The sequence below is a fragment of the Amycolatopsis thermophila genome (genome assembly GCF_030814215.1).
Classification (GTDB): Bacteria; Actinomycetota; Actinomycetes; order Mycobacteriales; family Pseudonocardiaceae; genus Amycolatopsis_E; species Amycolatopsis_E thermophila.
Genome location: NZ_JAUSUT010000001.1, coordinates 4,962,800 through 5,018,694 on the forward strand (window position 1 = coordinate 4,962,800; position 55,895 = coordinate 5,018,694).

Consider the following 55,895-nt stretch of genomic DNA (forward strand, 5'->3'; position numbering starts at 1 on the left):
TGGGCCTGGACATCGCCGTCGCCCACGTCGAGGGCGACGACCTGCTGTCCCGAGTGGACGAACTGGGCCTGGGGAAACCGTTGACCGCCAACGCCTACCTCGGCGGCTGGGGCATCGCCGCGTGCCTGGAGCGCGGCGCGGACGTGGTCGTGACCGGGCGCGTCACCGACGCGTCGCTGGTCGTCGGCCCGGCCGCCGCGCACTTCGGCTGGGCCCGCGACGACTACGACGCCCTCGCCGGCGCCGTGGCCGCCGGGCACGTCATCGAGTGCGGCGCGCAGGCCACCGGCGGCAACTACGCGTTCTTCACCGAGCAGGACACCGGCACACCGGGCTTCCCCATCGCGGAGATCTCCGCCGACGGATCCAGCGTGATCACCAAGCACCCGGGCACCGGGGGTGCGGTGACCGCCGGCACCGTGATCGCCCAGCTGCTGTACGAGATCGCCGGCGCCCGGTACGCCGGACCGGACGTCACCGCCCGGTTCGACACCCTGACCCTGACCGAGGAGGGTCCGGACCGGGTGCGGATCTCCGGCACCCGCGGCGAGGCCCCGCCGTCCACGCTCAAGGTGTGCCTGAACACCCTGGGCGGCTTCCGCAACGAGACCACGTTCGTCCTCACCGGACTGGACGTCGACGCCAAGGCCGCGCTGGTGCGCGACCAGCTCGAGCAGGCGCTGAAGGACCGCCCGCCGGCCGAGATCCGCTGGACCCTGGCGCGCACCGACCACGAGGACGCCGACACCGAGCAGCGGGCCAGCGCCCTGCTGCACTGCGCCGTCAGGGACGCCGACCCCAAGGTGGCCGGGCGCGCGTTCAGCGGCGCGGCGATCGAACTGGCCCTGGCCAGCTACCCCGGCTTCCACGTCACCGCGCCACCCTCGGACGCCTCGCCCTACGGCGTCTACACCGCGTCGTACGTGGACGCCGCCGAGGTTCCGCACGTGGCCGTCCTGCCCGACGGCTCGCGGGTGGACATCGCGCCCGCGGCTGACACCCTCTCGCTGTCCGAAGTGGATGAACCGGAACTGCCGGAACCCTTGCCGGCCGGGCCGGCCCGGCGCGCGCCGCTCGGCACGATCCTCGGCGCCCGCAGCGGGGACAAGGGCGGCGACGCCAACCTGGGCGTGTGGGTGCGGTCGGACGAGGCGTGGCGGTGGCTCGCGCACCACCTCACGGTCGGGGAGTTCCAGCGGCTGCTGCCGGAGACCGCCGACCTCACCGTCCGCCGGTACGTGCTGCCGAACCTGCGCGCGCTCAACTTCGTCGTCGAAGGCCTGCTGGGCCAGGGCGTCGCGTCGCAGGCCCGGTTCGACCCGCAGGCCAAGGCGTTCGGCGAGTGGCTGCGCTCCCGGCACGCCGACATCCCGGAGGTGCTGTTGTGACCGACCCGTTCGCCACGCCGGAGCGGACCGCGCTGCGCAAGACCGTGCGCCGGTTCGTCGAGGCCGAGGTGCTGCCGCACCTGGACGAGTGGGAGCGCGCGGGTGAGCTGCCACGCGACCTGCACCGCAAGGCCGGCGAGATCGGCCTGCTCGGCGTGTCCTTCCCGGAGGCCGTCGGCGGCGGTGGCGGGGACTTCCTCGACGCGATGACCGTCACCGAGGAGATCCTCCACGCCGGCGGGTCCGGCGGCCTGATCGCGTCGCTGTTCACCAACGGCATCGCGCTGCCGCACCTGGTCACGGCCGGTGACCCGGAGCAGGTCGAGCGCTGGGTGCGCCCGACCATCGAGGGCCGTCTCATCGGGTCGCTCGCGATCACCGAGCCCGACGGCGGGTCCGACGTCGCCGGCATCCGCACCACGGCCCGCCGTGAGGGCGACCACTACGTCGTCAACGGCGCCAAGACCTACATCACCTCCGGCACCCGCGCCGACTTCGTCACCACCGCGGTGCGCACCGGCGGCCCGGGCGCCCACGGTGTGTCGCTGCTCGTCATCGAGCGGGACACGCCCGGCTTCACCGTGAGCCGCAAGCTGGAGAAGATGGGCTGGCACTGCTCGGACACCGCCGAGCTGTCCTTCGCCGACGCCCGCGTGCCCGTGTCCAACCTGGTGGGCGAGGAGAACACCGGGTTCATCCAGATCGCGACCCACTTCGTCACCGAGCGGCTCTCGCTCGCGGTGCAGGGGTACGCGACCGCGCAACGCGCGCTGGACCTCACCCTGCAGTGGTGCCGGCTGCGTGAGACGTTCGGCCGTCCGCTGATCTCCCGCCAGCTCGTGCAGCACAAGCTCGTGGACATGGCCCGCCGGATCGACCTGGCCCGCGTCTACACGCGGCACGTCGCGCAGCGCTTCGTGGCGGGCGAGGAGGTCATCGCGGAGGCGTGCTTCGCGAAGAACACCGCGGTCGAGGCGGCCGAATGGGTGGTGAACGAGGCCGTCCAGCTGCACGGTGGCCTGGGCTACCTGCGCGAGTCCGAAGTGGAACGGCACTACCGCGATGTCCGCATCCTCGGCATCGGTGGCGGCACCAACGAGATCCTGGCGGGTCTCGCGGCGAAGAGATTGGGGTACACGGCTTGAGCGTGATCCGGTCCACGGTGGACACCGCGAGCGCGGAGTTCGGGGCCAACCGGGAGGCGATGGAGGCCAAGCTCGCCGAGCTCGCGGCCGAGCACGCCAAGGCGATCGCGGGTGGCGGCGAGAAGTACGTCGAACGGCACCGCAAACGTGGCAAACTGCTCGCCCGCGAGCGGATCGAGCTGCTGCTCGACGAGGACTCGCCGTTCCTGGAACTCTCGCCGCTGGCCGCGTGGGGCACGAACTACCACGTCGGCGGCAGCGTGGTCACCGGCATCGGCGTCGTGGAGGGCGTCGAGTGCATGATCGTGGCCAACGACCCGACCGTGAAGGGCGGCGCGAGCAACCCCTCCAGCCTGAAGAAGGGCCTGCGCGCGGCCGAGATCGCGGCGGAGAACCGGCTGCCGACGATCAACCTCGTCGAGTCCGGTGGCGCGGACCTGCCCACGCAGAAGGAGATCTTCATCCCGGGCGGGCGCACGTTCCGCAACCTGACCACCTCCTCGGCGGCGCGCATCCCCACCGTCGCGCTCGTGTTCGGCAACTCCACGGCCGGCGGCGCCTACCTGCCGGGCATGTCCGACTACGTGGTGATGGTCAAGGAGCGGGCGAAGGTGTTCCTCGGCGGACCGCCGCTGGTCAAGATGGCCACCGGCGAGGAGTCCGACGACGAGTCGCTCGGCGGCGCCGAGATGCACGCCCGCACGTCCGGCCTGGCCGACTACCTCGCCCACGACGAGCAGGACGCGATCCGCATCGGCCGGAGCATCATCAAGCGGCTGAACTGGCACAAGCAGGGCCCGTCGCCGAAACCGGACTACACCGAGCCGGTGTTCGACGCCGAGGACCTGCTCGGCATCGTGCCGTCCGACCTGAAGGTCCCGTTCGACCCGCGCGAGGTGATCGCCCGCGTCGTCGACGGCTCCGACTTCGACGAGTTCAAGCCGCTCTACGGCACCAGCCTGGTGACCGGGTGGGCGAGCCTGCACGGCTACCCGATCGGCATCCTCGCCAACGCCCGGGGCGTGCTGTTCAGCGAGGAGTCGCAGAAGGCCACGCAGTTCATCCAGCTGGCCAACCAGAGCGACACGCCGCTGCTGTTCCTGCACAACACCACCGGTTACATGGTCGGCAAGGAGTACGAGCAGGGCGGCATCATCAAGCACGGCGCGATGATGATCAACGCGGTGTCCAACTCGAAGGTGCCGCACCTGTCCGTCCTCATGGGAGCGTCCTACGGTGCCGGGCACTACGGCATGTGCGGTCGCGCCTACGGGCCGCGGTTCCTGTTCGCCTGGCCCAGCGCCAAGTCCGCGGTGATGGGCCCCGCCCAGCTGGCCGGCGTGCTGTCGATCGTCGCTCGCCAGGCGGCCGCCGGGCGCGGGCAGCCTTACGACGAGGAGGGCGACGCCGCGATGCGCGCGATGGTCGAGCAGCAGATCGAGGCCGAGTCGATGCCGATGTTCCTGTCCGGCATGCTCTACGACGACGGCATCATCGACCCCCGCGACACCCGCACGGTGCTCGGCCTGTGCCTGTCCGCCATCCACAATGGACCGATCAGGGGCGCCGACGGCTTCGGCGTCTTCCGGATGTGAGTGACGTGATCGACAACATTCTGGTCGCCAACCGCGGCGAGATCGCCCGCCGGGTGTTCCGCACGTGCGCCACGCTCGGCATCGCCCGCACCGCCGTGTTCTCCGACGCCGATGCCGGGTCGCCGCACGTGGCCGAAGCGGACGCGGCCGTCCGGCTGCCCGGCAACACCCCGTCCGAGACCTACCTGCGCGCGGACCTGCTCGTCGAGGCCGCGCGCTCGGCGGGCGCGGACGCCGTGCACCCCGGTTACGGGTTCCTGTCCGAGAACGCCGCGTTCGCCCGGGCGGTGCTCGACGCCGGACTGACCTGGATCGGCCCGCCACCGGCTGCCATCGAGACGATGGGCTCCAAAGTGGAGTCGAAGCGGCTGATGGACGCGGCCGGCGTGCCGGTGCTGTCCGAACTGGACCCCGCCGCGGTCACCGAGTCCGACCTGCCGGTGCTCGTCAAGGCCTCCGCCGGGGGCGGCGGCCGGGGGATGCGGGTCGTGCGGTCGCTGGCCGAACTGGCCGAGGCCGTGGACAGCGCCCGCGCGGAAGCGGCGTCGGCGTTCGGCGACCCGACGGTGTTCTGCGAACGGTACCTGGAGACCGGGCGGCACATCGAGGTCCAGGTGCTCGCCGACACCCACGGCACGGTCTGGGCGCTGGGGGAGCGGGAGTGCTCGATCCAGCGGCGGCACCAGAAGGTCGTCGAGGAGGCACCCTCGCCGCTGGTCCACGACGCGATGCGCACCGAGTTGTTCGACGCCGCCCGCAAGGCGGCGAAGGCGATCGACTACGTCGGCGCGGGCACCGTGGAGTTCCTGGCGACGGACGACGGGCGGTTCTACTTCCTGGAGATGAACACGCGCCTGCAGGTCGAGCACCCCGTCACCGAGTGCGTCACCGGCCTGGACCTGGTCGCGCTGCAGATCCGCGTCGCCGAGGGGGACCGGCTGCCCGCCGAGCCGCCCGCGACGCGGGGGCACGCGATCGAGGTGCGGCTCTACGCCGAGGACCCGGCCGCCGGGTGGCAGCCGCAGAGCGGCACGCTGCACCGGTTCGAGATCCCGGGGGTGGACACCGAGTTCGCCCTCGGTGGCGAGGCCGGGCTGCGGCTCGACGCGGGCGTGGTGGACGGCTCCGTGGTCGGCGTGCACTACGACCCGATGCTCGCCAAGGTCATCGCCTGGGCGCCGACCAGGGCGGAGGCGGCCCGGCGGCTCGCGCGAGCGCTCGCCGGGGCGCGGATCCACGGTCTGCGCACCAACCGGGACCTGCTGGTCAACGTGCTGCGGCACGAGGAGTTCCTGGCCGGGCGCACCGACACCGCCTTCCTCGGCCGGCACGGCCTGGACACGCTGTCCCGTCCCCTCGCCGACGAGCGGGCGGTGCGGTGGTCGGCGACCGCCGCGGCACTGGCCGAAGCGGCGGCGAACCGGGCCACCGCGACCACCCTGGGACGGCTGCCCGCCGGGTGGCGCAACGTGCCGTCCGCGCCGCTGCGGAAGCGTTATCTGTGCGCGGACACCGAGATCGAGGCGACCTACCGCGCGGGGTTGCGGGTGGACGGCGCCGAGGTCGTCGAGGCCACGCCCGGCCGGGTCGTGCTCGACGTCGACGGCGTCCGGCGAGCCTTCACCGTCGGCCGGTACCCGGGGCTGGTGTGCGTGGACTCCGCGCTCGGCGCCGTCGACCTGGTCCCGGTCCCGCGGTTCACCGACCCGGACGCCGCGCTCGCCGCCGGATCGCTGGTCGCGCCCATGCCGGGGACCGTCCTGCGGATCGCGGTGCGGGCCGGGGACACCGTCGCCGCGGGCGACCCGTTGCTGTGGCTGGAAGCCATGAAGATGGAACACCGGATCACCGCACCCGCCGACGGTGAGGTCACCGACCTCCCGGTGTCGGTGGGCGACCAGGTCGAACCGGGCACCGTTCTCGCCGTCGTCACGCCGAAGGAGCAAGCATGAATTTCGTCGAATCGGACGAGCGGATCGCGCTGCGGAAGGCGGTCGGCGACCTGGCCCGCGGCTACGGGCACGAGTACTACACCAAGGTCGCCCGCAGCGGCGGCCACACCAGCGACCTGTGGAACGAGGCCGGGCGCCTGGGTTACCTCGGCGTCGCGGTGCCCGAAGAGTACGGCGGGGGCGGCGCCGGGATCGGCGACCTCGCCGCGGTGTGCGAGGAGTTCTGCGCCGCCGGCACGCCGATGCTGCTGATGGTCGTGTCACCGGCGATCTGCGCCACCGTCCTCGCCCGGTACGGCACCGACGAGCAGAAGAACTCGTGGCTGCCCCGGTTCGCCACCGGCGAGGTGCGGATGTCCTTCGCCATCACCGAACCCGACGCGGGGTCCAATTCGCACCGCATCACCACGACGGCCAAACGCGACGGTGGCGACTGGATCCTCAACGGGCGCAAGGTGTTCATCTCCGGTGTGGACGAAGCCGACGCGGTACTGGTCGTCGGCCGCACCGAGGACGCGAAGACCGGCAAGCTCAAGCCGGCGCTGTTCATCGTGCCCACGAACACGCCCGGGTTCGAGTACCAGCAGATCGAGATGGACCTCGTCTCGGCCGACAAGCAGTTCGGCCTGTTCCTCGACGACGTCCGGCTGCCGGCCGAGGCGCTCGTCGGGTCCGAGGACGCGGCACTGGCGCAGCTGTTCGCGGGCCTGAACCCGGAGCGGATCATGGGCGCGTCGTTCTCCATCGGCATCGCCCGGTACGCGCTGGAGAAGGGCGTGGCCTACGCGAAACAGCGCAGTGTGTGGGGCGCGCCGATCGGCAGCCACCAGGGCATCGCGCACCCGCTGGCGCAGGTCAAGATCGAGCTCGAGCTGGCCAAGCTGATGACGCAGAAGGCCGCGGCGCTGTACGACTCGGGCGACGACTTCGGTGCCGGCGAGGCCGCCAACATGGCCAAGTACGCCGGCGCGGAGGTCGCGATCAAGGCGGTCGACCAGGCGATCCAGACCCACGGCGGCAACGGCATGGCCTCGGAGTACGGGCTCGGTACCCTGCTCGGGGCCGTCCGCGTCGGCCGGATCGCTCCCGTGAGCCGGGAAATGGTGCTCAACTTCGTCGCCCAGCACTCCCTGGGCCTGCCGAAGTCGTACTGAGGAAGGAGGCCCCCGTGCCGGAGCCTCGCCAGGAGCGCAGCCGGACCACCCGCCGCAAACTCATCGACGCAGCCGTGGACTGCATCGGCGAGGTCGGGTGGGCCGGCACCACGGTCGCGCTGATCGCCCAGCGCGCCGGCGTTTCGCGCGGGGCGGCCCAGCACCACTTCCCGACGCGGGAGGACCTGGTGACCGCGGCGGTCGAGTACGTCGGCGAGGTGCAGATCGCCGAGATGCGCCGCGGCGCCGAGGGACTGCCCGCCGGGCGGTCGCGCATCGAGCCGGTCGTCGACCTGCTGCTCAACCTCTACACCGGGCCGATGTTCCGCGCGGCGCTGCACCTGTGGGTCGCGGCGTCCAGCGACGAGTCGCTGCGCCTGGTGCTGGTCCCGCTGCAGGCCAAGGTCGGCCGGGAGGCGCACCGGCTCGCGGTGGACCTGCTGGGCGTGGACGAGACGCAGCCCGGGGTGCGGGAACTCGTCCAGTCGACGCTCGACCTGGCCCGCGGCCTGGGGCTGGCGAACCTCCTCGCGGACGACACCCACCGCCGTCGCCGGATCATCCGCCATTGGGCCCGGGTCCTCGGACCCGCCCTGCCCGAGCCGGAGGTCACCTCTGTGGGTCACTGACGGCGTGTCGCGCCTCACATCGTTAACACTAATGGACCAGTGTGCGATAACTGAGTGACAACCACAGATGACGACGCAAGGGGGAGATCCCGGTGTCCGGTACAGGTGAAGAGCTGTCCCATCGAGCGATGGCGATGTTGCGAGCGGTGGCTCAGGGCCGCGCCGTGATGTCCGCCAGCTGCGAGCCGGACCTCTTCATCGACGGGGTCGCCTGCTGCGACCAGATGGCCGCGCACGCCCTCGCCCACGGCGGCTACATCCGCCCGGACGGCGAGGGGGAGCGCCTGGTGCCCGCCGTGCTGACCGACGCCGGCCGGGCCGTGCTCGCCCCGGCCGTCGCCCACGTGGCCTGACCCGATCCCGAACCACCCGCCGACCGCGCCGCGCCGCCCGCGCTGAACCGGTGGCCGGAGGAGCCCGCTCACCGGGCCCCTGCAGGGCCCCCGCCGGCGGCGGCCGTCCCCGCACCCGTTCGTCCCGGCCGCGGCTCAGTCCGCGGTGAGCAGCTTTCCGAGCAGTGCGGCCAGCTGGGCGCGTTCCCCGGCCGACAGCGCCGCGAAGGTGCGGTCCAGGAACGCCGGCGTCGCCTGCTCGGCCTTGTCCAGCGCCCGCCGCCCGGCGGGCGTGATCGTGACGGCGTACGCGCGGCGGTCCCGCGGGTCGCGTTCCCGGCGGACGTAGCCGGCCTTCTGCAGCTCGTCGGCGATGCCGACCATCACGCTGCGGTCGATCCGCAGCTCCTCGCTCAGCAGCTGCTGCGAGCACGGCCCCACGGCGGCCAGCATCTTCAGCACCAGGTGCCGGCCCACGCCCAGCCCCTGCTCGCCCGCGGCCCTCTCCGCCGCGCGGGCGACCGTGGCGGACGCCCGGCACAACGCGATGTCGAGACGTTCCGCCGCGAGCCGCGGGAAGTACGCCCCGGCCGCTTCCGATCTCACCGCCATGCCCCGGACGCTACCAGAATCGTCTTGATGCAGATCGTTTGACAGCAGATCATCTCGGGTCCGGTCCGCCACCCGCGCCGTGCGCAAGCGGCTCGACCTGACCCGGCCCGCGGCACCTCATCGAGGAGTGCGTCGACATCGCCACCCAGGCGCCCGCCGGCCGCGCTGGCACTTCCTCGTCGTCACGGGCAAGGCCCAGCGCGCCGCGGTGGCCGGCCTCTTCCGCCGCGCCGTGCAGCTCGCGAGCGGCCGGCCGGTGACCACCGGGACCTGCGGCGCATGGCCCACCCGGCGTCGTTCGTCATCCCCGCCATCGAAGGCCGCACCGACCACGCGCCGTGCTGGACCAGGCGATGACCTGGAGGTCGATCCTGCCCGCCGTCCGGAGCTTCATGCTCGCGGCGCGCAATCGCGGCCTGGGCACGGTCTGGACCACCGCGCGCGCCGCTGGCCTTCACGCTCGGCACCACGTTCCGCCCCGCTCCGCGGATCGATCGCCGCGAGGTCCGGCACTGGGACGGGGGTGAGCGTCAGGGCGTCTCGACGCCGATGTCCTCGAACCACAGCTCCGGGCGCTGCTCGATGAACTCCGTCATCAGCGCCACGCACCCGGGGTCGTCGACGATGGTGATGCCCACGCCGAGCCCGGCCAGCCAGTCGTGGCCGCCGGAGAAGGTGCGGGCCTCGCCGATCACCACGTGCGCCATCCCGAACTGCCTGATCAAGCCGGAGCAGAACCAGCACGGCGACAGCGTCGTCACCATCACCGTGTCCCGGTAGTGCGGCCGCCGCCCGGCGTCGCGGAACGCCGCCGTCTCCGCGTGCATCGCCGGGTCGCCGTCCTGGACCCGGCGGTTGTGCCCCCGGCCGAGCAGCTCACCGTCCACAGTGAACAGCGCCGCCCCGATCGGCACACCCCCCTCCGCCTTGCCGAGCAGGGCCTCTTCGCGGGCGACGGCGAGCAGCCGGCCGGGATCCGGTTTCAGCATCGTCCCACTCTAGAGCGAGCCGAAGAACCGCAGCACGTCCGCGGCCAGCAGGTCCGGCTCCTCCATCGCGGCGAAGTGCCCGCCGCGGTCGAACTCCGACCAGTGCACGATGTTGTGGTCGCGCTCGGCCAGCCGCCGCACCGGCAGCACGATGTCGTGCGGGAACACCGCGACCCCGACGGGCACCTCGACCCGGACCGGGTTGCGCCACGTGCGGCCCGACTCGCGGTACAGCCGCGCCGACGAGCCCGCCGTGCCGGTGAGCCAGTAGATCATCACGTTGGTGAGCATCAGGTCGCGGTCGACCGCGTCCTCGGGCGCGTCCGTGGAATCGGTCCAGTCCTTGAACCTCTCGACGATCCAGGCGAGCTGGCCGACGGGGGAGTCGTGCAGCGCGTACGCCAGCGTCTGCGGCCGCGTCGACTGCTGTTTCATGTAGCCGGACAGCTCGCGCTGGTACCGCTCCCCGTGGGCGAGCCGCTCGCGCTCCTCGCCGGTCAGCTCGTCGGTGTCCCGCGGCGCCGTGCCGAGCATGTTGACGTGCACGCCCACGACGTGCCCGGCATCCGACGCGCCCAGCTCGCGGGAGATCCCCGACCCCCAGTCGCCGCCCTGCGCGCCGTACCGCGAGTACCCGAGGCGGTGCATCAGCTCCGCGAAGGCGCGCGCGATCCGCGGCACGTCCCAGCCGGTCTCGGTCGTCGGGCCGGAGAAGCCGTAGCCGGGGATGGACGGGATGACCAGGTGGTGGCGCGCCGAGAGGGCCTCGACGACGGGCAGGAACTCCACCACCGAACCGGGCCAGCCGTGCGTGAGGATCAGCGGCAGCGCGTCCGGGTCGGCGGAGCGCACGTGCAGGAAGTGGATCCGCTGCCCGTCGATCTCGGTGGTGAACTGGCCCAGCTCGTTGAGCTGTCGCTCGTGGACGCGCCAGTCGTAGACCGTGCGCCAGTACCGCGTCAGCTCCTTGAGGTAGTCCAGCGGGATGCCGTAGTCCCAGCCCACGCGGGGCAGCTCGTCGGGCCAGCGGGTCAGGTCGAGGCGGGCGTGCAGGTCGTCGAGCTGGGATCGCGGGATGTCGAGGTGGAACGGCTCGATGTCGCTCATGCTGCGACGGTAGTGGTGACGGCCCTCACGCGAGGGGTGACCGACCGCTTAGTATGTGGTGTAGCGTGGGAGCCGTGGCACCGTCGCTGTCAGGGCTGCGCGCCGAGCATGCGCAGCGCCAGGTCCGCGTACTCGCGGCCGAGCATCTTGGGCGTCTTGCCGGCGCGCTCGGTGTACCAGCGCGCCACGTCGACCCCGAGCGACAGGACGGCCCGGGCGGCGATCTTGACGTCCTCGACGGTGAACTGCCCCTGCGCGACGCCCTCGCTGATCACGTCCCGCACGATCTGCTCGATGCGGCGCCGCAGGTCGGTCACGACCTGGTACTCCTTGTCCGGGAGCGCCTGCAGCTCGTACTGGACCACGCGGGCGATCGTGTGCCGGCGCGCGTGCCACGCCACGAAGTCGGCGACGATGCGGCGCATCCGCTCCCGGGGCTCGTCGTCGCGCTTGGCGACGTCCTCGACCAGGTCGAGCGTCTGCTGGTGCCCGCTCTTGCTGATGGCGAACAGCAGCGCGGCTTTCGACGGGAAGTGCACGTACAGCGCGGCGGGGCTCATGCCGGCCGCGCTCGCGATGTCGCGCGTGGTCGTGGCGTGGTAGCCGCGGCGCGCGAAGGACTCGACACCGGCCAGCATCAGCCGCCGCGCCGCGTCCGGCTGCACCTCCGGCCAGAGTTCGGCGGACAGCGAGGTCGTCATGGCGGCATCCTCCCAGTAGGGAACCGCCTGGCGGGAGACTTGACACGGCGGTCCGGCCGTTCCCATTGTAAGCGAGCGCTTAGTCAAGGTGGACAGGAGACAGGAGTCCCATGGTGAACTCGTTCAAGGATCGCGTCGCGATCGTCACCGGGGCGAGCCGTGGCATCGGCCTCGGCATCGCCCGCGAGCTGGTGGAGCGCGGTGCGCGGGTGTGCATCACCGCGCGCAAGCCGGAGCCGCTGGCCGAGGCCGTGAACGAGCTGGGCGGGCCCGGTGTCGCCATCGCCGTGCCCGGCAAGGCCGATGACGCGGCGCACCAGGAGGAGGCCGTCGCCACGACGATCGAGACGTTCGGGCGGCTGGACATGCTGGTCAACAACACCGGCATCAACCCGGTGTACGGGCCGATCCTGGACGTCGACCCGGCCGCCGCCGCCAAGATCCTCGCCGTCAACGTGCTCGCGCCGCTCGCCTGGCTGCGCCGGGCGCGGGACGCGTGGATGGGCGAGCACGGCGGCTCGGTCGTCAACGTCGCCTCGATCGCCGGCCTGCGCGCCTCGCCCGGCATCGGCATGTACGGCGTCAGCAAGGCCGCGGTGATCCGCATGACGCAGGAGCTGGCGGTCGAGCTGGGGCCGAAGATCCGGGTCAACGCCGTCGCGCCGGCCGTGGTGAAGACAAAGTTCGCCACCGCGCTCTACGAGGGCCGCGAGGAGGAGGTCTCCGCCGCGTACCCGATGAAGCGGCTCGGCGTGCCGGAGGACATCGCGGGCGCGGTCGCGTTCCTGCTGTCCGACGAGGCCGGGTGGATCACCGGGCAGACCGTCGTCCTCGACGGCGGCGTGACGCTGGGAGGTGGGCTGTGAGCTTTGCGCTGAAGGACGCGGGCGTCGTCATCACCGGTGGTGGCGGCGGGATCGGGGCGGCGCTGGCCCGGCGCTTCGCCGCCGAGGGCGCGCGGATCGTGCTGGCGGACCTCGACGCGGCGGCGGTGGAGGCGGTCGCGGCCGAGGTCGGCGCGGTCGCGGTGTCCGGTGACGCGGCGAGTGTGGACGGTGTCGCCTCGCTGATCTCGCGGGCGAACGACGAACTGGGCGGCATCGACCTGTACTGCGCCAACGCCGGCATCGCCCCGCACGGCGGACCGGAGGTGCCCGAGGAGGTGTGGGCGCGGGCGTGGGACGTCAACGTGATGGCCCACGTGCGGGCGGCGAACCTGCTGCTGCCGGCGTGGCTGGAGCGCGGTCACGGGCGGTTCCTGGCGACGGTGTCCGCGGCCGGGCTGCTGACCAGCCTCGGTTCGGCGCCGTACTCGGTGACCAAGCACGGTGCGCTGGCCTTCGCCGAGTGGCTGAGCGCGACCTACCGGCACCGCGGCATCACGGTGCAGGCGGTCTGCCCGCAGGGTGTGCGCACGAACATGCTGGCCCAGACCGGCACCAGCGGGCAGCTGATCATGGGCGCGTCGGCCATCGAACCGTCCCAGGTGGCCGATTCGGTGCTCGAAGCCTTCGGCGACGACCGGTTCCTGATCCTGCCGCACCCCGAGGTCGCCGGCTACTACGCGACGCGCGCGACGCAGACCGACCGGTGGCTCGGCGGGATGAACAAGCTGCAGCGCAAGGTGGAGGCCGCGCAGGGCGGGTGAGCTGCTTGTCGTGGCTATGCTGTCGGCGGTTCGAGGAAGGACGGGCGGATGACCGAGGAGCCGGTGCCGGCGAGGTTGTTGGCGGTGGCGACGCGGTTGTTCGCCGAGCGGGGGTTCGACCGCACGTCGGTGCAGGAGATCGTCGCGGCGGCCGGCGTCACCAAGGGCGCGATGTACCACTACTTCGGCTCGAAGGACGACCTGCTGCACGAGATCTACAGCCGCGTGCTGCGCCTGCAGACCGAGCAGCTGGAGAAGGTCGTGGCCGCCGGCGAGCCGGTGCGCGAGCGTCTGCACGCGGCGGCCTGTGACGTCGTGGTGAGCAGCATCGAAAACCTGGACGACACGACGATCTTCTTCCAGTCCATGCACCAGCTCAGCCCCGACAAGCGGAGAACGGTGCGCGCCGATCGCCGGCGGTACCACGTGCTGTTCCGGTCGCTGATCGAGGAAGGGCAGCGGGACGGGGTGTTCCGGGCGGACAAGCCGGCGGACATCGTCGTGGACTTCTTCTTCGGCTCGGTGCACCACCTGGGAGTCTGGTACCGCAGCGACGGGCAGCTGAGCGCACAGGAAGTGGGCGCGCACTACGCCGACCTGCTCGTGGACTCCCTGCGTCCCTGACGGCGCGAAGCGCGCGTGCCCCAAAAAGGAGCTGGGTGGTCATCCCGTCGCCTGAGGCCGTCACATCACTGTGAGCCAGGCCCGCACCCTGCGCCGGGTCCGGCGGCCGAAAGACCAAAGCGTGCGGGCCTGGCTCACAGTGATAGGCCTCAATCAGGCGACGGGATGACCACCCAGCGACCACCCACCCAAGGCGAGCCGACAACGCTCCCCGGTCATCCCGGAGCCTGCCCGTCCGGCGAGGACATCTTTTGATCTTTTTCTTTGGCCTTCGGCCAGGGGCGCCTCACGGCGCTGGGTGGTTGCCTTGGGTGCCGACCTCCCCCGCCCCCTCCGGTTGGAGGGTTTCGGTCGCCGAGCAGGCGTGTCAAGGCGGGAAAGAGTACCTTGACACGCCTGGTCGGCGACCAAATGCGGGCTGGGGATCGGGGGCGGGGGAGGTCTGGTGACGTCGCACTTCCCCTTGCGTTGCCGGGCGCCTGGGGGGGCGGGGAGGTCTGGGGACGTCGCACCTCCCCTTGCGTTGCCGGGTGCCCGGGGGGTGCGGGGAGGCCTGGCGAGGCCGCACCGCGCCTGGCGTTGCCGGGCGCCGGCCGGCGGCGCACGGGGGCACGGAGAAGGGGAGGCCGGCGCCCAGCGGACGCCGGCCTCCCCCGGAGACGAATCCGCTTACGCGGGCGGCAGGTTCACCAATCCCGCCAGGGCGGCCCGGTGCCGCCCGGGTGTGCCGAGCGCCAGTTCGTCGCTCTTGGCGCGCTTGAGGTACAGGTGCGCGGGGTGCTCCCACGTCATCCCGATGCCACCGTGCAGCTGCACCGTCTCCTCGGCCGCGTGCAGGGCGACCGCGGAGCAGGTGGACGCCGCCACGGCGACCGCCACCGGCACGTCCTCGATGTCGTTCGCCAGCGCGTCCGCGGCGTACCGGGCCGTCGCGCGGGCCGACACGATCTCCAGGTACAGGTCCGCCAGCCGGTGCTTGAGCGCCTGGAACGAACCCACCGGACGGCCGAACTGGTAGCGCTGCTTCAGGTACGCCACGGTCTCGTCCAGGCACCACTGTGCGAGCCCGACCTGCTCCGACGCCAGCAACCCGGCGCCGGCCAGCAAAGCCCGCCGCACGGCGGCCGCCGCGCGATCGGGTCCGGCCAGCAGCCGCGAGGAAGCGTTGTCCAGGGTGACGTCCGCCAGACGGCGCGTGAGGTCCAGCGACACGACCTCGGTGATCGTCGCCGCCGTCTTCTCCACCGCGTACAGCCCCGGCCCGTCCGGGCCGGCCGCGGGCACGATCAGCACGTCCGCCACCGGCGCGTCGGCCACCGTGCGGATCGTCCCGCTCAGCGCGCCCTCGGTGTTGGCCTCCACGCCGCCCGGGAACCCGGCGTCCGGCGCGAGGGTCAGCGGCACGGCCAGCGCGCCGATCAGCTCGCCGCCCGCCAGCCGCGGCAGCAATTCCTCGTCACCGGCCGCCTGCAGGGCCGCCGTCGCCAGCACCGCGCTGCCCAGGAACGGTACCGGCGCCACCGACCGGCCCAGCTCCTCCAGCACGACCGCCACCTCGCGGTAGGACGCGCCCTGCCCGCCCAGCGACTCCGGCACCGCGAGCCCGGCCAGGCCGAGGTCCGCGGCCAGCGTGCGCCACAGCTTCAGGTCGTACGGCTCGGCGCTCTCCGTCCGCGCCAGCACGGCGGAAAACCCGGCCTGGTCGGCCAGCAGGTCCCGGACACTCGCCCGGAGGTCCTCCTCGACCTCGGAGTAGAGAAGATCACTCACCGCGGCAGGTCCTTCCACGCGACGTCCTTGTCGACCCGCGGCTCGGACGGCAGCCCGAGCACGCGTTCGGAGATGATGTTGCGCAGCACCTCGGAGGTGCCGCCTTCGATGGAGTTGCCCTTGGCCCGCAGGTACCGGTAGCCGGGCCCGCGCCCGAGCATGTCGACCTTCTCCGGACGGCGCAACGTCCAGTCGTCGTACCGCAGACCGTCCTCACCGGACAGTTCGATCTCCAGCCCGGTCAGGGCCTGCTGCAGGTTCGCGAACGCCAGCTTCATCGCCGAGCCCTCCGGCCCGGGCGCGCCGACCGCCAGCTGCTGGCGCAACCGCTGCCCGGCCAGGCGCGCCGCCTCCGCCTGGACCCACAGCTTCAGCAACCTGTCGTGCAGCTCGGGCGTGCGCAGCTCCGGCCGGTCCCGCCAGGTCCGGGCGACCATCCCGATCAGCCCGCCCTCACGCGGGATCGCGTTGCCGCCGATCGCCACGCGCTCGTTCATCAGCGTGGTCTGCGCGACCTTCCAGCCCTCGCCGACCGCGCCGAGACGGTTCGCGTCCGGGATCCGCACCCCGGACAGGAACACCTCGTTGAACTCGGCCTCACCGGTGAGCTGCCGCAGCGGCCGCACCTCGACACCGGGGTCGGTCATGTCGCAGATGAAGTACGTCATGCCCTGGTGCTTGGGCACGTCCGGGTCGGTGCGGGTGACCAGGATGGCGAAGCGGGCGATGTGCGCGACCGAGGTCCACACCTTCTGCCCGGTGACCACCCACTCGTCGCCGTCCCGCACCGCGCGGGTGCCGAGCGCGGCGAGGTCGGAGCCGGCGCCGGGCTCGCTGAACAGCTGGCACCACACCTCCTCGCCGGTCCACAGTGGACGCAGGTAGCGCTTCTTCTGCTCGTCGGTGCCGAACCGCAGGATCGTCGGCGCGGCCATGCCCAGCCCGATGCCGATCCGGCGCGGGTTGTTGTCCGGGGCGCCGGCCTCGGCCAGCTCGGCTTCGACGACGTTCTGCAGCTCGCGCGGCGCGTCCAGGCCGCCCAGGCCTTGCGGGTAGTGCACCCAGGCCAGGCCGGCGTCGAACCGCGCCCGCAGGAACTCCAGCCGGTCGGTGCTCTGCGGCGGGTGGGCGGCCAGCAGGTCGGCCACCCGTGCCCGCAGGTCGTCGGCGGTCAGCGTGCTCATCGAGCCTCCGATCGGTACTTCTTGAGCTCGCGGTGGGCGAGCGAGCGCTTGTGGACCTCGTCCGGTCCGTCGGCGAACCGCAGCGTGCGGATTCCGGCCCACATCTGCGCCAGCGGGAAGTCCTGCGACAGCCCGCCCGCGCCGTGCGCCTGGATCGCCTTGTCCAGGATCCACTCGACGGTCTTCGGGGTGGCGATCTTGATCGCCTGGATCTCGGTGTGGGCGCCGCGGTTGCCGACGGTGTCCATCAGCCACGCGGTCTTGAGCACCAGCAGCCGCAGCTGTTCGACCTTCACGCGCGACTCGGCGATCCAGTCCTGCACCACGCCCTGCTCGGCGATGGGCTTGCCGAAGGTGGACCGGCCCAGGGTGCGGCGGCACATCATCTCGATGGCCCGCTCGGCGATGCCGATCGAGCGCATGCAGTGGTGGATCCGGCCCGGGCCCAGGCGGGCCTGCGCGATGGCGAACCCGTCGCCCTCCTCGCCGATCAGGTTGTCGGCGGGCACCCGCACCTCGTCGAAGATGACCTCGGCGTGCCCGCCGTGCGAGCCGTCGTCGTACCCGAACACCTGCATCCCGCGCTTGACGGTCACACCGGGCGTGTCCCGCGGCACCAGGATCTGGCTCTGCTGCCGGTGCGGTTCGGCGTCCGGGTCGGTCTTGCCCATGACGATGAAGACCTTGCAGTTCGGGTTCATCGCGCCGGTGATGTACCACTTGCGGCCGGTGATGACGTAGGAGTCGCCGTCCCGGCGGATGCGGGTGGCGATGTTGCGCGCGTCCGAGGACGCCACGTCCGGCTCGGTCATCGCGAACGCCGAGCGGATCTCGCCGTCCAGCAGCGGCTGCAGCCACTGCTTGCGCTGCTGCTCGGTGCCGAACATCGCCAGCACTTCCATGTTTCCGGTGTCCGGTGCGGAGCAGTTCAGCGCGACCGGCGCGAGGTGCGGGCTGCGGCCGGTGATCTCGGCCAGCGGCGCGTACTGCAGGTTGGTCAGCCCGCCGCCGTGCTCACCCGGCAGGAAGAAGTTCCACAGGCCGCGCTTGCGCGCCTCGGCCTTGAGGTCCTCGACCACGGGCGGGAACGTCCACGGGTTCGCGCGCTCGGCGAGCTGCTCCTCGTAGACCGGCTCGGCGGGGTAGATGTGGGAGTCCATGAACTCGAGGAGCCGCTCGCGCAGTTCCTCGGTGTGCGCGTCGAAGGCGAAGTCCATTGATCAGTCCTTCAGGGTGTCGAGGCCGAGCGAAACGAGCGGGACCACCGCGGCGCCGATCTGGTCGAAGCCTTCACCGACGGTCTGGCCCTGGCTGAACCGGTAGTAGATGCCCTCCAGGATCACGGCGAGCTTGAAGAAGGCGAACCCCACGTACCAGTCCAGCGCCGAGACGTCCCGGCCGGAGCGGGCGGCGTAGCGCGCGATCATCTCGTCGGTGCCCGGGTAACCGGGGGCGGTGCTGACGTTGGACACGATCTCCAGGTTGACCTTGCCGCGCTCGGCGTAGGCGACGAGCAGGGCCAGGTCGGTGAGCGGATCGCCGAGCGTGGACATCTCCCAGTCCAGCACGGCGGTGATGCGGTCGTCGGCGTCGACCAGGACGTTGTCCAGCCGGTAGTCGCCGTGCACGATCGCCGCCGGCCCGGACGCGGGGATGGCGCGGGCCAGCTGGTCGTGCAGGTCGTCGATGCCCGGCAGGTCCCGGCTCCGCGAGGCGTCCAGCTGCTTCTTCCAGCGCCGCACCTGGCGTTCCAGGAAGCCCTCCGGGCGGCCGAAGTCGCCGAGGCCGACCGCGGCCGGGTCGACGCCGTGCAGGTCGACGAGGGTGTCCGTCAGGGACTCGGCGATCGCCCTGGTGCGCTGCGGCCCGAGCACCTCCAGCTCGCTCGCCGCGCGGTAGGGCGTGCCCTCGACGAACTCCATCACGTAGAACGGCGCGCCGATCACGTCGGTGTCCTGGCACAGCGTGATCGTGCGCGGCACCGGCACGGCGGTGTCGCCGAGCGCGCTGATCACCCGGTGCTCGCGGGACATGTCGTGCGCGGTGGGCAGGACGTGCCCGAGCGGCGGCCGGCGGACGACCCAGCGGGCGGTGCCGTCGCCGACGATGTAGGTCAGGTTCGAGCGGCCGCCCTGCACCACCTGGCCGGTCAACGGCCCGCGCACCAGCCCGGGGGAGTGCTCGTCGAGATACCGGCGCAGGCGCTCGAGATCGAGTCCGGGCAGTGCCTCCTGGCTCACTGGTCCTCCTTGCCTCGTTGCTATACCGACCAGTCGGTATGTCCCACCGTAGCGGAAACCCGCCCGGAGGCGGGTCTTCGCGTCAGGCGATGAGCCGCGTGACCCACTCGGCCACGCACGCCGGCTTGGACTCACCGTCGATCTCGATGGTCCAGCGCGTCACCACCTGCTTGCCGCCCGGCACGTCGGTGACCTCGGCCAGTTCGGCGACGCCGCGGATCTTCGAACCGACCTTGACCGGCTGCGGGAACCGGACCTTGTTCAGGCCGTAGTTGATCCCCATCTTCAGCCCGTCGACGCGGTAGGTGGCCGCCGAGAGCAGCGGCAGCACCGACAGCGTCAGGAAGCCGTGCGCGATCGGGCCACCGAAGGGGCCCTGCTTGGCCTTCTCGACGTCGACGTGGATCCACTGGTGGTCGCCGGTCGCATCGGCGAAGGTGTTGACCTGCTCCTGCGTGACGGTGTGCCAGTCGCTCGTGCCCAGCTGCTGGCCCACGGCCGCGGTGAACTCGTCCAGTCCGGAAAACACGCGCATGATCAGTCCTTCGGTCCGCCGGCGACGTAGATGACCTGGCCGGACACGAAGCCCGCGCCCTCGCTGACCAGGAACGACACCGTGTTGGCGATGTCCTCGGGCTTGCCGACGCGCTGCACCGGGATCTCCTTGGCCGCGAAGGCCTTGAAGTCCTCGAACGGCACGCCCAGCCGCTCCGCGGTGGCCGCGGTCATGTCGGTCTCGATGAAGCCCGGCGCGATCGCGTTCGCGGTGATGCCGAACTTGCCCAGCTCGATGGCCAGGGTCTTGGTGAAGCCCTGCATCCCGGCTTTGGCCGCCGAGTAGTTGACCTGACCGCGGTTGCCCAGCGCGGAGGTGCTGGACAGGTTGACGATCCGGCCCCAGCGCTGCTCGGTCATGTGCTTCTGGACCGCGCGGGTCATCAGGAACGAGCCCTTGAGGTGCACGTTCATGACCGAGTCCCAGTCCTCGTCGGTCATCTTGAAGATCAGGTTGTCCCGGGTGATGCCGGCGTTGTTGACCAGCACGGCCGGCGCACCGAGCTCCGCGGCGACCCGGGCGACGGCGGCCTCGACCTGCTCGGTGTTGCTGACGTCCAGCGCGACGCCGATCGCCTTGCCGCCGGCCGCGGTGATGTCCTCGGCGCCCTGCTTCACGGACTCCTCGTTGAGGTCCAGCAGGGCGACGGCGAAACCGTCCGAGGCCAGCTTGCGCGCGACGGCGGCGCCGATGCCTCGGCCGGCGCCGGTCACGATGGCGACCCGGGAGTGGGACTCGGTCACGGGAAATCCTCCTCGTCGTTGAGCGCGGTAAGCGAGCGCTTAGAAAGTTACTCGCCTCCGCGCGTGGCGCCTAAGTGACCTGGGTCACCCGCGTCCGGTTCGATCGTAGTAACGGCACAGCCAGCGTGGCGAGCGCGAGCAGTTCGGTGGCCGCGAGCAGGCGTTCGACCAGGCCTAGCGGAATCGTCTGCCACCACGGGCCGCCACCGGCGAGCGTGTAGGCGATCGCGCCGAGGATGAGCCCGAACCAGGCGAGCGAGACGATCGCCAGCGCGCGGGCCGCCCACCGCCAGCGCGGCGAGTCCGGGAAGATGCGGCGCGCCGCCAGCAGCAGCCCGATCGGCAGGCACACGAACCCGACGACGCTGGAATAGCGGTGCACGACCCCGCCCAGGCTCGGGCCCACCGACCAGTCGGTCTTGGGGAACGCGACGACCACCAGCAGGCTCACCGTCCACAGTGCACCGAGGACGACCGCGGCCGAGCGTGCCGGCAGCGCGCGCATCAGCACGTGCGCGGCGAACAGCACCGCCGAGCCGACGGCGATCAGCAGCACGGCGATGTCGAAGATCCACTTGTTGGTGCTCAGCGCGTACTCGCTGATCGTGCGGCGGACCGGGCTGATCCGGTCGGTCGGCGGGAGGAACTGCAGGAGCAGCACGAGAGCGGCGCCCCCGGCCAGTGCGGCCAGGCAGGCCAGGGCCAGGACCCGCAGTGAGCGGGAGGGGATCGGGGCGGTGGCGGTCACCTGCCCGAGTCTAGGGACGGCGCTGTGGGGGTTTTGTGATCTTCCGGGCGGTTTCGGCTGGTCCGCGCGGCGCTGGTGGTGCCGCCTAGGATCATCGGTATGGAGCAACGGGTTCTCGGCCGCACCGGCCGGCCGGTGTCGGTGGTCGGACTCGGCACGTGGCAGCTGGGCGCCGACTGGGGCGAGGTCGCCGAGGCCGACGCGCTCGCGGTGCTGACGGCCGCGGCCGAGGCGGGCGTCACCTTCTTCGACACCGCCGACGTCTACGGCGACGGGCGCAGCGAGCGGATCGTGGGACGGTTCCTGCGCGAGCGCCCGGGGATCTTCGTGGCGACCAAGATGGGCCGACGCGCGCCGCTCGACCCGGCCCAGTACACGCTCGACAACTTCCGGGCGTGGACCGACCGGTCGCGGGCTAACCTCGGCGTGGACCGGCTCGACCTGGTGCAGCTGCACTGCCCGCCCACGGCGGTCTATTCGAGCGACGCGGTGTTCGACGCGCTCGACACGCTGGTCGCCGAGGAGCGGATCGCCGCGTACGGGGTGAGCGTCGAGACGTGCGACGAGGCGCTGACCGCGATCGCCCGCCCGGGCACGGCGAGCGTGCAGATCATCCTCAACCCGTTCCGGCTCAAGCCGCTCGACCGGGTGCTGCCCGCCGCGGCCGAGGCCGGGGTCGGGATCATCGCGCGGGTGCCGCTGGCGTCCGGCCTGCTGTCCGGCCGCTACACGAAGGACACGGTGTTCGCGGCGGACGACCACCGCACGTTCAACCGCCACGGCGAGGCGTTCGACCAGGGCGAGACGTTCTCCGGGGTGGACTTCGCGACCGGGGTGGAGGCGGCGGAGGAGTTCGCCGCGCTCGCGCCTCCCGGGGCCACGCCGGCACAGACCGCCCTGCGGTGGATCATCCAGCAGCCGGGGGTGACGTCGGTGATCCCGGGGGCGCGTTCGGCGGAGCAGGCGCGGGCCAACGCGGCGGCGGCTTCGGTGCCGCCGCTGCCGCGGTCCACCCTGGACGCGGTGCGTGACCTGTACGACCGGCGCATCCGCGCGCAGGTGCACCACCGCTGGTAGTCCCGTCACTCGCCACCGGCGCGGTGACGGCCGAGTGGTTCACCGCCGGCACCGGCCGTCGCGGCGAGGGTGCGGATGATCGCGGCCCGGGTGCCGGCGGGGTCGATCACGTCGTCGATCTCGAAAACCGTCGCGGTGCTCAGCGCCTTGCCGCGCTCGTAGTACTCGGCCACCAGTTCGGTGTAGCGGGCGTGCCGGGCCTCGGGGTCGGCGATCGACTCCAGCTCCTTGCGGAAGCCCAGCCGCACCGCGCCCTCCAGGCCCATGCCGCCGAACTCGCCGGTCGGCCAGGCCACGGTCAGCGCCGGCGCGTGCAGCGAGCCGCCGGTCATCGCCATCGCGCCCAGACCGTAGGCCTTGCGCAGCACCACCGCGACCAGCGGCGAGGTGACCCGGGCCCCGGCGACGAACAGGTCGCCGAACCGCCGCACCGTCGCGGTCTTCTCCGCCTCCGGCCCCACCATGAACCCCGGGGTGTCCACGAAGGACACCACCGGCAGCCGGTGGGCCCGGCACAGGTTCAGGAACCGCGCGGCCTTGTCGGCGGCGTCACCGTCGATCGCGCCGCCCAGGTGGCCCGGGTTGTTCGCCAGCACACCGACCGGGATGCCGCCGATGCGCGCCAGCGCGGTGATCACGCCGGTACCGAACCCGGCCCGCAGCTCCAGCAGGCTGTCCCGGTCGGCCACTGTGGACAGCACCGGGCGCACGTCGTAGACCCGGACGCGGTTCTCCGGCACGAGGTGCCGCAGCCGCCGCTGGTCGTGCGGCTCGCCGGCCTCGCGTGGCCCGGCGAAGTACGACAGGTACCGCCGGGCCACCGCCACGGCCTCGGCCTCGTCGGCGGCCAGCACGTCCACGACCCCGTTGGCGTACTGCACGGGCATCGGCCCGACGTCGCCGGGCGCGACCACGCCCAGCCCGCCGCCCTCGATCATCGCCGGGCCGCCCATGCCCAGCGAGCTGTCCTCGGTCGCGATGACGACGTCGCACACGCCGGCCAGTGCCGCGTTGCCGGCGAAGCAGTAGCCGGACACGATCGCGATCGTCGGGACCTCGCCGGCCAGCAGCGCGGCCATGCGGAACGTCGGCACGTCCAGCTGGGCGACCGCCGAGGTGTCCGTGTCACCCGGCCGTCCGCCGCCGCCCTCGGCGAACAGCACCACCGGCAGCCGCCGGTCTCGCGCGAGCCGCAGCATGCGGTCGGTCTTGCGGTGGTTGTGCACGCCCTGCGTGCCGGCGAGCACGGTGTAGTCGTAGGCCAGCACGACCGCCGGCTGCCCGCCGATCGTCGCGGTGCCGGTGACCATTCCGTCGGCCGGGGTGCGGCGGATCAGGTCGTCGACGTCCCGGCGGCGCCGCTGCGCCGCGATCGCCAGCGCGCCGTACTCGGTGAAGCTCCCCGGGTCGCAGAGGTCCTCGACGTTCTCCCGCGCGGTCCGGTGGCCGGACTCGTGACGGCGGGCGACCGCGTCCGGCCGCGCGGAGTCGAGGCCGATTTCGTGCCGCGCGAGCGTCTCGGCCAGGTCGGGGCGGACGCGGTCGAGGTCGGCCTCGCTCACCTCGCCGGCGCCCGCGGTGTCCCCGTTCTCCCGCAGCGACACCAGCGGCGCCCCGGCCGTCACGGTGTCGCCCGCCTTGACCGCGACCCCGAGCACCACCCCGCCGCGATCGGCCGTGATCACGTGCTCCATCTTCATCGCCTCGAGCACGACCAGCTCCGCCCCGGCAGGCACCGTCTCGCCCTCGGCGACGCACACCTGCACGACCACACCGTGTTGCGGAGCGGCCACCGTCCCCGGCGTGGCGGCCGGTCCGGCGATGTCCTCGGCGAGGTCCGGCAGACGGCGGTCGACGAACGTCGTGTCCACGGTGCCGACTGGCTCGGCCAGCAGGGCCCGCAGCAGCGCGATGTTGGTCGGCGGCCCGGCGATCGCGAACTCGCCGAGCGCCCGGCGCGCGCGGGCGGCGGCTCGCCCGGGGTCGGCCCCGGTGACGATCACCTTGGCCAGCAGCGAGTCGTAGCGCGGGTTGCCGGCGTAACCGGGGTAGCCGTGGGTGTCCACCCGGATGCCGTGCCCGGTGGGCGGCTGGAACACCGTCAGCGGGCCGCTGCCGGCCAGCACCGTGCCGTCCGGGCGGACGGTCTCGGTGTTCACCCGCGCCTGGATCGCGATCCCGCGGGGTTGCGGCGTGCCGGGGTCCAGCGACTCGCCGGCGGCCAGCCGCAGACCCAGCTCGACCAGGTCGAGACCGGTCACCTCCTCGGTCACCGTGTGCTCGACCTGCAGCCGCGGGTTGACCTCCAGGAACACGAACTCCTCGCCCGTCACCAGGAACTCCGCAGTGGCCAGTCCGCGGTACACAGTGGACCCGACGAGCCGGACGGCGGCCTCGTGCAGACGCGCCCGGACGCCGGCGGGCAGAGCTGCCGGGGCGATCTCGATCAGTTTCTGGCGCCGCCGTTGCAGGCTGCAGTCCCGGTCGCCCAGCGCCACCGTGGTGCCCCCGTCGCCGGCGACCTGCACCTCGATGTGCCGGGCACGGGGGAGGAGCTGCTCGAGGTAGACCGACCCGTTGCCGAACGCGGCCAGCGCCTCCGAGGAGCACCGGCGCAGGGCCGCGGGCAGCTCGGTGGGGTCGGTCACCGGCAGCACCCCGCGCCCGCCGCCCCCGGCCACCGCCTTCACCATGACTGCGCCGTGCTCGGCGAGGAACGCCTCGGCCGTGGCCGGATCGGCCGGCCCCTCGGTGCCGGCGAGCACCGGGATGCCCAGTTCGCGGGCCCGCGCCCGGGCGCTGGTCTTGTCGCCGAACAGCGTCAGCGCTTCCGCGGAGGGCCCGGCGAACCGGATGCCGGCCGCCGCGCACAGCCGGGCCAGCAGTGGGCTCTCGGACAGGAATCCGTAGCCGGGGTGCAGGAAGTCGCATCCGGCGCGCCGGGCGGTGCCCACGATCGAGGCCGCGTCGAGATAGGCGGCCGGGCCGGTGCCGGGGATCCGCTCGGCGTGGTCGGCGCGGGTGACGTGGGCGCAGTCGGCGTCGTCCTCGGGGTACACGGCGACGGTGCGGAAGCCGAGCCCGGCGGCGGTGGCGATGATCCGGACGGCGATCTCGCCCCGGTTCGCGACGAGCAGGGACGGCACCGCCTCACCTCACCGTGTCGATCACGTCCTCCGTCTCCCCGGACGCTACCGCGCCGGCGGGGGCGGGACCAGGGCCGCCCGCCGTCCTTCCGTATAACGCCCTATACGGCGCGGCCTTGACCGCCAGGACGGCGAGCGTGGTCACCGAAACCAGCACGTAGGACGAACCGAGCAGGTGCTGCCACCACGTCCAGCGCAGCTCGAGATCGTGCGTCTGGGGCAGCCACGAGTGCGGCCCGACGGCGAAGACGGCGAGCACCGGGCTGTAACGCGGGGCGCGGACCAGCAGCGCGACGGCGGCCGGCACGACCCACACCCAGTGGTGCGACCAGCTCACCGGGGAAGCCAGCAGGCCGCCGGTGGCGATCGCGAGCAGGGCGGTGACCTCGTCGCGGGCGCGGTGCGCGGCCAGCGTCGCCAGCGCCATGACGGCCGCGACCAGGACCGCCCACAGCAGGGTGCGGCCCGTGCCCGCCGGGAGCAGGCGCACGAGGACGGCCTGGATGTTCTGGTTGAAGGCGTAGGCGAGACCGCCGATGCGTTCCGGGTCGAAGAGCGTCTTCGTCCAGTACTCCGCGGTGTCGGCCGGAGCGAGGGCCAGCCCGGCGAGCGCGCAGGCGGCGAAGGCGGCGACCGCGGTGGCGGCGGCGCGGTACTGGCGGCGCACGAGGAACAGCAGCACGAAGACGGCCGGGGTGAGCTTGATCGCCGCGGCGAGGCCGACCAGCACACCGTGCGGCCAGCGGGTGCGGGGCAGCAGGCAGTCGGCCGCGACCAGGGCCATCAGCAGGATGTTGATCTGCCCGAAGCCGATGGTCTGGCGGACCGGCTCGAAGACGAACCACAGGGCGGCGACCCCCATGCCGAGCGCGTTCGCCGCGGCGCGGCCGGGCAGGAGGCGCCGGGCGGTGATCGTCGTGGTGAGGGCCAGCGCCGCGGCGGAGGCCAGCGTGACCGCGAACTTCGCGACGTGCCACGGCAGCAGTTGCACCGGCGTGAACACGATCGCGGCGAACGGGGGATAGGTGAACGGCAGCGGCATGCCCGGCACCATCGCGGCGAACTGCGGCGAGTACAGGCCGGTGCCGGTGCGCCAGGCCAGCGCGCCGGTGCGGTAGACGTGCAGGTCCAAGAACCCCTGGAACGCCAGGACCCAGCCGGTCACGGACACCAGGAGGAGCGCCGCGGCACCCCGGGCGACCCACCGCGGACGGGTGGGCGTGCGGACAGCGCCGCTCATCGAGTCCCCCAGTCACGACGCGGCCCCCTGCCGCGCCCCCAGGATCGCCATTCTGGCAGGGGCCGGGTGTCCGGGTCGTGGCGGGACTAAGGGCGGGGGTGACCGTCAGGCGGGCGGCCTGCCCGCGGGTGGCTCAGGAACCGTCGCCAGAGGGGCTGTCCTCCTCGGTGCTCGTCGGGCGCGTGCGGGACGTGCCGCCGAAACCGGGCGCGAGGTCGGCCGGGTTCGGGGTTTCGTCGTCGGCGTTGGGCCCGCCGCGCGGGGGATCGGGCTCGGGGATGCCGGCGGCGGAGTCCGGCTGGTTGTTCTCCTTGCCGTTCATGGGTGGCTCCTTTCGCGATCCGCATCGGATTCCCGGCCGCGCGACACCCAAACGGACCTCAGCGACGCGGGTTGGCCAGCGCCGTGGTGTGGCAGAACCCGATCGGCCCGGCGGTGTCGTGCAGCGTGCAGTGCCCTACCGCGATGCCGTCCTCGCTCAGGTGCCCCGTCGACTCCACGCCGATCGCGTCGGACAGCGGGAGCCGGCTCAGCGACAGGGTGTAGTCGGCGTTGATGAAGTCCAGGCTGTGCTCGCTCGCGTGCGCCAGCGGGCTCGCGGTGTCGGCGGCCAGCGCGGCCCGCACGAACGGCGACAGCGCCTCACCGGCCACCAGTTCCCGCGACTCGCGCAGCCACGCCCGCCGCCGTCCCGCCCCACGGCTCTCGGTGAGCGGCCGGTTGCGCTCGTCGAACCGCCAGATCGCCCAGCCGTGCTCACGCGGCTCCCACAGCTCCTCCGGAGGCGGGGCGTCCCAGGCCGGGGTGGACGGCACGGCCGCGGACGGTTGCTCACCACTGCGCAACAACACCGCGGTCGCCCGCGCCACGAGACCGTTCGCGCCGTGCACCAGCGCGTCGGCGACGCGGATCCGGCGCCCGTCGCGCACCCGGACCGTCTCGACCGAGACCGGCGCGAGCGGTGCGTTGCGGAACAGGTCCACGGTCAGGCGGCTGAAGTGCAGTCCCGGTGCCGCCTGCGCGCGCTCCAGGGCCCGCGCGGCGAGCCCGCCGAGGAGGCGGCCGTGGATCATCTGGGGGTTCCACCAGCTGCGCGACACCGCGTCGGGCACCAGCTGGTCGCCGTCGGCCGTGAAGAACGCCTGCTGTTGTTCGGTCTGGGCCACCGGACGATCTTACGGGCGAACTTCAGGTCGCGGATCGGTCACTTTGCTCACGGCGAGTGGAGTTGTCTGCTTGGATCACGCCGGTTCATTGCGATCGGAAGGTTCCCATGATGTACCCGCCTCCGCCCGGCCAGTACCCGGCCGCGCCCCCGCCCCACCCGGGCCAGCAGTGTCCCGTCCAGCAGCCGCCCAGCGGCGGAACCGCCATCACCGCCGGGGTGCTCGCCGTCCTCGGCGGGCTGTGGGGCGTCGTCATCGGGGTGCTCAACTTCGGTGTCCTCGACCGCGTCACCGACGACCTGAAGTGGCTGGTGATCCTGCAGGCCACCGTCTACATCGTCGAGTTCGTCACCCTGCTGCCCGGCGCGATCCTGCTGTTCCTGCGCAAGTCGGCGGGCCGCTGGCTGGTGGCGACCGGCAGCGCGCTGCACATCCTCCAGGGCATCGTCGCGCTGGTCGTGCTGTCCTCGGACGACCGGCTCAGCCGCGACCTCGACGGCCCCGCGGCGATCGGCAGCGGCGCCGGCGGCCTGCTGGTCGTGCTGTCGCCCGCGATCGCCACCCTGGTCCTGGCGCTGGTGCCGCTCACCGGCCGCTGGTGCGAGTGGGGCAAGCGGACGCCACCCCAGCAGGGCCAGTACCAGGGCCCGCCGCCCGGGTACGGGCAGCCGCCGCAGCAGTGGTGACGGCGCCGGGAAAACAGATCCGCTCGGGTTGTCGATCCGCGCCACGCTCCCTCGACGTGTCCATGACAGCGAACTTCGAGGGAAGGAACGATCATGGCGCGCATTCCGGTTTCGCAGACGACGCTCACCCCCATCGTGCTCGGCCTGGTGCGGATCGTGGTGGGCCTGTTGTTCGCCTGCCACGGCCTGCAGGGGTTCGGGGCGTTCGGCGGCATCGACGGTCAGGGCGGCGCGGTGCCCTTCGGGTTGTGGCCCGGGTGGTGGGCCGGCGTGATCGAGACGGCCGGCGGGGCGCTGGTGCTGCTCGGGTTCGGCACGCGGGCGGCGGCTGTGGTCTGCTCCGGGACGATGGCCTACGCCTACTTCACCGTCCACGCGCCGCTGGCACTGCTGCCGCTGCAGAACATGGGTGAGCCCGCCGCGATCTACGCGTGGGTGTTCCTGCTGATCGCGGTCCTCGGCCCGGGGCGGTTCGCGGTGAGCGGCCTGCTGCGGCGGCGCCCGGTCGCGCGGGAGGAGCGCGTCCCGGCGGGGGTGTGAGTCAGGCGGGCTGCCTGGCGGGGTCCTCGTCGCGGAGGAGCGGGGACCCGGCCAGCAGCACGGTGCACCCCGCGAGCGCCGCGGCCGCGACGAGCTCGACCGCGATCCACGGTCCGCCGCGGACGTGCTCGCCGAACACGACGAGGCCCCAGCCCAGCGCGACCAGCGGGTTGGCCAGGACGAGCCCGGGCTGGGCGGCGACGAGCCGCCCGGCCCGCAGTGCCGTCTGGAGCAGGAAGAACCCGGTCGGCCCGGCGACGACCATGGCGTAGGTCTGCCAGGCCTTGAACAGGGCGGGCACGCCACCCGCGGTGAGCGCCGCGGTGACGCCGGCCATGAGGACGGCGGTGAAGCCGAACCACAGCCCCGCGGCGGTGCCGAGGAAAGCCGCGTGGTGGGCGTGGCTGTTCCGCCGTCCCGCGACGACGAGCAGCGCGACACAGGCGACGGTGACGGTGCAGCCGAGGAGCCACACGAGGGCGGGCACCCGCCGCGGATCACCCCCGCCCGGCGCGAGCGCGAAGAGCAGAACACCGACCGAGGCCGCCATCCCGACGGCCGCGACCCAGTCCCGTCCCCGCAGGCGGGTGTGGAAGACCGGCCCGGACAGCACGAGCGTGAACGCCAGCTCGGCGACCATGATGGGCTGGACGAGGACGATCGGCCCGGTCGCCAGGGCAGCGGCCTGCAAGACGAAGCCGGCCAGCATGGTCGCCACGCCCAGAACCCACACCGGGGTCGTCACGAGGGCCCTGAGGACACCGACGCTGAGCCCGTCACCGCGCGGCTGCTTCCGGGCGCCCGCCCGCTGCAACACGGACCCCGCGGCGTTCGCGAACGCGGCCAGCACCGCCAGGACCACCGTCAGCACCATGCACTCCTCGCCACGTTCCCCCTGTTCACGGTGACACGGGTGCTCGTGGTGCGCATGGTGTAGCGGTGCGGGGAGAGGGGGCAGTGCGGCGGGGGTTCGGGGTGTCCGGCTGTGCTGGCCGTGCTGGCTGTCGAACTGCCGTGCCACTTCCGGCTGTGTCCGGGTTGGCCGCGCCGGGTTGCGGTCGCCCGCCTCCCGTCGGGCTGCGCCTCCCGCGGCTCCGCCTCCGGCGGCTGCGCCGGGCCGCCCGGTCCCGCCCGGCTGCGCCGGCCTCCACCGGGCTGCGCCGGGATGCGCCCGGCTCCCGCCCGGGCTCCGCCGCCTCCGCCGCCTCCCGCGGCTCCGCCGCTCCGCCGCGTCCGCCGCCTCCCGCGGCTGCGCCGCTCCGCCGGCTGCGCCAGCCCTCCGGCCTCCGCAGGCTCTCGCCCGGCTCCACTGGCCTCCGCTGGGCTCTCCCCAGCTCCACCGGCCTCCACCGGCCTCTGGCCGGCTACGCCCGCCTCCCGCGGGTCCGCCTCCGGCGGCCGGGCCGGCCTCCACCGGCCTCCGCCCGGCTGCGCCGGCCTCCGGCCGGGCTGCGCCCGCCTCCCGCGGGTCCGCCTCCGCCGGCCTCCGCCCGGCTCCCGCCCGGCTCCCGCCGGCTCTACCGGCTCCCGCCGGCTCCGCTGGCCTCCGCCCGGCTCCGCCGGCCTCCGGCGGCTGGGCCTCCGGCGGCTCCGCCCACCCGGCGGCACCCGCCTCAACCGCCCAGCTGATCGGCCCCCAGGGTGTTCAGCACCCGTTCCGGGCCGATGCCGGCGGCTTCCGCGCGCACCGTCCCGTTGCTCAGCCAGTCCAGCTGGCCGGGGGCGTGTGCATCGGTGTCGATGGTGAACACGCAGCCGATCTCGGCGGCCATCGTGAGCAGGTCGTCGGGCGGGTCCATGCGTTCCGGGCGGCAGTTGATCTCGACCGCGGTCCCGTTCTCGCGGCAGGCGGTGAACACGGCTTCGGCGTCGAAGGCCGACTGCGGGCGCCCGCGGCCCATGACCATGCGGCCGGTGCAGTGGCCGAGGACGTCCACCAGCGGGTTCCGCACCGCCGCCACCATGCGCGCCGTCATCAGCTCGGACGGCATCCGCAGCTGCGAGTGCACGCTGGCGACCACGACGTCGAGCCGTTCCAGGAGGTCGTCGCGCTGGTCGAGGGAGCCGTCCTCGAGGATGTCGACCTCGATGCCGGTCAGGATGCGGAACGGCGCGAGTTTCTCGTTCAGCTCGGCGACGACGTCGAGTTGCCGGAGCAGCCGCTCGGCGGACAGCCCGCGCGCCACCGTCAGCCGCGGCGAGTGGTCGGTCAGCGCGATCCACTCGTGCCCCAGTGCGCGCGCCGCTTCGGCCATCTCCTCGGGCGGGCTGCCGCCGTCGGACCAGTCCGAATGGGTGTGGCAGTCGCCCTTCAGCGCGCCCCGCAGCCCGGAGCGGTCCGGCTCGGGGGCCTCGTCGAGCAGTTTCGCCAGGTAGCCGGGCTGCTCGCCGGCCGAGGCCTGCTCGATGACCTGCGCGGTCGCCTGCCCGATGCCCGGCAGCGCCCGCAGCGTGCCCTGCCGGATGCGGTCGGCGAGCTCCCCGTCGGGCAGTCCGGCCACCACCGCGGCGGCGCGCCGGAACGCCCGCACCCGGTAGGTCGGGGCGCCGGAGCGCTCCAGCTCGAACGCGATCTGCCGCAGTGCCTGTGCCGGGTCCACGACACCAGACCTACCGCGCCGCGGCGGGTTCCGCACGTTCAGACACCGGTGACCCCGTCGATGCCCTCGCGCAGGAAGTCGGCGTGCCCGTTGTGCCGGGCGTACTCGTGGATCATGTGCAGCATCACCGCGCGCAGCGAGATGTCGGTGTTCCAGCGCGGCGCGAACACGGTCACGTCGAGGGACTCGGCCGCCCGCTCGATGCGCCGCGCGTGGTCGACCTCCTCCTGCCACGCCGCGAACGCCTCGGCGCGCGTCGAGGTGCTCGCGTCGTAGGCGACCTGGAAGTCCTTGTCCGACCACACCAGCGGCACCTGTTCGCCGTTGAGGGTGCGCCGGAACCACGCGCGCTCCACCTCCGCCATGTGCCGCACGAGACCGAGCAGCGACAGGGTCGAGGGTGGCATCGACTGCCTGCGCAGGTCCTCATCGGACAGTCCGTCGCACTTCCAGGCGAGGGTGGCGCGGTGGAAGTCGAGGTAGGCGCGCAACATCTCGCGCTCGCCCGCGACGGTGGGCGGTTCGGGACGTTCGGTGACCATGCCCGGAGACTAGCTGTTGTGCCCATGCCCGGTTGACGGAGCATGGTGGGGTTGCCGGCCGAGCGTGTTGCGAGGTGGTGCGGGAGGTCCGGCGGTTGCGGCAGGACCGCCGCCGCGCACGTGCACTGCGCCGTCGACGATCACTCCCGGCCGGCCTACGCCGAGATCCACCCCGACGAAACCGCCGCCACCTGCGCCGACTGCCTCCACCACGACAACCACCACCGAGCCCCCACCGCACTCGACGCCCAACCACCCGTCAGCCGGCGACAACCGGCACCGTCAGCGTCGGGGCACCTTGATCCCGTACTGCGCGATCTTGCGGTAGACCGTCGCGCGGCTCATGCCGAGCATCGACGCCACCTGCGCGGCCGTCGTGCCCGGTCTGGTCAGGCAGCGCACGATCTCGTCGCGCTCCACGGCCTCCATGCGCGTCAGCCGCCGTCCGGGGCTGGTGAACACCTCGCCCGGCAGGTGGCGGGTGTCCACGACGTCGGCGCGCCACACCGCCTCCCGTACCACCTGGCGCAGCTGGCGGACGTTGCCGGGCCACGGGTAGGCGGTCAGCGCGCGTGACGCCGCCGGCGTGAACGTCACCGCGCGCCCACGGCTTTCGTGCGCGAAGTGCCCCGCCAGGGGGAGGACGTCGTCAGGCCGGTACCGCAGCGCCGGAACCTCGACGACGGTGTCGATCAACGTGCGCAGCGCCTCCGGGATGCCGGCGTGGTCGGCGGCCGTCAGGACGAACGAACCGCGCGCGGAGGTGAACAACTGCGCGAGCTGCTCGGCCGCGTAGGCCGGCAACGCGTCGGTACCCGACACGATCACGCAGGTGTCGTCCTTGCCGACCTCCGGGGTCCACAGGGCGAGCCACGACTCCGCGTCCGCGGGCGCGGGCGGTCGCGCGTTGAGGATGCGTTCCCGCGGCCGCAGCGCCCGCCGCGCCGTGGACGCCAGCACCGCTTTGCCCGAACCGGGTTCGCCGGTCACGCACACCACCCGCCCGCGCTCCATCGCTTCGCGGGCCTCGGCGAGCGCGTCGGCCCAGCCGCGGGAGAGGCCGGCCGAGACGTCGGGGAGCCGCTCGGCGTAGACGTGGTACACCTCGCCGCGCGGCACCGGCGTGGTGGGGTGGCCGTGGGAGCGGGCGAGCATGAGCGCCGCGGTGTTGCCCGCGGCGGACTGGGCGAGCGCGAGCAGCAGTTCCTTCGACGATTTCGACCACGTGGTCAGGTTGACGCTGCCGACGAGCCGGTTCGTGCCCGGTTCGACCACCGGCGCGGCGGCGCAGGTGTAGCCCCACAGGCCGGTGCAGTAGTGCTCCTCGGCGCTCACCAGCGACGGTGCGCGGTCGGCGAGCGCGAGACCGAGGCCGTTGGTGCCGGCGTCACGCTCGGCGTAGGAGAAGCCGGGAGCGAGGTGGACGCGGTCGAGCGACCGGGTGATGCCGGTGTCGTCGCACAGCCGGCTCAGCACGAGACCGTCACTGTCGGTCAGCATCAGGCTGATCGGCTCGTTGGCCAGGGTGGTGTGCAGGCCGCGCAGGACCTCCTGGCCGCATTCGAAGAACAGCGAGTCGTGGTCGACGGTCCCGGTGAACGCCGGCCGGACCGTCTCCGGGGACACGCCGTACTGCCGGCTGCGCTGCCAGGACGCGGCCAGCCGGGGCGGCAGGACCGCGCGCTCGTCCACCATGGCGACCTCCCGTCCGCGTCGTCGCGTGGTCCCGGCGACGTTACCCCGCGCACGCCGCCGGACCGGTTCTCCGACTGTCTCATATTGAGACTCGCCGCGGCCCCGTCCAGGCGTGCGGCTACCTACCGTCACCGGTGCACGTGCCACGGTCGCCACGTCGGAAGGAACCCGGACTGATGTACACCAAGGACGGCGAAAGCTACTTCATCGTCGACGCCCACATCGCCCTGTGGGACGCGCGCCCGGAGAACCAGCGCAACATCCACGGCAAGCAGTTCATCGACTGCTTCTACGACTACCACCGCAACCTCAGCCCCGAATCCGAGGTCTGGCCCTACGAGGACTACCTCTACCAGGGCGGCGCGCGCCTGATGAAGGACCTCTTCGAGGACGGCTACGTCGACCACGCCATCTTCCAGCCCGCGCACCTGGGCGCCTTCTACCACAACGGTTTCGGTCAGACCGAGGAGGCGTTCGCGCTCGCGCGGGCCAACCCGGACAAGCTGACCTACAACCACTGCTGGGACCCGCGCCTGGAACAGGCCGGGCTGGACCAGCTGCGCCGCGACGCGGAACGGTTCGGGCTCAAGGGCGCCAAGCTCTACACCGCCGAATGGCACGGCGACTCGCGAGGGTACAAACTGGACGATCCGTGGTCCTACCGGTACCTGGAAGCCGCACAGGAACTGGGTATCCGCAACATCCACATCCACAAGGGACCGACGATCCGGCCGCTGGACCGCGACGCCTTCGACGTCGCCGACGTGGACAAGGTCGCCACCGACTTCCCCGAGATGAACTTCGTCGTGGAGCACTGCGGTCTGCCGCGCCTGGAGGACTTCTGCTGGATCGCCACGCAGGAGCCCAACGTGCACGCCGGGCTCGCCGTCGCGATCCCGTTCATCCACACCCGGCCGCGGTACTTCGCGCAGATCATCGGCGAGCTGCTGTACTGGCTCGACGAGAACCGGATCCAGTTCTCCAGCGACTACGCCCTGTGGACGCCGCGCTGGCTGATCGAGCGGTTCGTCGACTTCCAGATCCCCGAGGACATGACCGAGTACGCGCCGCTGACCACCGCGCAGAAGAAGAAGATCCTCGGACTGAACACGGCCGCGATGTACGACATCGAAGTCCCGGCGGAGCTGCGGCTGCCGCGCGAGGAACCGCAGGCCGCGGCGGTGGCGCGATGATCACCGAAGCACAGGCTCGGTCGGCGCTGGACGCGGTGATCGACCCCGAACTGGACGAGCCCATCACCGATCTCGGGTTCGTGCGGTCGCTGGAGGTGTCCGGCGCCTCGGTGACGGTGCACCTGCGGCTGCCGACGTCGTTCTGCTCGCCCAACTTCGCCTACCTGATGGCCTCCGACGCGAAGGACGCCCTGTCGGCGCTGCCCGGCGCGGGCGAGGTGGCGGTGTTCCTCGACGACCACCACGACTCGGACCTCATCAACCGCGGCCTGGCCGCCGACGCCGGGTACCGCGGCACGTTCGGCGACGAGGCGGAGGACAGCCTGGCGGACCTGCGCGCGATCTTCCGCCGCAAGGCCCACACCGCGGCGATGGAACGCGTGCTCACCGCGTTGCTGCGGGCGAACCGCGAACTGCGCGAGGAGGACCTGCACGACGTCGTCCTCGGCGACCTGCCGCCCGGTGCGGCCACCGCCGCGCTGCTGCGGCGGCGCGAGGCGCTCGGGCTGGACACCGCGCCGTCCGCGTTCGTGCTCGTCGACGACGACGGGAACCGGTATCCGCGCTCGGAGGTCCCGCTGCGGTTGCGGTTCGCGCGGTCCATCCGCATCTCGATCGACGGCAATTCCCACTTCTGCCGCGGCCTGCTCCGGACGCGCTACCCGGAGTCCGCGGCCGACCAGTCACCCGTGAAGGAGAAGGTGTCGTGAAGGCAGTCCAGGTCGTGGGGTACCACGAGAACCTGCGCATGACCGAGGTGCCGCAGCCGCAGGTCACCGGCCCGTTCGACGTGATCGTGCGGATCGGCGGCGCCGGGGTGTGCCGCACCGACATCCACATCCTGGAAGGGCAGTGGGCGCAGAAGTCCGGTGTCACCCTGCCGTACACGATCGGTCACGAGAACGCCGGATGGGTGCACGCCGTCGGCAGCGCCGTCACCAACGTGGCCGAGGGCGACAAGGTGATCGTGCACCCGCTGATCACCTGCGGCCTGTGCCGGGCCTGCCGGTCGGGTGACGACGTGCACTGCTCGGCGAGCCAGTTCCCGGGCATCGACACCCACGGCGGCTACGCGGAGTACCTGAAGACGTCGGCCCGCAGCGTGGTGCGGATCGACGACGCGCTGGAACCGGCGGACGTCGCGGCCCTGGCCGACGCGGGGCTGACCGCCTACCACGCGGCGGCGAAGGCGGCGCGCCGGCTGCGGCCGGGGGACCGGTGCGTGGTGATCGGCGCGGGCGGGCTCGGGCACATCGGCATCCAGGTGCTGAAGGCGCTGACGGCGGCCGAGCTGGTGGTGGTGGACCGCAACCCGGACGCGGTCGAGCTGGCCGTGTCGATCGGCGCCGACCACGGGGTCGTCGCCCAGGGGCGGCACGTCGAGGAGGTGCTGGACCTGACCGGCGGCGCCGGGGCCGAGGTCGTGCTGGACTTCGTCGGCGAGGGCGGCGCCACCCGCGACGGCGTCGCGATGCTGCGCCGGGCTGGCGACTACCACGTGGTCGGGTACGGGGAGAACATCGACGTGCCGACCATCGACATCATCTCCACGGAGATCAACTTCATCGGCAACCTGGTCGGGTCGTACACGGACCTGTGCGAGCTGATGGTGCTGGCGGCGCAGGGCAGGGTGCGGCTGCACACGACGAAGTACCCGCTGGAGGGGTTCCAGGACGCGCTCGACGACCTCGGCGCCGGGCGGATCCGGGGGCGGGCGATCCTCACGCCGTGACGCGGACGCTCCCGTTCGTGGCATGCTCTGCTCAGGTTTGCACGAACGGGAGCGCACCATGGACCGCGACGAGATCGACGACGACGTCTACGAGCAGCTGGACGCCTCGGACACCTTGGACACCACCGGCCCGGCCGACCCGCTGGACGAGGGCTACTCGGCGGCGGAACGCCCGTGGGGGGCGTCCGGCTGGGGCACGACCGCCCGCGAGGAGGTGACGGGCGAGGGGCTCGACGCCCGGCTGGCGCGCGAACTGGCCGAGGGGGACGACCCGGAGGGCGACGGCCTGGGCGACGCGTACGACACCGACGGCGAACTGGTGGACGACGAGGTCGGCGACGCGCGCTCCGGACGGCTGATCGCCCTCGCCGACGGCGGGGACGAGGACCTCTACGCGCGCGACATCGGCATCGACGGGGCCGGCGCCTCGGCCGAGGAAGCCGCGATGCACACCATCCCCGTCGAGGAGCGCTGAGCGACGTTCCGCGCCGGGCGGCGCGGGACCGCCGTCGGCGGGCCGGCCCGAACCGGGCCACCGGGGTCGCGAGAAGGGACTCCTCGACCCGGGCCTGATCGCCGGGAGCGAACTCCGCACGCTGAGGGCGAACACGGCTGTTCCGGATCTCTCGCGCCGCTTAGGTTCGGGGTATGACTCTGCGATTGCTCCCCTCCGCGAGTGCGGGATCCACTTTGGACGACTCGGTGTACGAACAGCTGCTGCGTGACCGGATCGTGTTCCTCGGCTCCGAGGTGACCGACGCGGTCGCCAACCGGATCACGGCGCAGTTGCTGCTGCTGGCCGCCGAGGATCCGCGCAAGGACATCACGTTCTACATCAACTCGCCCGGCGGTTCGGTGACGGCGGGGATGGCGATCTACGACACGATGCGGCTGATCGAGCCCGACGTGTCGACGTGGGGCCTGGGGTTCGTGGCGTCGATGGGGCAGTTCCTGCTGTCGTCCGGCACGCCCGGAAAGCGCTATCTGCTGCCGAACACGCGGATCGTGATGCACCAGCCCTCGGCGGGCATCAGCGGCGCGGCCACCGACATCGCGATCCAGGCGGAGGTCTTCGGCAAGATGAAGCGCCGCATCGCGGAGATCACGGCGCGCCAGACGGGCCAGCCGGTGGAGCGCATCACGGCCGACGCCGACCGCGACCGCTGGTTCGACGCCGACGAGGCGCTGGCGTACGGGTTCGTGGACCACATCGTCGGCGCGGGGGAGGACGCCGTCAGCGCATAGGCCGGCGCGCTTTCAGGTCCTGACGGCCGTGCGTGCCGGATCTCGCGAGCCGTGGCGGGCAGTGGCGGGCGGCCGGGGGATGACGGCTGTGCCGTGGCGGCAGCCGGGCTCGGCTGGGGGCGTGGGGCGCGGGCGGCCGTGGGGTGGCGAGGCGGTGGTGGCCCGAGTGGCTGGGTGGCCTCGGGGCGGCGCGCCGTGCTGTGGCGGATGCGCCCCGGGCCGGGGCGCGGGCGGCCGGGGGCGGAGGGCTGCGGTCCGGGTGCGCCGTCGGGCGGGGCGGCTGGCCCAGGCGCGCCGCCCGACGCCGGCGGCGCGTCACGTGCCGGTGGTGCCCGAACAGCCCCCGCGCCCCAACACCGCGTCAGGATTCGCCCCGTCGCGTCCGGGAAACGGCAACGCGCGGCCCAGCCCGGCGAGACCGGGATCCGCTGGGGGCATGCGCAGCGTTCCCCCGCTCAGTGGCGCGCTCGGGTTCCCGCTCGGGTGCGGGGCCACCGTGGTGGCCGTGACCGTCGCCGGCCTGGCGGGCGCCACCCGCCGGCCCGTGGCGTCCCTCGCCGCGCTGCTGCTGACGGCCTTGCCCCACCGCGCTCGCGACCGGCCTCGTCGGCTGGGCGCTACCCGCCGGGTTCGTGCTCGCGGTGCTCGTGGGCGCGGTTCTCGCGGTGGCGCTGCCCGTGCGGGCGAGGGCCCGCGCTCGGCGCTACCGGCGGGTAGGGTGGTCGTCATGGGTGTCGCCGCCGAGGAACGACTTGCGCTGAGCCGCCTGCTGGACGAGACGGGCCCGGACGCGCCCACCCTGTGCGAAGGGTGGCTGACCAGGGACCTCGCCGCGCACCTCGTCGTGCGTGAGAGCCGTCCGGACGCCGCGCTGGGCATCCTCCTGCCGCCCCTGGCCGGGCACACCCGGCGGGTGCAGGACGGCGTCGCGGCGCAGCCGTGGCCCGAGCTGGTCGACCGGATCCGCCGGGGCCCGGCCTGGTACTGGCCGACCTCGATCGGGAAGCTGGACGAGCTCACCAACAGCGCCGAATTCCTCGTCCACCACGAGGACGTGCGCCGCGGCCGCCCCGGCTGGGAACCGCGCCCGGCCGACCCCGCCCGGGACGCCGCCGCCTGGCGCGCCGCCCGCACGGCCGCCAAGGTGAACCTGCGCAAGGTCCCCGTGGGGGTCGTCCTGCGCACCTGCGACGGCCGCGAGGCCAAGGTGAAGAACGGCGCCCAGACCGTCACGGTCACCGGCGACCCGGTCGAGCTGCTGCTGTTCGTCTTCGGCCGCGACGCCGCGCACGTCTCCTTCGAGGGCGACTCCGCCGCCGTGGACCGGCTCAAGGCCTCCGGCCGGGGTATCTGAGCCCCGGCGCGCACAGCACCTCCGCGAGCGTCCACATCGGAAGCGAGCCGGCCGCGGGCTCGCCCGGTGCTCCGATCCGGTTCCCCGCAGCTACTTTCCGCTACCGGCGGGCGGACCGGCGCGGTCTTTCGGCCCTAGGCACGGCGCCCGGACAGGACCACGCTGGGACTTTCCGGGCACCACCAGTACGTCAAGGGAGCCACCTATGCACGCCCGAATGAACACGCTCATCGGCGACCCCGCCCGGAACGACGAGGTCACGAAGTACATCGAAAACACCGTGCGCCCCCACGTGGAGGCGCAGGCCGGCAGCCGCGGACTGGCGCTGCTGACCAACGACGAGCTGGGCATCACCGTCATCGGGTCCTACTGGGACTCCGCCGAATCCATGACGCTGTCCGAACACGCCGTCGAGACCTCCCGCAAGGAGGCGGCCGAGCTGGCGCAGGGCATGGTCACCGTCGACCACTTCGAGGTCCCGGTGTTCGTGCGCCGCAGCCGCCCGGGCCCCGGCGCCGGCATCCGGATGACGACCATCGAGTGCCCGCCCCCCGAGGTCGGGCGGGCGATCCAGGCGTTCCGCGAGACCGCGCTGCCCGGCATCCTGAAGATGGAGGGCCTGTGCAGCATCCAGCTGCTCGCCGACCGCGAAGCCGGGCGCTGCCAGGTGATCGCCGCCTACGAGACCAGCGAGCAGCTGGTCGCCTCGCGCGCCATGGTCGCCCGCATGCGCGCCGACACGCTCGCGCGGGTCCACGCGCAGGTGCGCTCGGTGGGGGAGTACCGCCTGGTGTTCACCACCGTCCGCGAGGGCGACACCAACAGCATCACGCAGCGGTGGGCGGACCTGTGGAACGCCGGTGACCGCGAGGGCTGGCAGGGCATGACCGACCAGACCGCGTTCGAGGCCCGCGGGCCCGGCGGGTTCCGGCTCGCCGGACGGGAGGCGCTCGACGTCGTGTGGAGCATGTGGCACGAGGCGTTCCCGGACAACCGGATCGTGCCGACGCGGTGGTACGGCGACGAGAACGGCGGCTGCATGGAGGCCCGGTTCCAGGGCACGCACACCGGCACCCTGCGCACCCCGAAGGGCGAGCTGCCGGCCACGGACCGTGCGGTGGACGTCTCGTTCTGCGAAGTGCACCGCGTGGCCGAGGGCAAGGTCGCGGACTTCCACCTCTACTTCGACCAGGTGGAGCTGCTGACCCAGCTGGGCCAGCTCGAGGGGAGCTGAGCACGGGCGGGGAGGGCGCGCCGGGTGGCGGTGCGCCCTCCCCGTCACCTGGAAGCGGCGGTCAGCGTGGCACCCGCAGTTCCCCGTTCACGCGGCGGGGGAGCGGGCACACCGGCTCGTCGCTCAGCTCGTCCGGCAGCAGGTGCACCGGAGCGTTCTGCCACGCCAGCGGCCGCAGGAAACGGCGGATCGCGGTGGCACCCACGGAGGTGTGCAGGCTGTTGGTCGACGGCCAGGGACCGCCGTGGTGCTGCGCCCAGCCCACCGACACCCCGGTCGGATAGCCGTTGAACACCAGCCGGCCCGCGCGCCGGCCCAGCGCCGCCACCAGCTCGTCCGCCTTCTCGTCCGCGCCCAGGTGCACCGTGGCGGTGAGCGACGCGGGCAACCGGTCCACCACCGCCCGCAGCTCGGCCTGCGTCGAGTACCGGGCGACGACCGCCGCGGGGCCGAAGTACTCGGCGAACGCCTCGTCCGGCATGTCCGCGGCGTCCACCGAGGCCAGCCACGGCGCCACCCAGAACCCGCCGCCGGCCGAGGGCACGCCCCGGGCGACCGTCGACACACCCGGCACACCGGTCAGACGGGCGGTGCCGTCCAGATAGGACTGGTGGATCCGCTGGTTGAGCAGCGGGATCACCGGCGCGTCCCCGAGCGCCGACCTGGCCGCCTCCACCACCGCGTCGCCGTCCGCCCCGGCGGGAACGAGGACGAGCCCCGGCTTGGTGCACAGCTGGCCGGAGGAAGCGGTGACCGACCCGATGAGGCCGGTCCCGATCTCGCCCGGCCGTTCCCGCGCCGCCGCCGCCGTGACGACCAGGGCGTTGAGGCTCGACAGCTCACCGTAGAACGGGATCGGCTCCGGCCGGGTGCCGATGATGTCCAGCAACGCCCGCCCCCCGGACAGCGACCCGGTGAACCCGACCGCCTTGATCGCCGGGTGGGCGACGAGCCGTTCCCCGGCCGTGCGCCCGAACACCAGACCGAGGGTCCCGGCCGGGAGCCCGGCCGCGGTCAAGGCCTTCTGCAGGAGCTCGTGCACGAGCCGGGACGTCCCCGGATGGGAACCGTGCGCCTTGACCACGACGGGGTTGCCCGCCGCCAGCGCGGACGCCGTGTCGCCACCCGGGACCGAGAACGCCAGCGGGAAGTTGCTCGCGCCGAACACCGCCACGGGCCCGATCGGGACGAGCATCCGGCGCAGGTCCGGCCGCGGCCCCATCGGCGTCTCCCCGGCGAGGTCGATGGTCGCCTCGACGTAACCGCCGTCGTCGAGGACCCCGGCGAAGAACTCCAGCTGGTAGACCGTCCGCGTGAGTTCGCCGCCGAGCCGGGCCGGGCCGAGCGCGGTCTCCGCGTCCGCGGCCGCGACGATCTCCTCGCGCGCTCGGTCCAGGGCGCGGGCCAGGGCACGCAGGAGGCGGGCGCGGCCGGCGCGCCCCAGCGCCTCGAGCGCCGGTGCGGCGTCCGCGGCGGCCGCCACGATCTCGTCGAGGCCGTCGGGGGTGGTCTCCACCGCGCCGGGCGCGAGCGGGGAGCCGGTGCGGGGATCGGTCCCGGCGACGGGGCGGCTTTCCCGGGTGGTCACGAAACTCCTCCGTGTCATCGGCGGGGCAGGGCGGCGACGGTCTCGGTGTCGACACCGAGGGGACCCAGGTGCGAGGCGCCACCGGGGGTCCCGAGTGGAGCGTCGCGGCCGGGCAGGGGTTCGCTGAAGAACGCGGCGTTGTCGGCGACGGCCCACGCGCCGTCGGTGCCCGCGAGCGTCCGGTCCGACACGGCCGCGGACATCGGGCAGGCCTGTTCGCAGGCGCCGCAGTCGATGCACTCGACGGGGTTGATGTACATCTTGCGGTCGCCCTCGTAGATGCAGTCGACCGGGCACTCCTCGGTGCACGACCGGTCGAGGACGTCCAGGCAGGCGTCCGTGATGACGTAGGGCATGGTCTCCCTTTCGAATCAGGCCGGGACCCGGACCGGCCCGGCGCCGAGCGCCGGACCGTCCGTCGAGTGTCCCGGGAAGGTGGACGCGGCCGGGTCCAGCCAGACCGCCGCGTGGTTCACCGCCGTGGCGGCCTCGCCGAACCCGACGGCGATGAGCGGCACCCGGCCGTCGTAGGTGCAGATGTCGCCCGCCGCGAACACGCCCGGGCGGGAGGTCCGCATCGCCGGGTCGACCACGATCTTGCGGTCGCGCACGGCGAGGTCCCACTGGAGCAACGGGCCCGGGTTGGCGACGAACCCGAGTGCCGCCACGACGTGGTCGCACTCCACCTCGGCGGTCTCGCCGTTCGCGACGTTGCGGAGCACGGCGCCGGTCACCCGGGTGTCGCCGTGCAGCCGTTCGACGACCGTGTTGGTGTGCACCTTCGCGGGGCCGGTGAGCACCTGGTCGACGGTGTGCCGGTGGGCCCGGAACACGTCGCGGCGGTGCACGAGCGTGACGTCCGCGATGTGCTGCATCGTCTCGGCCCAGTCCAGCGCCGAGTCGCCACCACCGACGACGAGGACCCGGCTGCCGGACAGTTCCGCGGGGTCGTGGACGAAGTACCGGAGCCCCCGGCCGAGGAACTCCTCACCGCACGGCAGCTTGCGCGGGGTGAAGGTGCCGATCCCGCCGGTGATCACCACGGCGCCGGCGTCGAGCGCGGACCCGTCGGCGAACCCGATCCGGAACCGCCGGCCGGGCGCCTCGTGCAGTTCGGTGGCGCGGTGGTCCAGCAGCATCTCGGGCGAGAACGGCCGGATCTGGTCCACCAGCGCCTGCACCAGCTCACGGCCCTTGATCGCGGGGAACCCCGCGACATCGCGGATGAGCTTTTCCGGGTACAGGGCGCTCATCTGCCCGCCGGGCTCCGGGAGGGCGTCGACCAGGCCGACCGACAGCCCGCGCATCCCGGCGTAGAACGCGGCGAACAGTCCCGCCGGGCCGGCGCCGACGACCGCGATGTCGCAGCGCGTCACCGCTTCGCCCCGTCGTAGATGGCGAACACCTTGTTGGAGACGAAGATGTTCGAGGCCGCGAAGCTGGTCCAGGCCGGTTTCATGTCCAGCTCACGCATCGCGCCGAGCAGCGCCCACCAGTTCAGCAGCTCCTGCTGGCCGGCCTTCTCCGCGTCCTCCAGGGTGGTGTTCTCCCACACCCGGTAGTCGCAGTCGACGAGCGCGGCGTACATGCGCTCGTCGGCGGCGGAGTCGGGGAACAGGCGGAAGGTGGAGTCCACCAGGAAGCTGTGCGACCAGCTGGAACTGGCGACCAGCGCGACCCGGTACGGGCTCTCCGCGCAGATGCGGGCGACGGCCGCGCCGACCTCCATGATCCGCGACGGCGACGGCGACGGCGGGTCGAGCTCACGCTCCACACCCAGCGGGCTGATGTTGCCCTGGAAGCTGATCACCCGGCGGCCGTAGCAGTTCAGCGGGAACGCCACGATCGGGTAGTCGAAGCCCTCGCGGTCGTAGTCCAGGTAGAGGATGGTGTTGAGGAAGGCGTGCGCGAACCCGGGGTGGTGCAGCGACTCGTAGGCGTAGGGCACGTCGATCCCGCGGTTCATCAGGTTCTCGATCAGGTGCCGCGCGAACGGCCGGTGGCCGCGGATCAGCAGCGAGGTGTTCTCGTCCTCGCCCCACACGTTGGGCTTGCCCTTCATGTTCGACGACTCTTCGGCGTGCTTCCACGGGTGCACGACCTTGTCCTCGTAGGCCAGGACGGCGTACGGCGGGACGATGTCCTCGCGGAAGTTCTCGTACTGGTCGTCACCCCAGATCAGCACGACGTCGGGCTGGAACGCGTCGAGAGCGGCCCGGGTCCGCCGGAACCCCTCGCGCAGCTTGGCGCGGTGGGCCTTGCCCGCGGCGACACCCTCGTCGTCGGACCATTCCTGCCGGGCCCGCTCCGGCCAGTTCGCGGGGTCCCGCAGTTCGGCGGGCAGTTTCGGGTCGGCCAGCGCGCCGCGGAAGACGCGCGTCAGGTTGTCGTCGGTCCCGCTCAGCGGAGGGTAGTGCGTGACCCCGAGACCCAGTACCTCGGCCATGTGTTCCTCCTCGACATCGAGTGGTGGTGGTCCCGAGTCTCGGAACCGCCACGCCCCGCGGCCATGCGTTGGACCGGCGAGTGGACCACCAGCGGACGTCGGGAGCTCCCGCGGACGACCATGGCCGGTGTGACCGACATGATCGAAGCTCCGCGAGCGGAGCGAGCGGACCTGCTGGCAGAACGACTGCACCGCGCCCGCCGTGACCGCAGGTTGCTGGACGCGCGCCGGGACGCGACGGCGCTGTCACCGGAGGGCGCCTACGCCGTCCAGGACCACCTCACCCGGCTGCGGCTGGCGGAGGGACGGTGTCACGCGGGCTACAAGCTCGGCTACACCTCCGCGGTGATGCGCCGCCAGATGGGGGTGCCGGCCCCGAACTACGGCCCGCTGCTGGACGACATGGTGCTGCACGACCCGGCCACGGCGGCCGGCTTCCTGCACCCCCGGGTCGAACCGGAGATCGGGATCGTCCTCGCGCGCGACCTGGCCGGCGCCGGCCTCATGCTGCACGAGGTCGCCGACGCCGTCGGGGAGGTGCGCGCCTGCCTGGAGATCGTCGACTCGATCTGGGACGGGTACCGCTTCACCGCCGAGCAGAACACGGCCGACGGCTCGTCCGCGGCGGGCGTCGTCGTGGGCGGTGTCCTCGATGTCGACCCGCTGCGCTGCCACCGGGTGAGCGTCGAGCTGGCCGTGGACGGCGTGGCGCTGGCGAGCGCGACGTCGGCCGCGGCGGCCGGACACCCGCTGCACGGCGTCGCCTGGCTCGCGGCCGAGCTCGCCGCGCGCGGGCGGGGCCTGGAAAAGGGTGAGCTCGTCATCACCGGCGGCCTGACGGCCGCGGTCGCGCTGCGCCCCGGCGGGACGATCTCGGCGCGGTTCGGCGGGACGACGACGGTCAGCGTGCAGCGCCCGGCGGGGGAGACCGACGCGGACACCGGGGACGCGGGTCAGCGCGACAGCGGGTAGCCCAGCAGACGGCTGATGCTGAGGGCGGCGGTGCGCACCGCCGCCCCCAGCCTGGCCGGCTGCATCCGCCGGGCGGGCCCGGTGATGGAAAGACCGGCGACCGCGCGGTTGCCGTCCCGGCCCACGTAGCTCTCCACCACGATGGGCGCGGCCACGCAGACGATGCCGTGCGTGCCTTCCTCGCGGTCGTAGGCGATGCCGGTGTCCCTGATCTTGGCCAGCTCGCGGTGGAAGCGCCGGGGATCGGTGATCGTGGTCCCGGTGCGGGACGGCATCCCCGCCGACGTCACCCGTTCGACGGCGGTGTCGTCGCTGAACGCGAGGATCGCCTTGCCCAGGCCGGTGCAGTAGGCGGGCAGCCGGGAGCCCACCGACGACGGCACGGTGACGCTGTTGCGTCCGGTGAGCTTCTCGATGTAGACGATGTCGGTGTCGTCGAGGACACCGAGCTGGACGATCTCGCCCGTGGCGGTGAGCAGGTCCGACATGAACGGCAGGGCGGTGGCCCGCAGCCGGCGTGAGGCGGGCACGTGCTGACCGAGCTCGAACAGGTGCAGCCCGAGCCGGTAGCCGTACCCGCCGCGCTCCAGCATGCGGTGGGCCACCAGGTCCGTGGCGAGCCGGTGGACCGTGGCCTTCTTCAGCCCGGTCCGCCGGGCCAGTTCGCTCAGACCCACCTCGCCGGGCGAGGTGGCGACCGTGTCGAGGATGAGGAGCATGCGGTCCCCGACGGACCGCTGCTCCCCGGCCTCCTCCGCGCTGATGCGCATCTGCGCAGGGTATCCCTTCCTCGCCGGCGATCGGCTCAGCCGTGTTCCGGGCCTCGCGCGGCGAGCAGGTCGCGCCAGTGGCGCCAGAACGCGCGCTGCTGGATCTCGTCGGCGGCGGTGAAGGGACCACCGCCGGCTTCCTTGTGGATGCCGCGCGAGATGTCCGACCACGGGGACTCGGCCGCGGTGGCGAAGCCCTCCTGGCAGGACTCGCAGGCCTCCATGTCGTCCGGGGTCGCCAGACCGCCGGGCCCCTGGAAGGTCACGTACGAGTCGAGCCTGCGGGCCCGCACCGACTCGGGTTCGCCCTTGGTGGCCAAGGTCCACTGGGACACAACGGTCCGCCCGGCCGAGACCGGGGTGATCGTGCGGACCGCGATGCCCATGATGTCGTTGATGATCAGGTTCGGGAAGATGAGCAGGTTGCGGTCGGTCATCGAGATGCGCCGCGCCCGCTCGGCGCCGTAGCGCCGCTCCAGCTCGGCCCGCCGCCCCTCGATGTACTCCCGGTTCTCCTCACCCATCGACGGCGTCCAGCGGGCCACCGGACGGGCCCAGGGGCCCTCGACGGTGATGACCGCGTGCCCGTTGCCCAGATCCCGCGCGTCGGTGGGTTTGCGCGGATCGAGGTAGGAGTCCTCAGTGGACTTGAGGTAGTCGAAATAGGTCCGGTGCAGGGGGATCAGGTGGTAGCCGTCGAGGCTGTTCTCCACGAACAGCTTCCAGTTCGCCTCCATCGAGTACTCGTGCAGGCCCTCGACCACCTCCATCTCGTCGGACTGGTCGGCGACCAGGTCCAGGTACTCCCGGGCGCCGCCAAGGTACTCGGGCAGCCCGGTCGCCTCGGGGTCGAAGCAGCAGAAGACGAAGCCGCGGTACTCGTCGACCAGGGGCGGGCGGTTCAGGCTGAACCGGTCGCGGTCGAAGCCGGGCCCGTACCCGTCGGCGTCGGGCAGCGCGGTCAGGCGCCCGTCGTTGGAGTAGGTCCACGCGTGGTAGAAGCACGACATCCCACGCGCGGTGCCTTCGGGGACGCGGCACAGTTGTGCCCCGCGGTGACGGCAGGCGTTGAGGAACACGCGAACCCGGCCGTCGCTGCCGCGCCAGAGGACCACGGGGCGTCCGGCCACCGTCCGGGCACGGAAGTCGCCGGGGCCGGGCACCTCCGAGGTGTGCCCGACGTAGAGCCAGCACTTGTCGAAGATCGCCTTCCGTTCCTCGGCGAACACCTCCTCGTCGACCAGGGCGGTGCGGTTGACGCGGAAGAATCCCTCGCCGGGGCGGTCGTCGACCATCGCGGCCGGGCCGGTGCGCGCCGTGGTGGGGGTGAGCAGTTCGGAGGTCATCGTGGTCCAGCTCCCTTGCCAGAAGAACGGGTGAGCAGGTCGAGCAGCGCCGCGGGGTTGGTCGTCCGGACCGCGGTCGCGAACCCGGCGGGCAGGATCTCCTCGTCGAGGAACCCGAGGCGGTCTACGGGCATGAACGGGTGGTCGGTGCCGAGGACGATCCGGTCGGCCCCGACCACGTCCACGAGGTGGCGGAGCAGGCCGGCGTCGAACAGCAGGGGGTCGTACCAGAGCCGGCGCGCCGACTCCACCGCGCTCTCCGGCATCAGCTCGGCCACGGCCGGGGTGATGCTCCGCAGGAAGTCGATCCGGGGCAGCTCCGTCATCAGCGCCCCGCCGCCGTGGCTGGCCAGGACACGCAGGCCGGGCCGCACCGCCAGCGCACCGGTGGCGATGAGACCGCCGATCGCCATGCCGATGGTCGCCGGGAACACCACACCGTTGGCGGCCATCGGGTGCGGGTAGCTCTCGACCGCCGGGCCACCGGTGGCGTGGACGAACACGAGCAGACCCAGCCGCTGCGCCTCGTCCAGGAACCCGGCCCAGTCCGGCGCGTGCAGCGGTGCCGTGGGCGGGCTGGCCGGCACCTCCACGCCGATCAGGCCGGCGTCGGCGATCTCGGTCAGCAGGCCCGCGGCCCCGTCCGGGTCCCGCAGCGGCACGACTCCGAGACCGCGGTAGAAGTCCCGGCGGCCCCGGATCTCGCCGGCGAGCCAGTCGTTGAACGCCCGCGCGTAGGCCAGGCCCTGGTCCGGCGGTGCCCACGGGGCGAGCAGTTCCGGCATGGCCGACAGGAGCTGGCCGGTGCCGCCCGCCGACTCGGCGGCCGCGCGCCGGGCGTCGAGGTCCCAGGCCACGCGCGCGACGGTCCGGAACACCTCGCCGGCGACCAGCACGTCGCCGGTCGCACCCTCCTGCCGGAGCCGGGCCCACCTGGCGTCGGCCTCGGTCAGCCGGTCCAGGAACGGTGTGCGGGCGGGCACCACGTGGGTGTGCAGGTCGAGCACGGCGCACCTCCGTCACAGGATGATCGACACGGTGCCGCCGGCTTCGACGATCCCGTGGTCGAGGGTCGCGACCCGCTCCCGGACGAGGAAACCCTCGGCGCCCGGCACCAGGACGTAGCGGTAGGCGCCGAGGAAGTGGTCGAGCTGGCCCAGCCGCGTGCGCATGACGTGGAAGTTGGCGTGCGCGACGACCGCACCGCCCTCCTGCGCCTCGGCGCGGACGTTGGTGACGAACCGCCGGGTCCGCGAGTGCGGGCTCTCGGCGTGGGCGTGTTTGCTCTTCAGCCGGGTCACCCGCCCGCTCAGCCGCGTGTGGTTGTCGTGGATCACCTGCAGGGTGTGCCGCGGGTCGAGGTGGTCGGAGCCCGGTGCGGGCACGCGGTACTCCACCTCCGGGTGCATCAGCGCGAACCACTCGTCCAGCCGCCACTCGTCGAGCAACGAGGCTTCCCGGTACAGGAACTGCTCCACGTCGTGCTGCAGCGTGGCGGGTGCGGCGGCGATGCCGGTCATCGGTCCTCCGGAGGGGGAGTGAGGGAGATGAGGAGGTCGGCCAGCCCCGCGGGGTCGGCCAGGAACGGGCTGTGCGAGCCGTCGATCCACGTCACCTCCACGCGGAGCCGCTCGCGGGCGGTGCGCCGCGCCCACTCGCCGGACACGGCCCGGTCGCCGCGGCAGGCGACGTAGTGCATCGGGACGCGGGGGAAGGCGGCCAACGGGGTCGGTTCGGCGATCGGCGCCGGGGACTGGGGACGTAGCCGCCGGGCGGCCGTTTCCGCGACCGGCCGGGGGCAGTCGTGGTAGAACAGCTCGGCCGCGATGTCCGGGGGCCACGTCGAGCGGCCCTGGTCGTCCCGGCCCTGTTCGGGCATAGCCTCGGCGTAGAACCAGTCGGCCATCGGGCGGCCGGCGGCGAGCTGCTCGCGCCAGGAGCGTCCCGGTTCGGGCAGCAACGCGGCGAGGAACACCAGCGCACCGACCTCGGTCAGGTCGGGCACCAGGGGGATCGCCAGTCCGGCGAGCGAGTGCCCGACCACGACGTCGCGGCCCGGCTCGCGCACGGCAGCGGCGATGACCTCGGCGTAGCGCGCGGCGCCCGCGGTCACGTCGTCGGAGGGCAGGTCGACGGCCGTGGCCTCATGGCCCCGTGCCCGCAGCTCGCGGACCTGGTCCTCCCAGCACCAGGCCCCGTGCCAGCCGCCGTGCACGAGCACGAAGTGCGTCATGACCGGCCCGCCTGCCGCTCGGCGAGCGTCTGGCCCCCGACGAGGATCTCGGTGGCCGGAACCTCGACGAGCCACACGCGCACCGAGGCCTCCGGCACCGAGATCGCGTCGGCGGCCGCCGCGGAGACGGCGCGGATCAGCTTGTCCTTCTGCTCGGCGGTGCGGCCTTCCCCGAGGTTGATCTGGATGAACGGCATGGTGTTTCCTCCCTATTCGGCGCCGAGGGTGACGCTGCCCAGACCACTGACCGTGGCGGTGACCGTGGACCCGGGCTGCAGCGGCACGGGCGCGGTGAGCCCGCCCGACAACACCACCCAGCCCTCCTCCAGCCGCCCGCCCGCGGCCACGAGCTGGTTGGCCATGAACGCGACCGCGGCGGCGGGGTGTCCCATGACCGCGGCACCGGCGGCCGACTGGACCACCTGCCCGTCGACCTCCAGGACGCAGCCGGTGAGCGCGAGGTCGCCCTGCGGTTCGACCAGGTCGTCACCGAGCGCGAACGCGGCGGACGAGGCGTTGTCGGCGATCGCGTCGAGGTGCTTGAAGGAGAACCCCTCGTAGCGGCTGTCGATCACGTCGAGCGCGGGGCACAGGTAGCGGGTGGCCGCGAGGACGTCGGCCACCGTCACCCCGGGGCCTTCCAACGGCGCGCCCAGCACGAACGCGATCTCGGGCTCGACCCGGGGGTGGATCAGCTCCTTCAGCGGCAGGCGGGTGCCGGAGGCGCGCACCATCCCGCTGGTGACCACGCCGTAGAGCGGCTTGTCCACGCCCATCGCGATCTGCTTGGCCTTGCTGGTCAGGCCGAGCTTGCCGCCGACGATCCGCTCCCCGCGTCCCTGGCGGAGTTTGATCAGGGCGTTCTGGACCTGGTAGGCGGTGGTGAGATCGGCGAGTCCGTCACCCGTCAGCGGCGCCACGGTGGTGCCGCTGACCGCGGCGTCGTCCAGGCGGGCCGCCCAGGTCCGCACGTCGCTCATGCCGCCACCCCCTCGGCGGCGGCGCTGAACGAGACGCCGACGTGGCCCAGGTGCTCGAAGTCCGCGCGCACCGTGTCGCCCGGCTGCATGTCCACCGCGCGGGTGCACGTGCCGGGCATGATCAGGTCGCCGGCCCGCAGCACCCCACCGTGGCCGGCGATGGTGTTGGCGAGCCACGCCACGGCCTGCGCCGGGTTGCCCAGCACGGCGCCGCTCGCGCCGGTCTCGACGATCTCCCCGTTGCGGCGCAGCACGACCCCGATCAGGCGCGGATCGAGGCCGGTCAGGGGTGTGCGCGTGCCGCCGAGGACCACCTTGGCCGAGGACGCGTTGTCGGCCACCGTGTCGACGATGCCGATCCGCCAGTCCTGGATGCGGGAGTCGATGATCTCCAGCGCGGGCAGCACGAACGCGGTGGCCGCCAGCACGTCGGCCACCGTCACCCCCGGGCCCTCCAGCGGCGTGTGCAGCACGAACGCGAGTTCCGGCTCGACCCGCGGCGCGATCAGCGAGCCGACCGGCAGGGGCTCGCCCTCGGGGTGGAACATCGAGCCGAGCAGGTGACCGAAGTCGGGGCGGTTCACGCCGAACTGCTGCTGCATGACCCGGGCGGTCAGCCCGACCTTGTGGCCGCGCACCACGTCCCCCGCCGCGGTCCGGATCCGGATGCCCTCCAGCTGGATGCGGTAGGCGTCGTCGATGTCGGCGCCGGGGTGCCGGTCGCTGATGGGCGTGACCGGGGCCGAACGCCGCTCCGCGTCCCACAGTTCGTCGGCGAGCCGCCGGACGTCGTCTTCAGTGAGTGCCATGCGGTCAGCGTCGGCGGCGTCGTGGCCGCGATCAGCACAACGGTCCGCTCAGTGGACCTGTGGGGCGCGGTCGTGAGTGGAGGTTCCGCGCGCCGGACCGCCCAGTGGACCGGTGTCTGGAGAGTGCCCGGCCGGGTGAAGCATGCTTCCGCCCACGATCGCTTCTCTTGGGAGAGTGGGCAATGACGACCAGCGAATCCCTGTTCATCGGTGGCGAATGGACGGACTCGGCCGCAACGGCGACCATTTCCGTCCTCTCGGCGAGCACCGGGCAACCGATCGGCACCGCGGTGTCCGCGGATCGCGCCGACGTCGACCGGGCGGTGGGGGCGGCCCGTGCCGCCTTCGACGATCCGGCCGGCTGGTCGGTGTGGCCGCCCGACGAACGCGCGGACGTCCTGGAGCGGATGGCCGCGGAGCTGGAGGCGGTCAGTGAGTCCACCGCCCGCACGGTGAGCGAGCAGAACGGCATGCCGATCACGGTCTCCACGCAGATCGAGGCGGTATTCCCGGTGGCGATGATCCGCTACTACGCCGGGCTGCTGCGGTCGGAGGCGGTGGAGACCAGCCGTCCCGGCATGTTCGGCGGCACCACGCACGTGCGACGCGAGCCCGCCGGCGTCGTGGCCGCCGTGGCCCCGTGGAACTTCCCCCAGGCGCTGGCCGCGCAGAAGTACGCACCGGCGCTGGCCGCCGGCTGCACCGTGGTGCTCAAACCGTCGCCGCAGACGGTGCTGGACACCCGCGCGGTGGCTGAGGCGGCGATGAAGGCGGGGGTGCCGGCGGGTGTGCTCAACGTGCTGCCCGCCGAGGCCGACGCGAGTGCCTACCTGGTCGGTCATCCCGGGGTGGACATGGTGGCGTTCACCGGCTCCACCGCGATCGGCAGGCAGATCGCGGGGATCTGCGGCCCGTTGATCCGGCCGGTGATCCTCGAGCTGGGCGGCCGGTCGGCGGCGGTCATCCTCGACGACGCCGACCTCGACCTCGGCCGCGCCGGGGAGGCGCTGTTCGGGTCCATGTTGATCAACAACGGGCAGACCTGCTTCCTGTCCACCCGCGTCCTGGCGCCGCGCAGCCGCTACGCGGAGGTCGTGGAGACGCTGGCCGCGTTCGCCGGTTCCCTGACCGTGGGTGACGCGCTGGAGCCGGACACCCAGATCGGGCCGCTGGTGTCCGAGCGGCAACGGCACAACGTGGAGCGGGCCATCCCCCAGGGCATCAGCGACGGCGCCCGCCTGGTCACCGGTGGCGCCCGGCCCGAGGGGCTGGGCGGCGGCTGGTTCCTGCAGCCCACCGTTCTGGCCGATGTGGACAACCGGTGGCCCATCGCCCGTGAGGAGATTTTCGGGCCGGTGCTCACGATCACCCCGTACGACGGCGACGAGGAGGCGGTGGCGCTGGCCAACGACTCCGACTACGGGCTGGCGGGCACGGTCTGGACCAGCGACGTCGAGCGCGGGCTGGACGTGGCCAGGCGGATCCGCACCGGCACCGTCGGCATCAACGGCTACCTGCCCGACCTGAGCGCCCCCTTCGGCGGCGTGAAGCAGAGCGGGCTCGGCCGCGAACTCGGACCGGACGGGCTCGCCTCCTACTACCGGACCAAGTCGATCTACCAGAGGTGATCCGCCCGGGCCGACGACGCCGGAGGCGGTGACCGGCCCGTGCCACCAGCTGATCCGGCGCGACGGCCCGCGGCACATCACCGTGCCGTGGCCCGTCGCCAACCCGCTGGACGAGTAAGTCCTAACCCTGGGTGGTGTGTGGAGATGGGCGACTGCACTGTACGTCAAGATCGATGACCATCTGGGTAGGTCCGTTCGTGTGGGGAGGCCGCCGCGGCTGTCGGATGCCGAATCGCTGACACCGGAATGCGCACGCTCCCGCCCCACGGTGCAACGCTCGAACCTGGCCGGCTGGGCAGGCTACGGCTACTGCGCCAGCCACTCCCGCTTCTTCTGGGGCCTGCGCCTGCACCTGATCTGCACCCCGGCCGGGTTACCGGTCACCTGAGCCCTGGCCGACCCTGAACTCGACGAGCGTCCGGTGCTGATGGCCGTGCTGGACGCCGATCGGGCGCTGCTCCACGACCGGCCGGGACTGCTGATCCTCGCCGACAAGGGCTACGTCTCCCAAGACCTGGACCGCTATCTCGCCGACCGCGGGGTGCGGCTGCTGCGCCCCGCCTACCGCAACCGCACCCCACACCCGGCCCAACACCTGCTCAAACCGGTCCGCCAACTCATCGAGTCGGTCAACGCCACCCTCAAAAGCCAACTCGACCTCGAGTTACACGGCGGCCGCACCATCGAGGGCGTCGCCGCCCGCGCCGCCCAACGACTCCTCGCGCTCACCGCCGCCATCTGGCACCACCGCGCCACCGGCCAATCCACCACCCGATCCCTGATCGCCTACGACCACTAACCGAGATCGGAATTACTCATCTACGACGTGGTCGTCCAGTCCGGGTGGCCCGGCATCGGCGGCGTCTCGGCCCCGTAGAGCCACGCCGTCAGCATCGGCGTGAGGTCCTGCCCGGAAACCCTGTTCGCCGTCGCGATGTAGTCGGCGGTGGTCGCCGAGCGGCCCCGGTAGGTCAGGTAGAAATCGCGCTCGATCCGCTCGAACGTCTGCTGCCCGACCGTTTCGTGCAGGGCGAACAGCGCGAGCGCGCCGGGCACGTCGGTGCCGAGCAGGATGCCGCCCGCGTTCCTCAGGTGTGCGGGCGGACCGTCGCTGTCCCGGACTCCCTGGTCGTTGCCGTAGTCCTGGCGCAGCGCGTCCAGGAGGTTCGCATAGCCCTGGTCGGACGAGTAGAGCCGCTCGTAGTACACCGCGTGCCCCTCGTTGAGCCACATGTCGTCCCACATGGCGGGCGAGACCGCGTCACCGAAGTACTGGTGGACCAGTTCGTGCACCATGGTGGGGGACTCAGCCTCGGGCGGCAAGGCCAGGAACGGCGCGCCGAACGTGGACAGCGTCGGGGTTTCCAGTGCGACGTTGTTGTAGAGGCTGGTGATGCCGAGCACACCGTACTTCTCGAACGGGAACGGCAGGCCCAGGGCGTCCTCGAGCCAGCGGACCTGCTCCGGCGTCCGCTGGGCCGCTTCGGTGACGCGGCTGATGATGTTGGCGTCGGTGATGCCGTACCGCTGGGTCACCGCCTCGGGGACGTGGTAGTCACCCATGCTCACGGGCACCTGGCTGACGATCGGCAGGCCGTGCGGTCCGGTCTGCCGCAACGTCGTGAAGTGACCCACCGCGACCTGCACCACGTTGGTGGGGATCTCCTCGGCTGTTCCGTACACATAGGACTTCGCCCCGGCGCGCGTCGTGACCGAACGCAGGGTTCCGTTCGCCGCCACCTGCCGGTCCTCCGGGACGGTGACGCGGAAGGTGAACCGCGCCTTGTCGCCAGGGGTGTCGTTGCTCGGGACGAACAGGTGTGCCCGGTCCGGCTGCCCGAACAACGCGAAACCGGCGTCGTTCTTCGCCCAGTACACGAACGGTGACGGCTCGTCCGGGGGCAGGCCGTAATAGGCCGGCGCCGGGTTGACGCCCCGGTCCACCGTGTAGTCGATCCGCACCCGGAACTCCCGTCCCCGGTGCAGCGTCCTCGACGGGGTCACGAGCAGCTTTTCGTGGCCGGGGTCGAGGCGGAACGCGGCCGGCGCGCCGTTCACGGTCACCGAGCCGATCCGCTGACCGACCGAGTCGAGGCTGAACGACGACAGGTTCTGCGTCGCCGACGCCGTCATCTCCACCGAGGAGCGCATCGTGGTGGTCCCGGGCTCGTAGTCGAAGCTGACGTCGTAGTCCCGCGCGTCGTAACCTCCGTTGCCCAGGGTGGGGATCAACCGGTCGCCCGCCGTGGCCGCTCCCGGTGAGCCGGTGGCGGCGCCCGCGGCGACCGGGCTCGCCGTGGCGACCAGCAACACGGTCACCGCAGCCCACGTTCTCCCTCGCATGGCAGCACTGTCCTTTCGCACCCCGACAACGGACAGTTCCCATTAGAGCCAGCCGGCGCCCGCCCTGTCATGCCGGGCGGGCAAAGATCGTTCTTTCGGTCGGTGTCCCCTACGACCTGAGGCGGATTTCCCGCGACGTCGCGGGAAACCGGCAGCCGGGCTCGAGTCGTCGCCGAAAAACGGCGCCCGCCGTCCCCCGGGGCTCCGCCGGGG

The 55,895-nt window shown here is 72.6% G+C and carries 54 protein-coding genes and 1 pseudogene (1 of these 55 cut by a window edge); 23 read left to right on the plus strand and 32 right to left on the minus strand.

Annotation, left to right across the window (positions count from 1 at the left end):
- From FB470_RS24305 to FB470_RS24335, 7 genes are all read left to right on the plus strand, one after another.
- Positions 1 to 1,388, plus strand: partial view of an acyclic terpene utilization AtuA family protein gene (locus FB470_RS24305; protein WP_306995132.1) — the 3' portion only. The gene continues 307 nt to the left of window position 1, outside the view; only the last 1,388 of its 1,695 coding nucleotides appear in the window; its start codon lies off the left edge, out of view; its stop codon occupies positions 1,386 to 1,388.
- Positions 1,385 to 2,533: an acyl-CoA dehydrogenase family protein gene (locus tag FB470_RS24310; RefSeq protein ID WP_306995134.1), complete on the plus strand. Its 1,149-nt coding sequence runs from the start codon at positions 1,385 to 1,387 to the stop codon at positions 2,531 to 2,533. Before FB470_RS24305 ends, FB470_RS24310 begins: the two co-directional genes overlap by 4 nt.
- Complete coding sequence (locus FB470_RS24315; RefSeq protein WP_306995135.1) at positions 2,530 to 4,128, plus strand: acyl-CoA carboxylase subunit beta; 1,599 nt, start codon at positions 2,530 to 2,532, stop codon at positions 4,126 to 4,128. Before FB470_RS24310 ends, FB470_RS24315 begins: the two co-directional genes overlap by 4 nt.
- 5 nt (positions 4,129 to 4,133) lie before the next feature.
- Positions 4,134 to 6,080 carry an acetyl/propionyl/methylcrotonyl-CoA carboxylase subunit alpha gene (locus FB470_RS24320; RefSeq protein WP_306995137.1) on the plus strand — a complete coding sequence of 649 codons (1,947 nt, stop codon included), beginning with the start codon at positions 4,134 to 4,136 and terminating at the stop codon, positions 6,078 to 6,080.
- Positions 6,077 to 7,234: an acyl-CoA dehydrogenase family protein gene (locus tag FB470_RS24325; RefSeq protein WP_306995139.1), complete on the plus strand. Its 1,158-nt coding sequence runs from the start codon at positions 6,077 to 6,079 to the stop codon at positions 7,232 to 7,234. The genes FB470_RS24320 and FB470_RS24325 overlap by 4 nt, the downstream gene beginning before the upstream one ends.
- A gap of 14 nt (positions 7,235 to 7,248) precedes the next feature.
- Positions 7,249 to 7,863 (plus strand): TetR/AcrR family transcriptional regulator, encoded by a 615-nt coding sequence (locus FB470_RS24330; RefSeq protein ID WP_306995141.1) that lies wholly within the window; start codon positions 7,249 to 7,251, stop codon positions 7,861 to 7,863.
- Positions 7,864 to 7,991: 128 nt separating this feature from the next.
- Complete coding sequence (locus FB470_RS24335) at positions 7,992 to 8,216, plus strand: hypothetical protein (protein ID WP_306995143.1); 225 nt, start codon at positions 7,992 to 7,994, stop codon at positions 8,214 to 8,216.
- Between the two features lie 135 nt (positions 8,217 to 8,351).
- Here FB470_RS24335 and FB470_RS24340 read toward each other — a convergent pair whose 3' ends face one another.
- The 4 genes from FB470_RS24340 to FB470_RS24355 form a co-directional block, all read right to left on the minus strand.
- Entirely contained in the window at positions 8,352 to 8,807 is a 456-nt protein-coding gene (locus tag FB470_RS24340; protein ID WP_306995145.1) for a MarR family winged helix-turn-helix transcriptional regulator, read from the minus strand.
- 530 nt (positions 8,808 to 9,337) lie between these two features.
- Positions 9,338 to 9,796 (minus strand): nucleoside deaminase, encoded by a 459-nt coding sequence (locus FB470_RS24345; RefSeq protein WP_306995147.1) that lies wholly within the window; start codon positions 9,794 to 9,796, stop codon positions 9,338 to 9,340.
- Between the two features lie 9 nt (positions 9,797 to 9,805).
- On the minus strand, positions 9,806 to 10,903 hold the full coding sequence (locus tag FB470_RS24350) for an epoxide hydrolase family protein (protein WP_306995149.1): 1,098 nt from the start codon (positions 10,901 to 10,903) through the stop codon (positions 9,806 to 9,808).
- Between the two features lie 89 nt (positions 10,904 to 10,992).
- Positions 10,993 to 11,604 carry a TetR/AcrR family transcriptional regulator gene (locus tag FB470_RS24355; protein WP_306995151.1) on the minus strand — a complete coding sequence of 204 codons (612 nt, stop codon included), beginning with the start codon at positions 11,602 to 11,604 and terminating at the stop codon, positions 10,993 to 10,995.
- A gap of 110 nt (positions 11,605 to 11,714) precedes the next feature.
- Here FB470_RS24355 and FB470_RS24360 point away from each other — a divergent pair, with 110 nt between their 5' ends.
- Genes FB470_RS24360 through FB470_RS24370 form a run of 3 tightly spaced genes read left to right on the plus strand, consistent with a single transcriptional unit; the run spans position 11,715 to position 13,876 of the window.
- On the plus strand, positions 11,715 to 12,470 hold the full coding sequence (locus FB470_RS24360) for an SDR family oxidoreductase (protein WP_306995152.1): 756 nt from the start codon (positions 11,715 to 11,717) through the stop codon (positions 12,468 to 12,470).
- Entirely contained in the window at positions 12,467 to 13,252 is a 786-nt protein-coding gene (locus FB470_RS24365) for an SDR family NAD(P)-dependent oxidoreductase (protein WP_306995154.1), read from the plus strand. Before FB470_RS24360 ends, FB470_RS24365 begins: the two co-directional genes overlap by 4 nt.
- 48 nt (positions 13,253 to 13,300) lie before the next feature.
- Positions 13,301 to 13,876 carry a TetR/AcrR family transcriptional regulator gene (locus FB470_RS24370; RefSeq protein WP_306995156.1) on the plus strand — a complete coding sequence of 192 codons (576 nt, stop codon included), beginning with the start codon at positions 13,301 to 13,303 and terminating at the stop codon, positions 13,874 to 13,876.
- 669 nt (positions 13,877 to 14,545) lie between these two features.
- Here FB470_RS24370 and FB470_RS24375 read toward each other — a convergent pair.
- The 7 genes from FB470_RS24375 to FB470_RS24405 all read right to left on the minus strand — a co-directional run bounded on the left by FB470_RS24375 (position 14,546) and on the right by FB470_RS24405 (position 21,117).
- Entirely contained in the window at positions 14,546 to 15,646 is a 1,101-nt protein-coding gene (locus FB470_RS24375) for an acyl-CoA dehydrogenase family protein (RefSeq protein WP_306995158.1), read from the minus strand.
- Positions 15,643 to 16,830 (minus strand): acyl-CoA dehydrogenase family protein, encoded by a 1,188-nt coding sequence (locus tag FB470_RS24380; RefSeq protein WP_306995159.1) that lies wholly within the window; start codon positions 16,828 to 16,830, stop codon positions 15,643 to 15,645. The genes FB470_RS24375 and FB470_RS24380 overlap by 4 nt, the downstream gene beginning before the upstream one ends.
- A complete protein-coding gene (locus tag FB470_RS24385; protein ID WP_306995161.1) occupies positions 16,827 to 18,047 on the minus strand; it encodes an acyl-CoA dehydrogenase family protein in 1,221 nt (406 codons plus the stop codon). Before FB470_RS24385 ends, FB470_RS24380 begins: the two co-directional genes overlap by 4 nt.
- A gap of 3 nt (positions 18,048 to 18,050) precedes the next feature.
- Complete coding sequence (locus tag FB470_RS24390) at positions 18,051 to 19,070, minus strand: phosphotransferase family protein (protein ID WP_306995163.1); 1,020 nt, start codon at positions 19,068 to 19,070, stop codon at positions 18,051 to 18,053.
- Positions 19,071 to 19,152: 82 nt separating this feature from the next.
- The gene (locus tag FB470_RS24395; protein WP_306995165.1) at positions 19,153 to 19,605 is read right to left on the minus strand and encodes a MaoC family dehydratase; all 453 of its coding nucleotides are present in this window, start codon (positions 19,603 to 19,605) and stop codon (positions 19,153 to 19,155) included.
- Positions 19,606 to 19,607: 2 nt separating this feature from the next.
- Positions 19,608 to 20,369: a 3-oxoacyl-ACP reductase FabG gene (fabG, locus tag FB470_RS24400; protein ID WP_306995166.1), complete on the minus strand. Its 762-nt coding sequence runs from the start codon at positions 20,367 to 20,369 to the stop codon at positions 19,608 to 19,610.
- A gap of 70 nt (positions 20,370 to 20,439) precedes the next feature.
- Positions 20,440 to 21,117: a DUF998 domain-containing protein gene (locus FB470_RS24405; RefSeq protein ID WP_306995168.1), complete on the minus strand. Its 678-nt coding sequence runs from the start codon at positions 21,115 to 21,117 to the stop codon at positions 20,440 to 20,442.
- Between the two features lie 99 nt (positions 21,118 to 21,216).
- Here FB470_RS24405 and FB470_RS24410 point away from each other — a divergent pair, with 99 nt between their 5' ends.
- Positions 21,217 to 22,194: an aldo/keto reductase gene (locus tag FB470_RS24410; RefSeq protein WP_306995169.1), complete on the plus strand. Its 978-nt coding sequence runs from the start codon at positions 21,217 to 21,219 to the stop codon at positions 22,192 to 22,194.
- A gap of 5 nt (positions 22,195 to 22,199) precedes the next feature.
- Here FB470_RS24410 and FB470_RS24415 read toward each other — a convergent pair whose 3' ends face one another.
- The 4 genes from FB470_RS24415 to FB470_RS24430 all read right to left on the minus strand — a co-directional run bounded on the left by FB470_RS24415 (position 22,200) and on the right by FB470_RS24430 (position 27,746).
- Positions 22,200 to 25,340: a carboxyl transferase domain-containing protein gene (locus tag FB470_RS24415; protein ID WP_306995171.1), complete on the minus strand. Its 3,141-nt coding sequence runs from the start codon at positions 25,338 to 25,340 to the stop codon at positions 22,200 to 22,202.
- Positions 25,341 to 25,344: 4 nt separating this feature from the next.
- Positions 25,345 to 26,580, minus strand: coding sequence for a glycosyltransferase 87 family protein (locus FB470_RS24420; protein ID WP_306995173.1), 1,236 nt, complete (start codon positions 26,578 to 26,580; stop codon positions 25,345 to 25,347).
- 133 nt (positions 26,581 to 26,713) lie between these two features.
- Entirely contained in the window at positions 26,714 to 26,902 is a 189-nt protein-coding gene (locus FB470_RS24425; RefSeq protein ID WP_306995175.1) for a hypothetical protein, read from the minus strand.
- A 58-nt stretch (positions 26,903 to 26,960) separates the two neighbouring features.
- Positions 26,961 to 27,746 (minus strand): thioesterase family protein, encoded by a 786-nt coding sequence (locus FB470_RS24430; protein WP_306995177.1) that lies wholly within the window; start codon positions 27,744 to 27,746, stop codon positions 26,961 to 26,963.
- A gap of 107 nt (positions 27,747 to 27,853) precedes the next feature.
- Between FB470_RS24430 and FB470_RS24435 the strand changes: the two genes are divergently transcribed.
- On the plus strand, positions 27,854 to 28,432 hold the full coding sequence (locus FB470_RS24435; protein WP_306995178.1) for a hypothetical protein: 579 nt from the start codon (positions 27,854 to 27,856) through the stop codon (positions 28,430 to 28,432).
- A gap of 93 nt (positions 28,433 to 28,525) precedes the next feature.
- Positions 28,526 to 28,972 (plus strand): DoxX family protein, encoded by a 447-nt coding sequence (locus FB470_RS24440; protein ID WP_306995180.1) that lies wholly within the window; start codon positions 28,526 to 28,528, stop codon positions 28,970 to 28,972.
- A 1-nt stretch (position 28,973) separates the two neighbouring features.
- On the opposite strand, the gene FB470_RS24445 is transcribed toward FB470_RS24440, so the two are convergent.
- From FB470_RS24445 to FB470_RS24460, 4 genes are all read right to left on the minus strand, one after another.
- Positions 28,974 to 29,846: a DMT family transporter gene (locus FB470_RS24445; RefSeq protein ID WP_306995182.1), complete on the minus strand. Its 873-nt coding sequence runs from the start codon at positions 29,844 to 29,846 to the stop codon at positions 28,974 to 28,976.
- Between the two features lie 739 nt (positions 29,847 to 30,585).
- Entirely contained in the window at positions 30,586 to 31,572 is a 987-nt protein-coding gene (locus FB470_RS24450; RefSeq protein WP_306995184.1) for a PHP domain-containing protein, read from the minus strand.
- Between the two features lie 38 nt (positions 31,573 to 31,610).
- Complete coding sequence (locus FB470_RS24455) at positions 31,611 to 32,114, minus strand: DinB family protein (protein WP_306995186.1); 504 nt, start codon at positions 32,112 to 32,114, stop codon at positions 31,611 to 31,613.
- Between the two features lie 282 nt (positions 32,115 to 32,396).
- Complete coding sequence (locus FB470_RS24460; protein ID WP_306995188.1) at positions 32,397 to 33,809, minus strand: AAA-type ATPase lid domain-containing protein; 1,413 nt, start codon at positions 33,807 to 33,809, stop codon at positions 32,397 to 32,399.
- Between the two features lie 176 nt (positions 33,810 to 33,985).
- Between FB470_RS24460 and FB470_RS24465 the strand changes: the two genes are divergently transcribed.
- The 7 genes from FB470_RS24465 to FB470_RS24495 all read left to right on the plus strand — a co-directional run bounded on the left by FB470_RS24465 (position 33,986) and on the right by FB470_RS24495 (position 40,567).
- Positions 33,986 to 35,002 carry an amidohydrolase family protein gene (locus tag FB470_RS24465; protein ID WP_306995190.1) on the plus strand — a complete coding sequence of 339 codons (1,017 nt, stop codon included), beginning with the start codon at positions 33,986 to 33,988 and terminating at the stop codon, positions 35,000 to 35,002.
- Positions 34,999 to 35,712 (plus strand): iron-sulfur cluster assembly protein, encoded by a 714-nt coding sequence (locus FB470_RS24470; protein ID WP_306995192.1) that lies wholly within the window; start codon positions 34,999 to 35,001, stop codon positions 35,710 to 35,712. Before FB470_RS24465 ends, FB470_RS24470 begins: the two co-directional genes overlap by 4 nt.
- Positions 35,709 to 36,734 carry an NAD(P)-dependent alcohol dehydrogenase gene (locus FB470_RS24475; protein ID WP_306995194.1) on the plus strand — a complete coding sequence of 342 codons (1,026 nt, stop codon included), beginning with the start codon at positions 35,709 to 35,711 and terminating at the stop codon, positions 36,732 to 36,734. The genes FB470_RS24470 and FB470_RS24475 overlap by 4 nt, the downstream gene beginning before the upstream one ends.
- Before the next feature lie 58 nt (positions 36,735 to 36,792).
- Positions 36,793 to 37,209, plus strand: coding sequence for a DUF5709 domain-containing protein (locus FB470_RS24480; protein WP_306995195.1), 417 nt, complete (start codon positions 36,793 to 36,795; stop codon positions 37,207 to 37,209).
- Positions 37,210 to 37,382: 173 nt separating this feature from the next.
- Positions 37,383 to 37,979 (plus strand): ClpP family protease, encoded by a 597-nt coding sequence (locus tag FB470_RS24485; RefSeq protein ID WP_306995196.1) that lies wholly within the window; start codon positions 37,383 to 37,385, stop codon positions 37,977 to 37,979.
- 727 nt (positions 37,980 to 38,706) lie between these two features.
- Entirely contained in the window at positions 38,707 to 39,333 is a 627-nt protein-coding gene (locus tag FB470_RS24490; protein WP_306995197.1) for a TIGR03085 family metal-binding protein, read from the plus strand.
- Between the two features lie 205 nt (positions 39,334 to 39,538).
- Entirely contained in the window at positions 39,539 to 40,567 is a 1,029-nt protein-coding gene (locus FB470_RS24495; protein WP_306995199.1) for an ester cyclase, read from the plus strand.
- A gap of 61 nt (positions 40,568 to 40,628) precedes the next feature.
- Here FB470_RS24495 and FB470_RS24500 read toward each other — a convergent pair whose 3' ends face one another.
- The 4 genes from FB470_RS24500 to FB470_RS24515 are packed head-to-tail and all read right to left on the minus strand — an operon-like array spanning position 40,629 to position 44,601.
- Positions 40,629 to 42,155, minus strand: a complete 1,527-nt coding sequence (locus tag FB470_RS24500; protein ID WP_306995201.1) for an aldehyde dehydrogenase (NADP(+)) — start codon at positions 42,153 to 42,155, stop codon at positions 40,629 to 40,631.
- Between the two features lie 14 nt (positions 42,156 to 42,169).
- Positions 42,170 to 42,511, minus strand: coding sequence for a ferredoxin (fdxA, locus tag FB470_RS24505; RefSeq protein ID WP_306995203.1), 342 nt, complete (start codon positions 42,509 to 42,511; stop codon positions 42,170 to 42,172).
- Positions 42,512 to 42,526: 15 nt separating this feature from the next.
- Positions 42,527 to 43,531: an NAD(P)/FAD-dependent oxidoreductase gene (locus FB470_RS24510; RefSeq protein WP_306995205.1), complete on the minus strand. Its 1,005-nt coding sequence runs from the start codon at positions 43,529 to 43,531 to the stop codon at positions 42,527 to 42,529.
- Positions 43,528 to 44,601, minus strand: coding sequence for a class III extradiol ring-cleavage dioxygenase family protein (locus FB470_RS24515; RefSeq protein WP_306995207.1), 1,074 nt, complete (start codon positions 44,599 to 44,601; stop codon positions 43,528 to 43,530). The genes FB470_RS24510 and FB470_RS24515 overlap by 4 nt, the downstream gene beginning before the upstream one ends.
- Positions 44,602 to 44,730: 129 nt before the next feature.
- Between FB470_RS24515 and FB470_RS24520 the strand changes: the two genes are divergently transcribed.
- A complete protein-coding gene (locus FB470_RS24520) occupies positions 44,731 to 45,573 on the plus strand; it encodes a 2-keto-4-pentenoate hydratase (RefSeq protein WP_442320138.1) in 843 nt (280 codons plus the stop codon).
- Here the strand turns inward: FB470_RS24520 and FB470_RS24525 are convergent.
- The 8 genes from FB470_RS24525 to FB470_RS24560 are packed head-to-tail and all read right to left on the minus strand — an operon-like array spanning position 45,555 to position 51,711.
- Positions 45,555 to 46,343 carry an IclR family transcriptional regulator gene (locus FB470_RS24525; protein ID WP_306995209.1) on the minus strand — a complete coding sequence of 263 codons (789 nt, stop codon included), beginning with the start codon at positions 46,341 to 46,343 and terminating at the stop codon, positions 45,555 to 45,557. The two genes, FB470_RS24520 and FB470_RS24525, sit on opposite strands and share 19 nt — an antisense overlap.
- Before the next feature lie 35 nt (positions 46,344 to 46,378).
- Complete coding sequence (locus FB470_RS24530) at positions 46,379 to 47,689, minus strand: aromatic ring-hydroxylating oxygenase subunit alpha (protein WP_306995211.1); 1,311 nt, start codon at positions 47,687 to 47,689, stop codon at positions 46,379 to 46,381.
- Positions 47,686 to 48,696 carry an amidohydrolase family protein gene (locus tag FB470_RS24535; RefSeq protein WP_306995213.1) on the minus strand — a complete coding sequence of 337 codons (1,011 nt, stop codon included), beginning with the start codon at positions 48,694 to 48,696 and terminating at the stop codon, positions 47,686 to 47,688. The genes FB470_RS24530 and FB470_RS24535 overlap by 4 nt, the downstream gene beginning before the upstream one ends.
- Positions 48,697 to 48,708: 12 nt before the next feature.
- Positions 48,709 to 49,209: an aromatic-ring-hydroxylating dioxygenase subunit beta gene (locus FB470_RS24540; protein ID WP_306995214.1), complete on the minus strand. Its 501-nt coding sequence runs from the start codon at positions 49,207 to 49,209 to the stop codon at positions 48,709 to 48,711.
- A complete protein-coding gene (locus FB470_RS24545; protein WP_306995216.1) occupies positions 49,206 to 49,922 on the minus strand; it encodes an alpha/beta fold hydrolase in 717 nt (238 codons plus the stop codon). The genes FB470_RS24540 and FB470_RS24545 overlap by 4 nt, the downstream gene beginning before the upstream one ends.
- Positions 49,919 to 50,119 carry a tautomerase family protein gene (locus FB470_RS24550; RefSeq protein WP_306995218.1) on the minus strand — a complete coding sequence of 67 codons (201 nt, stop codon included), beginning with the start codon at positions 50,117 to 50,119 and terminating at the stop codon, positions 49,919 to 49,921. Before FB470_RS24550 ends, FB470_RS24545 begins: the two co-directional genes overlap by 4 nt.
- Before the next feature lie 12 nt (positions 50,120 to 50,131).
- Positions 50,132 to 50,902 carry a 2-keto-4-pentenoate hydratase gene (locus tag FB470_RS24555; protein WP_306995220.1) on the minus strand — a complete coding sequence of 257 codons (771 nt, stop codon included), beginning with the start codon at positions 50,900 to 50,902 and terminating at the stop codon, positions 50,132 to 50,134.
- Positions 50,899 to 51,711 (minus strand): 2-keto-4-pentenoate hydratase, encoded by an 813-nt coding sequence (locus FB470_RS24560; protein WP_306995222.1) that lies wholly within the window; start codon positions 51,709 to 51,711, stop codon positions 50,899 to 50,901. Before FB470_RS24560 ends, FB470_RS24555 begins: the two co-directional genes overlap by 4 nt.
- 182 nt (positions 51,712 to 51,893) lie before the next feature.
- Between FB470_RS24560 and FB470_RS24565 the strand changes: the two genes are divergently transcribed.
- Together FB470_RS24565 and FB470_RS35995 are read left to right on the plus strand one after the other, a co-directional pair.
- Positions 51,894 to 53,339 carry an aldehyde dehydrogenase gene (locus FB470_RS24565; RefSeq protein ID WP_306995223.1) on the plus strand — a complete coding sequence of 482 codons (1,446 nt, stop codon included), beginning with the start codon at positions 51,894 to 51,896 and terminating at the stop codon, positions 53,337 to 53,339.
- 127 nt (positions 53,340 to 53,466) lie between these two features.
- Positions 53,467 to 54,138 (plus strand): annotated as a pseudogene (locus tag FB470_RS35995) (transposase).
- A 20-nt stretch (positions 54,139 to 54,158) separates the two neighbouring features.
- Here FB470_RS35995 and FB470_RS24575 read toward each other — a convergent pair.
- On the minus strand, positions 54,159 to 55,658 hold the full coding sequence (locus tag FB470_RS24575; RefSeq protein WP_306995227.1) for a M1 family metallopeptidase: 1,500 nt from the start codon (positions 55,656 to 55,658) through the stop codon (positions 54,159 to 54,161).
- Positions 55,659 to 55,895 lie beyond the last annotated feature (237 nt).

What these genes read in the sequence shown, in the direction of transcription:
- FB470_RS24550 (WP_306995218.1), bottom strand. Translation starts at nt 50,119, where the DNA reads ATGCCGTTCATCCAGATCAACCTCGGGGAAGGCCGCACCGCCGAGCAG.
- FB470_RS24410 (WP_306995169.1), top strand. Translation starts at nt 21,217, where the DNA reads ATGGAGCAACGGGTTCTCGGCCGCACCGGCCGGCCGGTGTCGGTGGTC.
- FB470_RS24515 (WP_306995207.1), bottom strand. Translation starts at nt 44,601, where the DNA reads ATGGCCGAGGTACTGGGTCTCGGGGTCACGCACTACCCTCCGCTGAGC.
- fdxA (WP_306995203.1), bottom strand. Translation starts at nt 42,511, where the DNA reads ATGCCCTACGTCATCACGGACGCCTGCCTGGACGTCCTCGACCGGTCG.
- FB470_RS24355 (WP_306995151.1), bottom strand. Translation starts at nt 11,604, where the DNA reads ATGACGACCTCGCTGTCCGCCGAACTCTGGCCGGAGGTGCAGCCGGAC.
- FB470_RS24530 (WP_306995211.1), bottom strand. Translation starts at nt 47,689, where the DNA reads ATGACCTCCGAACTGCTCACCCCCACCACGGCGCGCACCGGCCCGGCC.
- FB470_RS24385 (WP_306995161.1), bottom strand. Translation starts at nt 18,047, where the DNA reads ATGGACTTCGCCTTCGACGCGCACACCGAGGAACTGCGCGAGCGGCTC.
- FB470_RS24350 (WP_306995149.1), bottom strand. Translation starts at nt 10,903, where the DNA reads ATGAGCGACATCGAGCCGTTCCACCTCGACATCCCGCGATCCCAGCTC.
- FB470_RS24335 (WP_306995143.1), top strand. Translation starts at nt 7,992, where the DNA reads ATGGCGATGTTGCGAGCGGTGGCTCAGGGCCGCGCCGTGATGTCCGCC.
- FB470_RS24465 (WP_306995190.1), top strand. Translation starts at nt 33,986, where the DNA reads ATGTACACCAAGGACGGCGAAAGCTACTTCATCGTCGACGCCCACATC.
- FB470_RS24340 (WP_306995145.1), bottom strand. Translation starts at nt 8,807, where the DNA reads ATGGCGGTGAGATCGGAAGCGGCCGGGGCGTACTTCCCGCGGCTCGCG.
- FB470_RS24555 (WP_306995220.1), bottom strand. Translation starts at nt 50,902, where the DNA reads ATGAGCGACGTGCGGACCTGGGCGGCCCGCCTGGACGACGCCGCGGTC.
- FB470_RS24360 (WP_306995152.1), top strand. Translation starts at nt 11,715, where the DNA reads ATGGTGAACTCGTTCAAGGATCGCGTCGCGATCGTCACCGGGGCGAGC.
- FB470_RS24490 (WP_306995197.1), top strand. Translation starts at nt 38,707, where the DNA reads ATGGGTGTCGCCGCCGAGGAACGACTTGCGCTGAGCCGCCTGCTGGAC.
- FB470_RS24345 (WP_306995147.1), bottom strand. Translation starts at nt 9,796, where the DNA reads ATGCTGAAACCGGATCCCGGCCGGCTGCTCGCCGTCGCCCGCGAAGAG.
- FB470_RS24440 (WP_306995180.1), top strand. Translation starts at nt 28,526, where the DNA reads ATGGCGCGCATTCCGGTTTCGCAGACGACGCTCACCCCCATCGTGCTC.
- FB470_RS24470 (WP_306995192.1), top strand. Translation starts at nt 34,999, where the DNA reads ATGATCACCGAAGCACAGGCTCGGTCGGCGCTGGACGCGGTGATCGAC.
- FB470_RS24420 (WP_306995173.1), bottom strand. Translation starts at nt 26,580, where the DNA reads ATGAGCGGCGCTGTCCGCACGCCCACCCGTCCGCGGTGGGTCGCCCGG.
- FB470_RS24435 (WP_306995178.1), top strand. Translation starts at nt 27,854, where the DNA reads ATGATGTACCCGCCTCCGCCCGGCCAGTACCCGGCCGCGCCCCCGCCC.
- FB470_RS24565 (WP_306995223.1), top strand. Translation starts at nt 51,894, where the DNA reads ATGACGACCAGCGAATCCCTGTTCATCGGTGGCGAATGGACGGACTCG.
- FB470_RS24480 (WP_306995195.1), top strand. Translation starts at nt 36,793, where the DNA reads ATGGACCGCGACGAGATCGACGACGACGTCTACGAGCAGCTGGACGCC.
- FB470_RS24545 (WP_306995216.1), bottom strand. Translation starts at nt 49,922, where the DNA reads ATGACGCACTTCGTGCTCGTGCACGGCGGCTGGCACGGGGCCTGGTGC.
- FB470_RS24460 (WP_306995188.1), bottom strand. Translation starts at nt 33,809, where the DNA reads ATGGTGGACGAGCGCGCGGTCCTGCCGCCCCGGCTGGCCGCGTCCTGG.
- FB470_RS24395 (WP_306995165.1), bottom strand. Translation starts at nt 19,605, where the DNA reads ATGCGCGTGTTTTCCGGACTGGACGAGTTCACCGCGGCCGTGGGCCAG.
- FB470_RS24445 (WP_306995182.1), bottom strand. Translation starts at nt 29,846, where the DNA reads ATGGTGCTGACGGTGGTCCTGGCGGTGCTGGCCGCGTTCGCGAACGCC.
- FB470_RS24485 (WP_306995196.1), top strand. Translation starts at nt 37,383, where the DNA reads ATGACTCTGCGATTGCTCCCCTCCGCGAGTGCGGGATCCACTTTGGAC.
- FB470_RS24540 (WP_306995214.1), bottom strand. Translation starts at nt 49,209, where the DNA reads ATGACCGGCATCGCCGCCGCACCCGCCACGCTGCAGCACGACGTGGAG.
- FB470_RS24370 (WP_306995156.1), top strand. Translation starts at nt 13,301, where the DNA reads ATGACCGAGGAGCCGGTGCCGGCGAGGTTGTTGGCGGTGGCGACGCGG.
- FB470_RS24425 (WP_306995175.1), bottom strand. Translation starts at nt 26,902, where the DNA reads ATGAACGGCAAGGAGAACAACCAGCCGGACTCCGCCGCCGGCATCCCC.
- FB470_RS24325 (WP_306995139.1), top strand. Translation starts at nt 6,077, where the DNA reads ATGAATTTCGTCGAATCGGACGAGCGGATCGCGCTGCGGAAGGCGGTC.
- FB470_RS24495 (WP_306995199.1), top strand. Translation starts at nt 39,539, where the DNA reads ATGCACGCCCGAATGAACACGCTCATCGGCGACCCCGCCCGGAACGAC.
- FB470_RS24380 (WP_306995159.1), bottom strand. Translation starts at nt 16,830, where the DNA reads ATGAGCACGCTGACCGCCGACGACCTGCGGGCACGGGTGGCCGACCTG.
- FB470_RS24560 (WP_306995222.1), bottom strand. Translation starts at nt 51,711, where the DNA reads ATGGCACTCACTGAAGACGACGTCCGGCGGCTCGCCGACGAACTGTGG.
- FB470_RS24455 (WP_306995186.1), bottom strand. Translation starts at nt 32,114, where the DNA reads ATGGTCACCGAACGTCCCGAACCGCCCACCGTCGCGGGCGAGCGCGAG.
- FB470_RS24525 (WP_306995209.1), bottom strand. Translation starts at nt 46,343, where the DNA reads ATGCGCATCAGCGCGGAGGAGGCCGGGGAGCAGCGGTCCGTCGGGGAC.